The sequence below is a fragment of the Cupriavidus sp. a3 genome (assembly GCF_051015765.1).
In the GTDB taxonomy this organism is placed as follows: domain Bacteria; phylum Pseudomonadota; class Gammaproteobacteria; order Burkholderiales; family Burkholderiaceae; genus Cupriavidus; species Cupriavidus oxalaticus_A.
Genome location: NZ_CP170644.1, coordinates 903,426 through 961,096, shown reverse-complemented (window position 1 = coordinate 961,096; position 57,671 = coordinate 903,426). Strand labels below are relative to the sequence as shown.

Here is a 57,671-nt window from a genome sequence, read left to right as displayed (position 1 = left end):
CAGGCGCACCGGCTGTGGCGAGCCATAGACGACGTTAGCCGTGGCGCCCGCGCCAGCGCCGACGGTCACCGACTGGGCCGGTGGCTGCGGCTGATACTGGCTGGTGCCGGCGAGCACGTCGGCGGCGCTGACGGTGTAGGTGCCGGTGGCAAGATTGGACAAGGTAGTCGACTGGGCGACGGCCTGGCGGTATTGCCCCGGGCCAGTCACCGTAACCAAAGCCGGAGTGCCGGACGGCAGGCCGGTTACCGTCAACGACAGCGTCCCCGGGCCGCCCGGCCCGCTGCCACCGCTACCGCCGGCGTTGCCGGAACTGCCCCCGTCGCCGCCACCGCATGCCACCAGACCCAGGCAGCATGCAAGGAACCATTGGCACAGCGAAGATCGTATTGAGACTGTCATGATGCGCTCCTGCCACCCCGGCGCCAGATACAACGCAAGAACCGCTCCATGGCGGGCAACGTAGCCAGCCCTACCCCTTACCCCCTATCACCCCCTATCACCCCCTGTCGCTCCGCCACACCTGCAGCGGATCCCATGCCGGCGCCGCGTCTTCCGGCTGCGGCAAGGCCTGCGCCTCTGCCATCATCGCTTCGGCCCGCGCCTGCAGCTTGTCCAGGCAGCGCGACAGCACGCGCGCTTCCTCGGCGCTCAGGCATGCTGCCAGCTCGCGATTGAAGGCGCGCGCCTGGGCAAAGGCGCGGCGGTAGACCGCTTCGCCCTCTTCCGTCAGGGTGAACGCGGCTGCGCGCCGGTCCTGCGCACGCGCCTCGCGCCGCACCAGGCCGCGCTCGGCCAGCGCGTGCACGGCCCGGCTGGCAAGCACCTTGTCCAGGCCGGCACTTTGCGCCAGTTCGGTCAGCCGGGTACCCGGCTGCTCGCCCAGGAAGGCGATCATGCGCCATTCGCGCCGCGTCACGCCGGCCGTGGCGCGCAGATGAAGCCCCGCCGCCCCCAGCGCCACGCGGTTCAGGTGATAGACCCGGTAGTTGATGAAATCGCCCAGCCGCCTGGGCCGCTGCAGCCGGCCGCCGCCGTCGTCGTGTGCCATGCCACACCCGCGAATTAGTTGACTTTGTCAATTATATCGACGGGTGTTAGCGTGCCACCCATACCAAACGACGATCCGGACCGAGGAGACACCGTGAGCCCCCGCAATTGCCTTCCCCGCCTTGCCGCCTGCCTGGCGGCCATTGCCGCCGCCTGGGCGCTGCCCGCCGGCGCGCAGTCGGAGCGCCCGCTGCGCATCCTGGTCGGCTACCCCGCCGGCGGCACCGCCGACCTGGCCGGGCGCCTGGTCGGCGACAAGCTGCGAGAGACCCTGAACCAGAACGTGGTGGTGGAGAACAAGCCGGGCGCAGGCGGCCGGCTGGTGATGGACTATGCCCGCACGCAGCCTGCCGACGGCCATACGCTGGTGGTGGCCAATTCGGCCGTGATGACGATCGCGCCGCTGGTCTACCGCAAGCTCAACTACGACATCCAGCGCGACTTTGTCCCGGTGGCGCAGGCCGCCAACTTCCAGCTGGCACTGGCCACCGGCCCGGGTAGCCCGGCGCGCTCGCTCAAGGACTACGTAGCATGGCTCAAGGCGGGCCCGCAGAACAACTCCTACGCCTCGCCGGCGCTGGGCAGCATCCCGCATTTCTTCGGGCTGATGATCGGCAAGCAGGTCGGCGTGGAGATGCTGCACGTGCCGTTCAACGGATCGGCGCCGCTGATGAGCGCGCTGGTGGGCGGGCAGGTGCCGGCCTCGGTCGATACGCTGGCCGACCTGACCGAGATGCACCGCGCCGGCAAGGTGCACGTGCTCGCCACTTCCGGCACGCAGCGCTCGGTGGCGCTGCCTGATGTGCCGACCTTCACCGAACTGGGCTACAAGGGCATCGAGGGCGAAGGCCGCTACGGCGTGCTGGCGCCCGCCGGCACGCCGCGGCCGGTGCTGGACAAGCTCAACGCCGCCATCGTCAAGGCGGTGCAGTCGCCCGACTTGCGCGACAAGTTCCTGAAGCTGGGGCTCGAACCGGCCACCGGCACGGCCGACGCGTTTGCCGGCGTGCTGAAGGCAGACGCCGCCAGGTGGGCGCCGGTGGTGAAGGCCTCCGGCTATACCGGCGACTGACAAGCCGCAGCGAGCCACCATGCCGATCCGCAATACCCTGTTCATCATGTGCGACCAGTTGCGCCGCGACCACCTGGGCTGCTACGGGCACCCCACGCTGCGCACGCGCAATATCGACGCGCTGGCCGCGCGCGGCGTGCGTTTCGACAGCGCCTTCGTCACCTCCGGCGTCTGCGGCCCCAGCCGCATGAGCTTCTACACCGGCCGCTATGTCAGCAGCCACGGCGCCACCTGGAACCGCGTACCGCTGCCGGTGGGCGAAATCACGCTGGGCGAGTACCTGAAGGACAGCGGCCGCGCGCTGGCGCTGGCGGGCAAGACCCACGTCATGCCCGACAACGCCAACCTCAGGCGCCTGCACCTGGACGGCGGTACCGAGCTGGAGACGCTGCTGCGCAGCGGCTATTTCACCGAGGTCGACCGCCACGACGGCCATCATGCCGAGCCGCGCGGCGCCTATGCCGACTGGCTGCGGCGGCAAGGCTACGACAGCGCCGACCCGTGGACCGACTACGTCATCAGCGCCGAGAACGCGCAAGGCGAGATCGTTTCCGGCTGGCACATGCGCAACGCGGGCCTGCCCGCGCGCGTGGCCGAGCCGCATTCCGAGACGGCGTACACCGTCGACCAGGCCATGCAGTACATCGGCGCGCGCGGCGACGAGCCGTGGGTGCTGCACCTGTCGCTGGTCAAGCCGCACTGGCCCTACCTCGCGCCCGCGCCCTATCACGCCGCCTACAAGCTCGACGACTGCCTGCGGCTGCGCCGCCACGCCGCAGAGCTGGAAGACCCGCATCCGGTGCTGTCGGCGTACCGCACGCAGGAGGAATGCGCCAACTTCATGCGCCAGGAAGTGTCGGATACGGTGCGTCCCGCCTACCAGGGCCTGATCCAGCAGATCGACGACCGCCTCGGCCTGCTGTGGGACCAGCTGGAACGCCTTGGCCGCTGGCAGGACACGCTCATTGTCTTTACCGCCGACCATGGCGACTTCCTCGGCGACCACTGGCTGGGCGAGAAGGAGCAGTTCTACGACACCGTGCAGAACGTGCCGCTGATCGTCTACGACCCCTCGCCCGAGGCCGATGCCACCCGCGGCAGCGCGCCGCAGGACATGGTGTCGGCGGTCGACGTGGTGCCGACGGTGCTCGACGCGCTGGGACTGCCTCCGGCCGGCCATCGCATCGAAGGCCGCTCGCTGCTGGACCTGACCCGCTCGCGCGATGCGGGGCCATGGCGTGATTTCGTCGTTTCCGAACTCGACTACGCCTACCGCGGCGCACGGGTCGCGCTCGGCCGCCACCCGGGCGAATGCCGCGCCTGGATGGTGCGCGACGCGCGCTGGAAATACGTCCACTGGCAGGGCTTCCGGCCACAGCTGTTCGACCTGGAAAGCGATCCGGACGAGTACTTCGACCTGGGCGCCGACCCCGGCCATGAAGCCGTGCGCAACGCCATGCGGCTGCGGCTGCTGGACTGGTTCTGCACGCTCAAGCCGCGCGTGACCGTGACCAACGAGGAAGTCGCGGCCAAAACCAACGTGTACAAGCAGGCCGGCGTATTCTTCGGCGTGTGGTGAACGCGGCGGGTACGGAACCTGCAAACCCAGGGGCGTCCGCACTCACCGCACCCGCCATGAAACCTGTCACGCTGATTGGCGCCCCCACCGACGTCGGGGCCGGCACGCGCGGCTGCTCGATGGGCCCCGAGGCGCTGCGCGTCGCCGGCCTGGCGCAGGCGCTGGCACGCAACAACCTGCTGGTCGAGGACACCGGCAACCTGGGCGGCCCCGCCAATCCGTGGCAGCCGCCGCAGGATGGCATGCGCCACCTCGACGAAGTCGTGGCGTGGAACCGCGCCGTCTATGACGCCTGCCTCGGCACGCTGCAGGCAGGCCGGCTGCCGCTGCTGATGGGCGGCGACCATTGCCTGGCGATCGGCTCGATCAGCGCCGCGGCGCGCCATTGCCGCGACACCGGCAAGACCCTGATGGTGCTGTGGCTCGATGCGCACGCCGACGCCAATATCGGCACCACCACGCCCACCGGCAACATGCACGGCATGCCGGTGGCCTGCCTGTGCGGGCACGGCCCCGCGCCGCTGACCACGCTGGCCGGGCCGGCGCCGGCGGTGGAGCGCAGCGCGATCCGCCAGATCGGCATCCGCAGCGTCGATGCAGAGGAGAAGCATCGCCTGCACGAACTGCAGCTGGCGGTGTACGACATGCGCTACATCGACGAGAACGGCATGCGCTACACCATGCAACAGGCGCTGGCCGGCATCGACGCGCAGACCCACCTGCACGTCAGCTTCGACGTCGATTTTCTCGACTGCGTGATTGCGCCTGGCGTGGGCACCACCGTGCCGGGCGGACCGACCTACCGCGAGACCCAGCTCTGCATGGAAATGATCGCCGATACCGGCCGCCTGGCATCGCTCGACGTGATGGAGCTGAACCCGGCCTGCGACGTGCGCAACCAGACCGGCCAACTGGCCGTGGACCTGGTGGAAAGCCTGTTCGGGAAATCGACGCTGTGGCGTCCGCCGCCCGCCTGAAAAAGTTGCACGGCGTGCCTGTCGATACTGCAATGCCATGCCGCATGCGGCACCCGGACGCCCGCGAGGCGCGCGAACCGGCGCAGCCGCGCGCCGCCGGCGGGTGGCGTACCCCTTGCAACACCGGTAATCAGGCCCACCGTTCGGGCCGGCAACCGGAGCGATCATGAAGAACATCTGGATCCTGGTGGCGGACGAATCCGTCGCCCGCGTCTTTGCCTCGCATGCAGACGCCGCCCCGCTGGCGGTGGTCGAAGAAATTACCGATGCCGCCGCGCACGCCGACCGCGCCGACCTGCGCCGCGATGCCTACGGCCGGCGTGGCCACGCCGCCTCGCAGGGCGATGCCGGTCATCCCGGCGCACACCAGGTCGGCCCGTCCACGGTTACGTCGTCCGCGGGCGAGGACGAACTGCACCAGGAAGCGCAGCTGTTTGCGCATCGGGTCGCGGATTTCCTGGCGGACGCGCGCAACAAGCAGCGCTATGAAGAACTCGTGCTGATCGCGGCGCCGCGCTTCCTGGGGCTGCTGCGCAAGACCCTGCCTGCTGCCGTCGCCGACGTGGTGACGCGCGAAATCGACAAGGACTTTATCCACGTGCCCAACAACGACCTGCAGCAGCGGCTGGCCGACGAGGGCGTGGTGCCCGCGCGCCGTGACGAGCGCGTGAATACAGGAAGGGATCGCTGACGACGGCAGGCTCGAAAGAAAGGCGGCCGCCCATATGCTTGCGGGCGGCCGCGAGAGATGTGCGGGCGTGTCAGCGCGCCGTGCCCGAGCCGCTGGTCGCGCCGCTGGAGCCGCTGGAGGTGCCGGCAGGGCTGGTGGTGCTGGTTGCGCCGGACGTGCCGGTGGAAGTGCTGGAACTCGGCGAGCCATAGCCGCTGCGGCTGCGTTGCTGCTCAGACACCGAGCCGGAACCCGACAACGATCCTGATCCGCTGGTGCTGCCGGTGGCAGTGCATCCAGCCAGGATACCGAGCGAGGCGAGTAATGCAGTGCCAATGCGTAGCGTCGTTTTCATGTGGTCCTCCGTCTTGCAGGTTGCGACCGCGCCTTGCATCGATGCAGGACCGGCCGGCGAGCGCGCAGAAATCGCCGCTCCGCTGCGTCATCACGCAACTGACGTACCAGTAGTCCGCAGCGATGCCGGCAATGGGCTGCCGTTGCCGGACCAACGGCGGGAAAGGACAACACTGCGGGCTTGCTGCAGTAAGAAGTGCGCGGCGCGCGTAAAACTTACCGCGCGCCCCCGGTGGTTTAGTTCAGCGTTTACAGAAAAACGAACCTAGCGCCTGAGCGTCCATTTGTACGCGTAGCGGTCCGGCCGGAACACCAGTTCGGCGCAGAGCAGCGGCGTGCCGTTGATGTCGTACGGCGTGCAACGCAGCCGCAGCAGCGGCTCGCCCTCGGCGACGCCCAGCCGCCTGGCCACTTCGGCCGGCGCGGCTACCGCGCTCGCCTCCATCGTCGACTCCTTGAAGCGGTAGCCGAGCCGGCTCTCGAGCACCGACATGGCGTCATTGGTCTCCAGGTCTTCCTGCACCAGCCGCCGCATCAGCGGCTCGCGCCCAAGCAGCGTGAAATACGCCACCGGCGCATCGTCCCAGAAGCGCACGGTCGACACGCTCAACACTTTCTCCGCGGGTTCCAGGTCGAGCACGCTGGTCACGAACGCCGGCGCGCGGACCAGCTTGACGGAGGCGAGCTTGCCATACGCCAGCTGGCCGCGCGCACGGGCGGTCTCGTAGAAACCGGTCAGCGCACCGAGGCTTGGCGTGTCGGCCGGGCGCGTGACGAAGCTGCCCTTGCCGTTGACCTTTTCGATCAGCCCGGCATTGTGCAGGCCAGACAACGCCTGGCGCACGGTGATCCGGCTTACGGCAAATTCCGTCATCAGCTCGGCCTCCGACGGCAGCTTTGCGCCCGGACCCAGCTGGTTGCGGACGATCCGCTCCCGGATCTCGTTCTCGATTTCCTTGAATCTTGGCAGCGCCACGTTGTGTTCCGCCTGGCGGCGGCTCCGATGCGGGGGATCAGGGATTATACCTATCATGACAGGTCAGGCCGTAAACTCGTTGACCTGTTATAACAGGTAATGGCAGTATCGCATCGCCAGCGCATGCCAGCGCCCCCGACATTCCCCAACCCACCTTGCATGCCGGCGACTCAGGAGACACGCAATTGCATACCCACGCAACACCAGGCGCCGCGCGCGCGACGGCGGACTTTGACTACATCGTGATCGGCGCGGGTTCGGCGGGCTGCGCCGTGGCCGCAAGGCTGGCCGAAGACCGTGGCGCAACCGTGGCGCTGCTCGAGGCAGGGCCGCATGACCACCACTTCTCGGTCTGGGCGCCCATCGGCTTTGCCCACACCGTTCCCAAGGCCGGGCCGCGCAACTATGCGTACTACACCGAACCACAGGCCGGGCTGAACGGCCGGCGCTCTTACCAGCCGCGAGGGCGCGGGCTGGGCGGCAGCTCTTCGATCAACGGCATGCTCTACGTGCGCGGCCATCGCAATGACTACGATGAATGGGCAGCTCTGGGTTGCAAGGGCTGGGGCTTCGACGACGTGCTGCCCTACTTCCGCCGCAGTGAGCACAACGCCAGGCTGGCCAGTGATCCGCTGCACGGCAGCGACGGTCCGCTGCATGTCAGCGACCTGCGCTCGCCCAATCCGTTCTCGCGGCGCTTTGTCGAAGCGTCGCTGCAGGCCGGCATGGCGCCCAATGCCGATTTCAACGGACTAACGCAGGAAGGTGCCGGCCTGTACCAGGTAACGCAGCGCAACGGCGAGCGCTGGAACACGGCGCGCGCCTACCTGCATCGCGGCGATGCCGCGGACAAGGCCTTCAACGGCGGCCGCAGCGGCCTGTCGGTGTTGACCGACGCGCAGGCGCTGCGGATCCTGTTCGAGGGCCGGCGCGCCACCGGCGTGGAGATCGTGCGCGACGGCGAGAAGCAGGTGATGCGCGCGCGGCGCGAGATCGTGCTCAGCACGGGTGCCTTCAACTCGCCGCAGTTGCTGATGGCTTCGGGCGTCGGCCCGGCGGCACAGCTGCGCGGCCTTGGCATCGACGTGGTCCACGACCTGCCCGGCGTGGGCGAAAACCTGCAGGACCACCTCGACATCATCGTCAACAAGCAACTGCATTCGACCGACCTGTTCGGGCAGACCGCAGGCGGGCTGCTGCGCATGGCGGGCGAGGTCATGCGCTACCGGCGCCACCGCACCGGCATGGTCACGTCCAACTTTGCCGAGGCCGGCGCGTTTTTCCGCAGCCGTCCCGAGCTTTCCATCCCTGATGTGCAACTGGTGTTCGTGGTCGCGCTGGTCGGCAACCGCAACATGGACAAGCGCAGCAAGCTCGGCCACGGCTATTCGTGCCATGCCTGCGTGCTGCGACCGAAGAGCCGCGGCCACGTGCGCCTGCGCAGCGCGGACATGCGCGACGCGCCGCTGATCGACCCACGCTTCCTGTCGGCGCAAGAGGACATGGCCGGCATGGTGGCCGGCGTGCGCGCCATCCGCCGCATCTTCGCCAGCCGGCGCTGGCGCAATACGGGGGCCGTGAGCTGCTGACCGACGATTTTGGCCCGGACAACAGCAACGAAGAAGCCATCCGCCATTTCATCCGCACGCACGCGGACACCGTCTACCACCCGGTCGGCACCTGCAAGATGGGGATCGACGACATGGCGGTCGTCGATCCCGAGTTGCGCGTGCGCGGCATCGACGGGCTGCGCGTTGCCGATGCCTCGGTGATGCCGACGCTGGTCGGCGGCAATACCAACGCGCCGACGATCATGATCGGCGAAAAGGCTGCGGACCTGATCAAGGCCTCGGCCCGCTGAAAACCCCTCGCCGCCTGGCTGGTCCGGGCGGCGAACTGCATCCGCAACAGCCATCACAAAGGAGACAACGCATGCAAGCCACCGCCCTGACCCTCAGCCCGGAAGCGTTCCGCGCCCAAGACCCGGCCTCCTGGCCGTTCACCGTGCGCCGCTGCACGCCTGCCATTGGCGCCGAAGTCGAAGGCATCGATTTCCGCGAAGCCCTGGATGACGGCACCTACCTCGCGCTGCGCGCCGCGCTGCTGACGCACAAGGTGCTGTTCTTCCGCAAGCAGGCGATCACGCCGGCGCAGCACGTGGCCGTCGCGCGCCGCTTCGGCGAACTCGAAGTGCATCCGATGTTCACCAACCATCCCGAGCATCCCGAGCTGGTGGTGTTCGGCCGCGACGGCGAAAAGCGCGGGCGCGAGAACCTGTACCACTCCGATGTGTCCTGGCGCGAGATTCCCTCGACGGGGTCGATGCTGCGCTGTATTACCTGCCCCGAGGTGGGCGGCGACACCATCTGGATCAACATGGCCGCGGCCTATGAGAAGCTGCCCGAGGACGTGAAGGCGCGCATTGCCAACCTGAAGGCGGTCCATGACGCGATGCCCACCTTTGGCGCCGCGCTGTCCGAGGAAAAGTATGCGGAAATGCGCGCCAAGTACCCGCCGATGGTGCATCCGGTGGTGCGCACCCATCCGGAAACCGGCGAGAAGATCCTCTTCGTCAACGAGGCCTTCACCACGCACTTCGCCAACTTTGTCAAGGAACAGGCCTACCGCATCGGCTCGGACTATCGCCCCGCCGAACTGGACCTGCTGCAATACCTGTACCGCCAGGCGGCGGCGCCCGAATACCAGGTGCGCCTGCGCTGGCAGCCCGACACCATCGCCCTGTGGGACAACCGCTCCACGCAGCACTACGCGGTGCAGGACTACTTCCCCGCCGTGCGCCACATGAACCGCGCCACCATCATCGGCGACCGTCCGGTATGAGCGGCCCCTCCCCATCGATTACCCCATCGATTACCCCATCGACCTGCGAGGCAAACCCGATGAAACTCGTCGACAAGTTCTATATCAACGGCCAGTGGGTGCAACCCGCGCCGGGCGCGACCCAGGCCGATCTCATCGATCCGGCCACCGAGTCGGTGGCGGGCAGGATCGCCATGGGCACGGCTGCCGACGTGGACCACGCGGTAGCTGCCGCGCGCGCCGCCTTGCCGGCGTGGTCGGCATCCACCCGAGAGGACCGCATCGCCCTGCTCGAGCGCATCATGGCCGCGTACCAGGCGCGCCTGGGCGACCTGGCGCAGGCGGTGCGGCAGGAGATCGGCGCGCCAATCACCGTCGCCACCAACCTGCAGGCCGCGATCGGCCTGGCGCAACTGCAGGCCACGGTGCAGGCGCTGCGCGAGTTCGAATTCGAAAGCCAGCGCGGCAAGAGCTACCTGTTGCGCGAGGCCATCGGCGTGGCGGCGCTGATCACGCCATGGAACTGGCCGCTGAACCAGATCGCCGCCAAGGTGGCGCCGGCGCTGGCGGCGGGCTGTACCGTGGTACTCAAGCCATCGGAAATCGCGCCCCTCGACGCGCAGATCTTTGCCGAGATCATGGATGCCGCCGGCACGCCGCCGGGTGTATTCAACATGGTCTTTGGCGAAGGCCGCGTGGTCGGCACGGCGCTGTCGTCGCACCGCGATGTCGACATGGTCTCGATCACCGGCTCGACGCGCGCCGGCGTCGAGGTGGCGATCAGCGCCGCGCCGACGGTCAAGCGCGTGACGCAGGAACTGGGCGGCAAGTCGCCGCTGGTGATCCTGGACGATGCCGATTTGCAGGCCGCCGTGACCGGCGGCGTCGCCCACGTGATGCTGAATTCCGGGCAGACCTGCATCGCGCCGACCCGCATGCTGGTGCCGCGCGCGCAGTATGAACAGGCGGTGCAGATTGCCGCGGCGGTGGCCAACGCGGTCACGGTGGGCGACCCCGCCGATGCGCAGACCAAAATGGGACCGCTCTCCAACCGCGCACAGTACGAGAAGGTGCAGCGGCTGATCGGCGTCGGCATCGAGGAAGGCGCGCGCGTGGCCGCCGGCGGCCCGGGCCGTCCCGAGGGGCTGGCGCAAGGGTTCTATGCCCGCCCGACCGTCTTTGCCGACGTGCGCAATGACATGACCATTGCGCGCGAGGAGATCTTCGGGCCGGTCTTGTGCATACTGCCTTACGACACCGAGGACGACGCCGTGGCCATCGCCAACGATACGGAGTTCGGCCTGGCGGCGTACATCGCGTCGTCCAACCCCGAGCGCACCCGCAAGCTGGCCGCGCGCCTGCGGGCCGGCAGCGTGCGCATCAATGGCGCGTCGATGGACATCTCGGTGCCGTTCGGCGGCTACAAGGCCTCGGGCAACGGTCGCGAGTTCGGTCCGGAAGGCATCGCCGAGTATCTCGAAACCAAGACCGTCACCGGCTGACCGCCGTAATGGCCCGGCCGCAGGCGCCCCGCAATGGGCGCCTCGCAACACGAGCCCGGCCATGAGAGGCCCGGCCGGCAGCGCTTGAGCTGCCGGCCGGGCTTTTCCGCCTTGTTGCCAAAGGTACCGAACCCGGCGCGCCGGTACAGCAGGGCCTCCCTCACCAGTTCGGACAGCGCCCGCTGTATGGGGGATGCCCGCGCCACCTGTCCCGACCGTTCAAAATTGCCGTGGCAACTTGCAGGCGCAAATGCCGCGCATGCCACACGCCGACCAGCCGCCCTTGTCTGACACCAGCAGTCGGCGGCGTCCGACAGCCGCGCGTCGCCAGGCAGCTACATTTCAAAGACAGCCCTTTTTTGCCGAAGCGCCGGCTATGTCGACCGTTCCCGACCCCGCTCCGTCCCCGATACCGCATGCCGAGCCGCCTGCTCCTGTGGAAGCAGATCCGGCAGAGCAGGCCGACGCCCCGACGGTGGCGATCGCGCCTGCCACGGTGTCCGCGGCCCTGCAGCGCGCCAGCACGGCGCTGGTCGTGCTGGCAGTGCTGTTCTCGCTCTATGCCGTGCATCTCGCCCGCGATTTCCTGGTGCCGGTGGTGATCGCGATCGTGCTCGCCTACCTGCTCGACCCGCCGGTGCGCGCGCTGCAGCGGCTGGGCATGCCGCGCGTGGCGGCCGGCACGGTGGTGCTGCTGGCGCTGCTGTGCGCGCTGCTCAGCGGCGCCTACCTGGTGCAAGGCCAGGTGGAGTCCATCGTCAACAGCCTGCCCGATGTCGCCAGCAAGCTGTCGCGTTCGGTCGGCGCCCTGCTGAGCGGCGACGATTCGATGTGGCAAAAGGTCCGGCGCGCCGCCACCGTGCTCAGCGGCGCCGGGCAGCCGCCGCCGGTGCGCGTGCCGCACGTGGTGGTGGACCACTCGGGGGACCAGATCAACACCATGCTGCTGGCCGGCTCGGTGAGCATCTTCACCATGGCCGGCCAGGCGGTGGTGGTGGTGTTCCTGCTCTATTTCCTGCTGCTGGCGGGCGACACCTTCAAGCGCAAGTTCATCAAGATGGTCGGCAATACCATCTCCGAAAAGAAAATCAGCGTGCACATGCTGGACGAGGTCAACCGCTCGATCCAGCGTTACATGGGCATGCTGCTGGTGACCAATGCGGCGCTGGGGGTCTGTACCTGGCTGCTGCTGAAATGGCTTGGCGTCAATAACGCGGGCAGCTGGTCGATCGCGGCGGGCGCGCTGCACCTGGTGCCTTACTTTGGCGCAATGGCGATCGCGTTGTGCCTGGGCATGGTGACGTTCATGCAGTTCGGCACGCTCGGCATGGCCGCGGCAGCCGCGGGCGGCTCATTGTTGATCGCCACGCTGATCGGCTCGCTCGTCACCACCTGGATGACGGGTCGCATGGCCAGGATGAATGCCGTCGCGGTGTTCGTGGCGCTGCTGCTGTTCACGTGGCTGTGGGGCGTGTGGGGGATGCTGCTCGCGATCCCGCTGATCACCATTGCCAAGGTCGTGGCCGATCACATCGAAGGGCTGGAAGTGGTGGCGGAGTTCCTTGGCGAATAGTCTGTTCGCTTTCCCACGCGCCGGCGCAACACCGGCGCGGACCCGCGCATCCCCAATGCATCTATACTCAATCCACGGATGCTGCACCACAGCATTTTTCCTGCTGCGGAATTCGTGCTGGAGGAACCAACATGCCTTTGTGCGACCTTTGCCTGTCGCAACTGGACCGGCCGGGGCATTTCCCGCCACATGCGCGCCTGCTGAAGTCGGCCACGCTAAGCACCACCAGCGGCCAGAACGCTTTCGTGTACCGCTGCGGCGATTGCGGCGAAAGCCTGCTGCTGGCCTCGTCGGATGGCGAGGCGCCGGACCGCTGGACATGGCTGGACGCCGATGGCTGGCGCTGAAGCCGGAGCCGGCGCAATCGGCAGGTCCGCGCTGGGCTTCGGCCCGCCTTGATCTTGGGCAAATCTGCATTGTTGGGGGGCCGGATAATCTGGCTCAAGCGGGCGCTTTCCGCCCGCCAACCACGCCATGGCCAAGAAATTTCCCCTGCACCCAAGCCATCCCGAGCGCGTCTGCTGGGGTTGCGACAAATACTGCCCGACCGACGCCATGGGATGCGGCAACGGCTCCAGCCGGACGCAGCATCCCATCGAACTGCTCGGCGACGACTGGCTCGACTACGGCGACTGGGGCATCGAGGCTCCGGACGCTCCCGCGCGCGGACCCGCTCCGGCCTGACCGGGCCCGCATCACCGCACCTTCACCCAGCCGTCCTGCTTCTCGCGGGACGCCCGGTGCATGCCGGCTCCTTCCCAGGCATCGCGCGATGACCGGCACGCGCGGCAGGCCCCGCACGGCTTTCACGCTTTCACGCGGCGGCGGCAAGAACCTCGACGCGGGCCGGATTACAATCGCCCTCAGGCTATCCAGCCCTTCCGCCTACCGCCCCCAAAGCCTTCCGCCGGAACCATCATGCTCAACCTCCAGGATTCTTCGCTGCTGCGGCAGCAATGCTATATCGACGGCCGCTGGACAGATGGCGAGCGCCGCATCGACGTCACCAACCCCGCCACCGGCGAACGCGTCGGCCAGGTGCCGCAGCTGGGCGCCGAGGAAACCCGCCAGGCCATCGAAGCCGCCAACCGCGCCCTGCCCGCCTGGCGCGCGCGCACGGCCAAGGAACGTTCGGTGCAGCTGCGCAAGTGGTTCGAGCTGATCCTGGCCAACCAGGAAGACCTGGCGCGCATCATGACCGCAGAGCAGGGCAAGCCGATCGCCGAGGCACGCGGCGAAATTGCCTATGCGGCCTCATTCATCGAATGGTTCGCCGAAGAAGGCAAGCGGGTCTATGGCGACACCATTCCCGCGCCGGCCACCAACCAGCGCATCGTCGTCACCAAGGAGCCTGTCGGCGTGTGCGCGGCGATCACGCCGTGGAACTTCCCGGCGGCGATGATCACGCGCAAGGCCGGCCCTGCGCTGGCAGTCGGCTGCACCATGGTGCTCAAGCCCGCGTCGCAGACGCCGCTGACCGCGCTGGCGCTGGTGGCGCTGGCCGAGCGTGCCGGCATTCCGGCCGGCGTGCTGTCAGTGGTGACGGGCTCGGCGAGCGCGATCGGCGGCGAGATGAGCGGCAACCCGCTGGTGCGCAAGCTGACCTTTACGGGCTCGACCCAGGTGGGCCGCGTGCTGATGGCGCAGACCGCGTCGACCATCAAGAAGGTTTCGATGGAGCTGGGCGGCAACGCGCCCTTCATCGTGTTCGACGATGCCGACCTCGATGCCGCGGTGGAAGGGGCGATCGTGTCGAAATACCGCAACGCCGGCCAGACCTGCGTTTGCGCCAACCGCATCTATGTGCAGGCGGGCGTGTACGAGGCCTTTGCGAAGAAGCTGGTGGCGGCGGTGGCCGCGCTCAAGGTCGGCAACGGCATGGATGACGGCGTGCGCATCGGGCCGCTGATCGACGACAAGGCCGTGGCCAAGGTCGAAGAGCATATTGCCGACGCCGTCGGCAAGGGGGCGCGCGTGCTGCATGGCGGCCAGCGCCACGCGCTCGGCCATTCGTTCTTCCAGCCGACCGTGCTGGCCGATGTCGCGCCCGGCATGCTGGTCGCGCGCGAGGAAACCTTCGGGCCGCTGGCGCCGCTGTTCCGCTTCGACACCGAGGACGAGGTCGTGGCCATGGCCAACGATACCGAGTTCGGCCTGGCCAGCTACTTCTATGCGCGCGACCTGGGCCGCGTCTGGCGCGTGTCCGAGCGGCTGGAGTACGGCATGGTGGGCGTCAATACCGGGCTGATCTCGAACGAGGTGGCGCCCTTCGGCGGCGTCAAGCAGTCGGGCGTGGGCCGCGAGGGTTCGCACTACGGTATCGAGGATTACCTGGTCATCAAGTACACCTGCATGGCCGGGATCTGACCCGCGCGCCCTAGCGAATCCGCTCGATCTGCTCACAGAAGCGCTGCATCTGCTCGAACTGGTAGCGCGCATGGTCGGCGCCGTACGGCTTGCCCAGCTCATGCAGCGCGCAGTCGGCGGCCCGCGACAGCGCTTCGAGCGCCTGTGCCAGCGCCCGCCCTTCCACGCTGTGATGCCGGCGCAGGCGCCACGACAGCGATTCCTGGCCCTTGCCGAACAGGCTCTGGTCGAGGTGGCCAAGCCGGTCGGCAGTGGCCTGCGCATCGTGGAGCGCCGCCAGGTAGGCGCAAACCGACGACAGCCGCTGGTTCATCTCGCCGCCGCGGCACAGCAAATCGCCGGCGCACTTGCGCAAGCGCTCCGCCGCGCCGCGCTGGCCCGCCGTCGGGCCGTCGGGCACATACGTGCCGATCGGCCGCACCGACAGCGCCAGCCCCGGTGGCAGCACGCTCGTGCACAGGCTGGCCAGCTGGCGCTGCAGCGCGCCATCGAGCTCGCAGCACGCCACCAAGCCGGCCTCGACGTAGAAGTCCAGCGACGCCTGCCGGCCCTGCCCGCTGTACACCACCGTGCGCACCGGCTGGTGTCCCGCCTGCACCAGCACGCGCAGTGCGGCTTCGATGCATCGCTGCGCGATGGCGTCGCCCGGCAGCGCTCGGAGCAGCGCGTGCGCGTGCGGCATGCCGGTGATTTCAGTGCGGGTCGGCAATGTGCCCGGCTGGCCCGCGTTGCCGGACAGTCTCAGGCTGGTCTCGACGTAGCTCGAGGCGGTACCCGTCATCAATAACTCCATGGTTGGTTGCTATGCCCATGCGGGCGGTGGCGGGGCGCGCAAGTGCCAGGGCTGGCATCAGCGCGTCCCGCCGGCAGGCTGCGAGGCCATCACGATCGCCGCATGCATGCCCTGCAGCGGGTGGCGCGCCTCGGGCGCCGTCAACGATGCCAGCACCTTGCTGTCTTCCAGCCTGAAGCGGCACAGCAGCAGGTTCGATTGCGCCAGGGCCACCATCTGCGCCGGGGCCAGCGCGGCCAGCGCGCGCCCCAGCTCCTGCCGCATGCCAAGCCGGAACAGCGCCTCGGCTTCGTGCTCGCGCAGGAGGCGCTGCGCCAGCATCAGGTAGGACAGGTTCAGCTGCTGGATGTCGCGCAGGATGTCAGCCCCGGCAGCGCCGAGGTCCGTCGCGCCGCGCGTCGTGCCTGCGCTCGTGTCGGCGTGCTCCGGTTTGCGCTTCATTGGATAAACGCCGTGGTGCCAATGGCGGTACCTGCGGAGCCGGCGACGGTGTCCGGGGCGGTGCGCGCCGAGATCTTCGGGCGTTCTGCGATGGCGCGCAGCGCGGGCTTGTCCAGCAACTCGACGCAACGGTTCCGCACGCGGATCAGCCCGATCCCTGCCATCCGCGAGAACTGGCGGCTGACCGTCTCCAGCGTCAGGCCGACATAGCTGCCGATTTCCTCGCGGCTCATGCGCAGGATGAACGCCGACGAGGAAAAGCCGCGCGCCGCGAAGCCGTCGGCCATCCACAGCAGGAACGTTACCAGCCGCTCCTCGGCAGTCATCAGCGCCAGCATGGTCTGCATGGCCCGCGCGCGCTGGGTCATGCAGTCGAGCGCCAGGAACAGCTGGATGGCCAGCGCAGGCGCTGCGGCCATGGCGGCACTGCCCAGGTCGACCGCGATCATGCACAGCTTGGTGTCTTCCAGCGCCGTGGCATACGACGCGTAGCGAGTGCGCACGAGGCTGTCGAGCCCGACCAGTTCACCCGGAAAATGGAAGCCAACCACCTGCGTGCGGCCGTCTTCGGTGGTGACATGCGTCTTGAGCGTGCCGACTCGGATCGCATAGAGCGCGGTGACCGGATCGCCGATCAGGTACAGCGGCTGCCCCTTGCGCAGCCGGACGCCGCGCTGCGGCTGCGGACCGGCCGCGGGATGCGCATGCCGTACCAGGCCGGCCCCCTGGCAGCCCTGCGCGTGGGGGCAGCTGTCGCAGCAAGGCAGCGCATCGGGCGACGCGGACCGGCCGCTGGTCGGTGGCAATTGCATTGTTTCGTGACAAAGATTGACGGCGTTTAAAACATGTGACCGATTCTATGGATCGTGCACCGCGTAACAATCTGTATATTCCGAATCATCGTCGCGAACCTTCGGACCACCCAGGCGCCGCGGCCGCCTGCTTCGGCGCGAGGCGCGTATGCTATGTCATGCGCAGCGCCGCGCGGCGGCGCTCGCTTCCAGACATCGCCGGCAAGCCGGCAGCAGCGAACCCAGATTTCGCCATGAAGAAAGACCCCGCCGGCGCCGACGGCCCGGCCGCACACGCGTCACTCCGCGAGTCGCAAGGCAACGCGCCCGGCGACGTGGCTGCCGACGCCCCCTACCGGACCCTGGTCGAGTCCGTGCAGGACTACGCCATCTTCACGCTCGACGTGACCGGGCATGTGTCGAGCTGGAACAAGGGCGCCGCGCGCATCAAGGGCTATACCCGCGAAGATATCCTGGGCAAGCACTTCTCGACCTTCTACACGCCCGACGCCGTGGCACGGCGCTGGCCGGATGCCGAGCTCAAGGCCGCCGCCGAGTTCGGGCGCTTCGAGGATGAAGGCTGGCGCGTGCGCAAGGATGGCAGCCGCTTCTGGGCCAATGTGGTGATCACGGCCCTCAAGGATCCGGACGGCAAGCTGATCGGCTTCGGCAAGGTCACGCGCGACATGACCGCCCAGCGCCGCACCGCCGAAGCACTGCGCCAGAGCGAGGAAACGCTGCGGCTGCTGGTGGAGGGCGTGAAGGACTACGCGGTCTTCATGCTCGATCCCGCCGGCAATATCGTCAGCTGGAATGCCGGCGCCTCATACATCAAGGGCTATCGCCGCGACGAGATCCTGGGCCGGCATTTCTCGGTGTTCTACCCGCCCGACGACATTGCCGCCGGCAAGCCCGCGCGGCTGCTCGAGAAGGCCCGCCGCGCCGGCCGCGTCGAGGACGAAGGCTGGCGCGTGCGCAAGGACGGTTCGCTGTTCTGGGCCAACGTCACGCTGACCGCCGTCTACGACGAATCGCGCGCGCTGCGGGGCTTCGCCAAGGTCACCCGCGACATGAGCGAGCGCCGCCGCCACGTAGAGCTGGAGCGCTCCAGCCAGCGCATGAGCGAATTCCTGGCCACGCTGTCGCATGAGCTGCGCAATCCGCTGGCGCCGGTGCACAGCGCGCTGGCGGCAATGCGGCTCGCGCCCGGCGACGAGGCACTGGCCGACAGGAGCCTGAGCCTGATCGAACGCCAGGTCACGCACCTGAGCCGGCTGGTCGACGACCTGCTCGACATCGGCCGCATCAACTCCGGGCGCATCGAGCTGCGCACCGGGCCGCTCGAGTTCAACGAAGTGATCGCGCTCGCCACCGAGGCGGCACGGCCGTCGCTCGAGGCCAAGTCGCAGCACGTCGCGGTGCAGGCCCACGCCGCGTCGATCCCGATGCACGCCGACAAGACCCGGCTGGTGCAGGTGATGCAGAACCTGATCCTGAATGCGTCGAAGTTCTCGCCGGCGCAGACGACCATCAGCATCGTCACCGCCGTACAAAAACGTACCCTTCTGGTACAGGTGATCGACCAGGGCCGCGGCATCGCGCCGCAATCGCTGGACGACATCTTCACCATGTTCGTGCAGGAAAGCCGCCCCGGCACCGATGCGCATGGCGGTCTGGGCATCGGCCTGTCGCTGTGCCGCGCGCTGGTGGAACTGCATGGCGGCACCATTGCCGCAGCCAGCGCCGGGCCCGGCATGGGCAGCACCTTCACCTTGCGGCTGCCGCTGCCGGTGGCACAGGAAGCCGCCACGATGCAGCCACCGGGGCGCGCCGCGGCCGGCGGCCGTGCCAACGTCGTGCTGCAGGCACAGCGCATCCTGCTGGTCGACGACAACCGCGATGCCGCCGACAGCCTGGCGATGCTGCTGGAAATGTGCGGCCACGACGTGACCATTGCCTACGACGGCGCCGAGGCGCTGCACGTGGCGCCGCGCTGCCGCCCGCATATCGCGCTGATCGACCTCGCCATGCCGGGCATGGACGGCTTCGAGGTGGTGCGCGCCCTGCGCGGCGTGGCCGGCACCGACCAAACCCGCTACGTCGCGCTGACCGGCTTCGGCCAGCCTGCCGACCGGCAGCAAAGCGAGCGCGCGGGGTTCGACGCACACCTGGTCAAGCCGGTGGAACTGGAGACGCTGTTCGGCACCATCGCGCGCCTGCAGCGGCCCGAATAAGTTGCCCGCGGCCGCGCCCGCTGCATGCTGCCCACGCGGCGAAAGGCCACCTTCGCCAAAGCCAAACCCGCGCTTGCTCGCGCTGCGACACACTGAGGCCCGTTCCATCGCCAGAACACACATGGAGGAGACAGCGATGCAGGGTTGGATCAGGCGTGCAGCCAGCGGGCTGCTGTTCGCATTCGCCGCCACGGCGGCAGGCACGGCACTGGCGGACTACCCGGACAAGCCGGTCCGGCTGGTGGTGCCCTTCCCGCCCGGCGGCGCGACCGACCTGCTGGCGCGCGAGATCGGCAATGCCCTGTCGGCGCGGCTGCAGCAGCCGGTGGTGATAGACAACCGGCCCGGCGCCGGCGGCAACCTGGCTGCCATCGCCGTGGCGCGCGCGCCGGCCGACGGCTACACGCTGCTGTTCGGCACCTTCGGCTCGCTGGCGGTCAACAAGAGCCTGTATGCCAAGCCGGGCTACGACCCGCTCAAGGATTTCGCCCCGGTCGCATCCGTGGCCTACCTGCCCAACGTGCTGGTGGTACATCCGTCGGTGCCGGCGCGCAACGTGCAGGAACTGCTGGCGCTGGCGCGCAAGGAGCCGGGCAGGCTGACCTACGGCTCGTTCGGCAACGGCTCGTCGTCGCACCTGGCTGGTGAATTGTTTACCCATCTCGCCGGTGTCAATATCGCGCACATTCCGTACAAGGGCAGCGCCGCCTCCATGACCGACCTGATCGGCGGCCGCATCACGATGATGTTCGACAGCGTCTCCACCGCGCTGCCGTATATCCGCGACAACCGCGTGCGCGCGCTGGCGGTGACCACGCAAAAGCCCTCGGAACAGCTGCCGGACGTGCCTACGCTGGCCGCGGCGGGCGTGCCCAACTATGAGCTGACGGCATGGTTCGGCGTGGCCGCACCGGCCGGCACGCCCAAGGCAGTGATCGACCGGCTCAACGGCGAGATCGTTGCCGCGCTGAAGCAGCCGGAGTTGTCGGCGAAGCTCGCGAGCCAGGGCACGGTGCCGTTCCCGGCCACGCCCGCGCAGTTCGGCAGCTATATCCGCGCGCAATACGAAAAGTGGGATGGGCTGATCAAGTCTGCCAACATCCGGCTGGACCAGTAAGCAGCCGGCTCAGCCGGCCGCGCCGCGCAACGCGCCGAAGCGCCACGACAACCGCCGCGCCGCCTGCCGCACCAGCGCGGCGGGCGCGCCTTCGGTGCCGCTGTCGAAGCTGCCGCTCGATCCCATCACCGCGATCACCAGCGCCAGGCTGCCGGTGTGATCGAACACCGGCGCCGCCAGCGTATCGATGCCCGGCACCGGGTGGCTCAGCGCGTTGTCGATCTGCGCCTCGCGCACCTTGGCCAGGCGGGCGGCGTAGTCGGGCGCAGGCTTTCCGTCTTCCCCCAGCACCTGCCCGACGGCAGCGCCGGCCATGCGCAGATAGTCGGTCTGCAGCAGCCCGGCAAGCACGTTGCCCGGCAGGTGCGCGGCCACGGTACGGCCGATCGCGGTATGGACCAGCGACAGCACCGTGCCGACGCGCAGGCTGACATGCTGGGGCCGCGCCGATTCCTCCAGCCTGACCACGGTCGGACCCATCGGGCCCAGCACGGCCATGGCCACGCTCAGGCCGGTGGTGCCGGCCAGTTCGATCACTTCGGGCTCGGCCTCGCGCGTCGGCGACAGCCGCTGCAGCGCGACCAGTCCGAGCTCGAGCCCCAGCGGGCCGCACAGGTAGTTGCCGGCGGCATCGCGCGCGAGCAGTCCGGTCTTCTGCAGGCTGACCAGGTGCGGGAACGCCTTGGCGGGGGGCATGCCGGCAGCCAGCGCGAGGTCGCGCAAGGCCAGCGGACGGCCCGCCGCGACCAGCGCGCCCAGCAACTGGCCGGTGCTGTCGAGAGACTGGATGCCGCGCTGCGGCTTGCCGCCTTCGGCTTCGGCATCCGGGACGGCGATGCCGTCCGGGTCGGGTATGCGGGTCGGGGTCATGCCGCGCTTGCCTCCTCCGCGCCTTCCGCACGCAGCAACGCTGCGATATCGGCCGCTGCTGCCAGCAGCGCGCGTGCGGCGGTGCCGTTCCAGTCGACGTCGATGGCGCCGGTCGAGCCAACCAGCGTCAGCACCAGCCGCAGCGTCCCGGCAGCGTCCAGCACCGGCACGCTGAGGCTGCTGACCGCGGGGCTGGGCGTGTCGATGCTGCGCTCGATGCCGCGTTCGCGGATTCCCTGCAGCACTGCGCCGAAGTCAGCCAACTGCGCCTCCGTGGCGTCCGGCTGCTGCGTGCGCCACAGCGGCTGCCACTGCGCCGGCGGCCGGAACGCGCAGTAGACGCGGCCGGTGGCGGTGGCCGCCAGCGCCATCACCGTGCCCACGTGCAGGTTCACGTGCAGCGGCGCGCTGGCAGGCACGTAGCGCACGATGGTCGGCCCCTGCGGCCCGGCGATGCTGATGGCCACGCTGAAGCCCGACGACCGCGCCAGCGCGTCGACGCGCGGCACCGCGGCGCGGTAGGCCGGATCCTGCTCCAGGCGCAGCATGCCCAGCTGCAGCGATAGCGGGCCGGGCTCGTAGCGGCCGGAGACATGGTCGCGCTTGAGCAGGCCCAGGCGCGTCAGGCTGACCAGGTAGGCGTGCGCCTGCGCCGGCGCCAGCTGCGCGGCCTCGGCCAGCGCGGCCAGCGGCATCGGTACGCGCGCCGCCGCCAGCGCGGCCAGCAGCCGGCCGCCGACTTCCACGCTCTGGATGCCGCGCTGGGCCTTGTCAGCCTTTTCCGGCTTTCCTTCCTTGTCAGCGTTGCCGGCCGCGCCGGTTGCCTTGCCCCTGGCCATCGCCACCTTGTGTGATCGGAAAACCCGGATATTAATCGAACGCCATCCACGCGCCTTCGAATCGGGGTAAACCCGCGATCGCGCGGTACGCGATCCGTTGGTCTCGTGTCGCACCATTATTTGCTATAGACGAACGAATTAGCTATTGATTAATTAAACGGTCTTTCCTAAGATTGCACTACCCCGTCGAAACACGCCGGCACCGCCGCGTGGAAGACCCATAGAAACGGGGGCGAGACAGCCCGTGCCGCCAGCCCCGAACTGCGGTACACCCGCCGCGCGCACGTGCCGTCTTGCCTCCCCCACACACAAAGGAAGACGCCATGTCCAAGGCATTCGCATCCCAGGCCGACCTCGAAGCCAAGCAAGTCACCTTCACCCAGCTGTCCGAGAACGCCTGGGCCTACACCGCCGAGGGCGACCCCAATTCCGGCGTCGTGATCGGCGACGACGGCGTTCTGATTGTCGATACCACCGCCACGCCGGCGATGGCGCAGGACCTGATCGCGCGCATCCGCACCATTACCGACAAGCCCATCAAGTACGTAGTGCTGTCGCACTACCACGCGGTGCGCGTGCTGGGCGCATCTGCCTACTTCGCCGAAGGCGCGCAGCAGGTCATCGCCAGCCGCGGCACCTGGGAAATGATCGTCGAGCGCGGCGAGGCGGACATGAAGTCCGAGATCGAGCGCTTCCCGCGCCTGTTTGCCGGCGTCGAGACCGTGCCCGGCCTGACCTGGCCGACGCTGGTGTTCGAGAAGGAAATCACGCTGTTCCTCGGCAAGCTGGAAGTGCGCATCGCCCACCTGGGCTCGGGCCACACCAAGGGCGACACCGTGGTCTGGCTGCCGCAGCAGAAGGTGCTGTTCTCCGGCGACCTGGTCGAGTACGACGCCGCCTGCTATTGCGGCGACGCCCAGCTCGAAGAATGGCCCGCCACGCTCGACGCGCTGCAGGCGCTCAACCCCGAGAAGCTGGTTCCCGGCCGCGGCCCCGCGCTGACCACGCCGGAAGAGGTCAGGAAGGGCCTCGCCTACACCAAGGACTTCGTCACCACGCTGTTCCAGTCGGGCAAGGAAGCGGTGGCCGAGAAGCTCGACCTGAAGGCCGCGATGGCGCATACGCGCCAGGCCATGGACCCGAAGTTCGGCCATGTCTTCATCTACGAACACTGCCTGCCATTCGACGTCTCGCGCGCCTATGACGAGGCCAGCGGCATCCGCCACCCGCGCATCTGGACCGCGCAGCGCGACAAGGAAATGTGGGCCGCGCTGCAGGACTGAGCGGCCGAAGACCCATAACAAGTCGGGCAACGAAGCAACACAGAGTTGGATGGAGAGACAGGCATGAGCAGCATCGACTACCAGCGGTTGTCATTTGAGTACCAACCCTGCGCGGAACAGCGTGCCGGGCAGGCGGATGGCCCGGTCCATCCTGTCGTGGTGGTGGGTGCCGGTCCGATCGGGCTGGCCACCGCCATCGACCTGGCCCAGCGCGGCGTGCGCGTGGTGCTGGTCGACGACGACTGCACGCTGTCCACCGGTTCGCGCGCCATCTGCTTCGCCAAGCGCACGCTGGACATCTTCGACCGGCTGGGCTGCGGCGAGCGCATGGTGGACAAGGGCGTGAGCTGGAACGTTGGCAAGGTATTCCTGCGCGACCAGCAGGTCTACAGCTTCGACCTGCTGCCGGAAAGCGGGCATCGCCGCCCGGCCTTTATCAACCTGCAGCAGTACTACGTCGAAGGCTTCCTGCTGGAGCGCGCGCAGGCGCTGCCCAATATCGAGATCCGCTGGCACAACAAGGTGGTCGGGCTGGAGCAGCGCGCGGATGGCGCCGTGCTGACCGTCGAGACGCCTGAAGGCAGCTACCCGCTGGCCGCGCGCTACGTGGTGGCGGCCGACGGTTCGCGCAGCCCGATGCGCAAGCTGCTCGGGCTGGACAGCAAGGGCCGCACCTTCCGCGACCGCTTCCTGATCGCCGACGTGAAGATGGAAGCCGACTTCCCCAGCGAGCGCTGGTTCTGGTTCGACCCGCCCTTCCACCCCAACCAGTCGGTGCTGCTGCACCGCCAGCCGGACAATGTCTGGCGCATCGACTTCCAGCTCGGCTGGGACGCCGACCCGGTGCTGGAGAAATCGCCCGAGCGCGTGATCCCGCGCGTGCAGGCACTGCTCGGCAAGGACGTCAAGTTCGAGCTGGAATGGGTCAGCGTGTACACCTTCTCGTGCCTGCGCATGGACAGCTTCCGCCACGGCAATATCCTGTTTGCCGGCGACTCGGCGCACGGCGTTTCGCCGTTCGGGGCGCGCGGTGCCAACAGCGGTGTGCAGGACGCCGAGAACCTGGCGTGGAAGCTGGCCTACGTGCTGCAGGGCCACGCTGCCGACAGCCTGCTCGATACCTACGCCAGCGAGCGCGAATACGCCGCCGACGAGAACCTCCTGAACTCGACCCGCGCCACCGACTTCATCACGCCCAAGAGCCCCGTCAGCCGCGTCTTCCGCGATGCGGTGCTGACGCTGTCGAAGCGGCACGCCTTTGCCCGCGGCCTGGTCAACAGCGGCCGCCTGTCGGTGCCGGCGGTGCTGCACGGCTCGCCGCTGAACACCGGCGATGCCGATGAGGGGTATGCCGGCGGCATGGTGCCCGGCGCGGTCTGCGCCGACGCGCCGGTATCCGGGCCGCAGGGTGCCGGCTGGCTGCTGTCGCACCTGGGACAGGACTTCACCGTGCTGCTGTTCGGCAATCCCGATGCCATCGACGCCGCCACGCTGGCCGACCTGTCCGCGCTCAGCCAGGGCAACGTGCCGCTGCGGCTGGTCTACGCCACGGACGCGGCGCAGCCGGCGATGACCTGTTCCAACGCCACCGTGCTGCGCGACGACCAGGGCCTCGCCGCGGCCCGCTACGGCGCCGCGCCCGGCACCTGCTACCTGGTGCGGCCCGACCAGCATGTGTGCGCGCGCTGGCGGCGCGCCGACCCCGCCGCGATCCGCGCCGCGCTGGCGCGTGCCACCGGTGCCGGCCTGGCCGCGGCCCCTGGCCGGATCGCCGCCTGAGGCACGCCGGACCGCTCGAGAACAGGAGACCACAACATGCCCGCCACCCTCAATACGCAACCCAACCTTGCCCGGCCCGACGATTTCTACGAAGCGCTGATCGAGATGCACCGCGATCTCGACGACGCCCAGAGCCAGGCCGCCAACGCGCAGCTGATCCTGCTGCTGGCCAACCATATCGGCGACCACGACGTGCTGCTGGCCGCGCTGCAGGCCGCGCGCGAAGGCGTGGCCGACATGCCGGGCACTGCGGCGCCGGCCGCCTGACACGCCACGGGCGCGGCCACGCCGCGCCCCGCTCCGCTCTTTCCCCGGCCTGACCCGGGTCCGCCAGCCAGCGCGCAACAGACGCGCCCGGCGGCGCCATTCCCTGGCTGCAACCACCCAGGCGCGACACGCGCAGCCACCACCGCAGCTACCGAAAATACGGAGACAACAGCATGAGCCATCCGGTCTCAGGGGATCTTGCGTCCCTGCATCTGACGCCCGCCAACATCACTGCCCCGCCCACGCTGGCGGCGCGCGAGGAAGACGCGCTCTACCGCAAGGTGTGGCTGCGCATCATCCCGTTCCTGTTCGTCTGTTACGTGGTCTCGTTCCTGGACCGCATCAACATCGGCTTCGCCCAGCTGCAGATGAAGCATGACCTGGGCTTCAGCGACGCCATGTACGGGCTGGGCGCCGCGATCTTCTACGTTGGCTACGTGCTGTGCGAGGTGCCGAGCAATATGCTGCTGGCGCGCTTCGGCGCGCGCCGCACCTTCACGCGCATCATGGTGCTGTGGGGCCTGGCCTCGGTGGGCATGATGGCCGTGTCGACGCCGGCGCAGTTCTACACGCTGCGCTTCCTGCTGGGCGTGTTCGAGGCGGGCTTCTTCCCCGGCATCGTGCTCTACCTGACCTACTGGTTCCCGGCACGGCGCCGCGCCGCGGTGATGGCGATCTTCTTTGCCGGCGTGGCGGTGGCGGGCGTGCTCGGCGGCCTGGTCTCGGGCTGGATCATGCGCGACATGGCCGGCGTGCTCGGCCTGCAAGGCTGGAAGTGGATGTTCGCGATCGAAGGTGCGCCCGCGGTTTTCCTGGGGCTGATTGCCGCGCGCTGCCTGGTGGATGGTCCGGAACAGGCCCGCTGGCTCAGCCCCGATGAGCGCGCATACCTGACGCGCGCCGCGGCGGGCGGGTCGGCCAGCGCGGCCGACGCGGGGAAAGGCGGCCATTCGCTGCAGGCGCTGCGCCAGGTGCTGCGCAACCCGCGCGTGTACCTGTTCGCCCTTATCTATTTTTCGCTGACGTGCGGATCGCTTGCGCTGAGCTTCTGGATGCCGCTGATCATCCGCGACTTCGGCATCACCGATGTGATGTCGGTCAGCCTGTATTCGGTGGTGCCCAATGCCGTCGGTGCGGTCGGGCTGATCCTGATCGCGCGCCATTCCGACCGCACCGGCGAGCGCCACCGCCATTTCCTGCTGTGCACCGCCGGCGGCGCGCTGGCGCTGGCCGCGCTCACGCTGCACCCCTCCAGCCTGGCCATGATGCTGGCGATCCTGTCGGTTGCCGCCGTGCTGATCTTTGCCGCTCTGCCGGTGTTCTGGTCGCTGCCGCCCAGCTACCTGCCGGGCGCGGGGGCCGCGGCCGGCATCGCCGTGATCAGCAGCGTCGGCATCACCAGCGGCATCGTCAGCCCGTGGGTGATCGGGCAAATCAAGACCCGCACCGGCAGCCTCGACCATGCGCTGTTGCTGCTGGCGGCACTGCTGCTCGCCAGCGGGCTCGCGATGTGGCTGGGCGTGCCGCGCCAGCCCGCGCAAGGATCCCGCCAGGCCCGGCAGGATTAACCTGCAGCAAGGGCCTGCAACGGGTTTCGTCAAACCGGAATGTCCGCACCCGCGCGGGTGCGGCGTTCAGTGGGACCGGCCGCAGGGAATGACCTGCGCGATCTCCTCGCGCATCACCTCGACCACATCATCGATCTCCAGCCCTTCGGCCGTCACCAGCACGTCCTGTCCGCGGCCGATCGCGTAGACCACGCCGCGCCAGCGGCCGGGCTCGACGGCCTCGCACAGGCGGATATTGAATTCGGTGTCCTGGTCCTGGCTGTACACGGTCACCAGGTCGCCAATCTGGGGGGCCTGCACCGCTTCTCCGTCGAACGCCCGGGCCACCACGGTCACCGGCGACTGCGTCAGTCCCCTGGCAAATCTTGCACGCATGGTCCGCTCCTCTAATGCGATCCAAGTCCAGCTTACAAGAGGGGCGCCAAATAACCAGAAATTTCCATGAAAAAGTCGGGCTTGCTGCCCTCCACCCAGCGTCCGGGTTGCGTCCGGGTGTGCGGCCGGGTTGCGGCCGGCCTGTCAGACGCCGCCGGATAGACAGCCGCCGTACATCGCCCACAATGAAAGCATAGACAGCCGTAGGAGACAGCAAAATGGGCACCAGCATACACGTCGTGCCGCATCGGGATGGCTGGGATGTCATCCATGAAGGGGCCCGCTACGCAGAATCCCACCACGACACGCAGGAAGAAGCCATCGCCGCCGCGACTGCGCAGGCGCAGCGCGAGCATGTTGAACTGCTGGTCCATGGCCGCGATGGCCAGATCCGCTCGCGCAACAGCTTCGGCCACGATCCGCGCACCATACCGGGCTAATTCCGGCCTAGCCGGATAGCGTTTCCGGCGCGCGATCCTGCGCAGGCGCATCCATGCCACCGCACTGGGACGAAATGCACGCGGCTGCCGCGATCGCAGCCGCGGCGGTGCCGCTGCCGCAAGTCGACGACCCCGCGCAGAACCCCTTCTCCGGACCCTTTTCCAATGCACTCGCGGTGCAGGCCGAAGCGCTGGCCGCGCACCGGGTGGTGCTGCTTGGCGAAAGCACGCACGGTACCGCGGAGTTTTACCACGCGCGCGCCGCGCTGACGGCGCAGCTGGTGGCGCGCCACGGTTTCCGCATCGTCGCGGTGGAAGCGGACTGGCCCGACGCCGCGGCGGTCGACCGCCATGTCCGCGGCCGGCCCGCGCAGCCGGCGCAAGCGCCGGCCGAAGCGTTCACGCGTTTCCCGGTGTGGATGTGGCGCAATCTCGAAGTCGCGCGCTTTATCCGCTGGCTGCACGCGCACAACGCGCCCCTGCCCCCGGTGCAGCGCGCCGGCTTCTTCGGGCTGGACATCTACAGCCTGCGTGCCTCCATCGCGGCGGTGCTGGCCTACCTGGACAGCGTCGATCCTGAGGCCGCGCGCGCCGCACGCGAGCGCTACGCCTGCCTGGAACCCTGGGGCCGGGACCCGGCGCGCTATGGCCGCGCCGTGCTGCACGGCACCCATGAAGACTGCGAGGAAGCCGTCATCGGGCAATTGCAGGAGCTGCTTGACAAGCGCCTGGCCTATGCCCGTGCCGGCCATGAAGACTACCTGGATGCCGCACAGAATGCGCGGCTGGTTGCATCGGCAGAGTGCTACTACCGCGTGATGTACCACGGCAGCGACGACAGCTGGAACCTGCGCGACACGCACATGTTCGAGACGCTCATGCAACTGCTGCATGCGCACGGACCCGATTCGCGCGCCGTGGTATGGGCGCACAACTCACACATCGGCGATGCCTCGCACACCGAAATGGGAACGCTGCACGGCCAGCTCAATATCGGCCAGCTGTGCCGGGAAACCTTCGGCGATGATGCGGCGCTGGTTGGCTTGAGCACCTATGCCGGCACGGTAGCCGCCGCGACGTGGTGGGATGGCCAGATGAAAATCAAGACCGTGCGCCCCGGACGGCCCGACAGCTACGAGCACCTGTTCCACCAGGCCGGCCACGCCCAATGCTGGCTCGACCTGCGCGGCGCGCGCAGCGGGCCGCTCGAAGACGCCCGCACCGCGTTGCTGCCGCCGCGGCAGGAGCGCTTCATCGGGGTCATCTACCGGCCCGAAACCGAATTGCAGAGCCACTATGCGCGCGCGGCACTGCCGCGGCAGTTCGATGCGCTGCTGTGGTTCGACCACACGCGTGCGGTCCCGGCCTTGCCGGCCAGTCCGGCGCCTGGCGCACCGGAGACGTGGCCGTCCGGACTATAGCGGCTGGCGGGCGCGGCCGGTGTCACGCGACCGCCGCTCACCCGCCGGTGCGGTCCGGCGCCACGCTGACATGATTCACGACCTCGCGCACGCCGCCGGACTCGCGGATGCTCGCCTCGATCGCCGCGCGATCCGCCTGCGTGCCGACCGCGCCTTCGATGGTGACGCGACCTTCCGCGACGTTCAGCGCGATCTCGCTGACATCGAGGCCGCTGTCCCACAGGCGCGCGCACAGCGCTGCCTGCAGTTCGACGTCAGCGGCGGTGACAGCGGTGCCGCGCGGATTGGCTGGCGGCGTATTGGAAGGATCCTGCATGCGTGAGCCTCCGGCGTCAGTACATGCGCATGCCATGCCCCGGATGCGCGGCCGTAGCCTCGCCCCGCGCCACGCGCAGGTGGTTCACCACGTCGGTGACGCCGTAGATCTCGTCCGCGATGTCCTCGATCCGGTACTTCTGCTGGCGATGCGGCACGCTGCCCTCCAGCGTGACCACGCCCTGCTCCACCCGCACCTCGACGTCTTCCACCTCCAGCCGGGCGCTGCGCGCGAGCTGCTCGCACAGGTCCTCGAGGATGCGCGCATCGCTGCGCCGGTAGTTGCGCGGACCTACTGGGCGCACAGGGCGCGCCTGGCGCGTTCCGCCGCGATACAGGTCCATGCGCTCGTTGTAGCCGGTGAACTGGCGGTAGGGATCGCGCCCGCGCGGCGCTTGCCGGGCGCGTGCATCTGGCGCGCCGCCGCGCTGCCAGTGTTGCGTGCCGCCGAACTCGCCGGGGTCCACCGGCTCGTCATAGTCGTAGACGCCATAGGCGCCCACGTAGTGGCTGCGCATGTCGGTGTCCGGCACGGGGCTTTCGTGCCAGGGTGGTCCGCGCCGGTTGTCTCTACGGTCCATTGTCGTCTCCGCTTGCCGTGCCGGGATTTGTAGCGCCGCTATTTCTGCCGCGGCGGCACCAGGCCGCGGTCGGGCTCGCTGAGCTTGCCGGCGCGCAACTGCTGCACCGCGCACGCCAGCGCACGCGCCACGTTGTCCACCTCGCCGAGCACGCCGTCATCCTCGTCGAGTTCCACATGGCTGGTGGCATATGGCTTGTAGTAGCCGATAAACCGGTCCAGCCGCGCCTGCGGACCGGCGTCGATCAGGCCCATCCAGTCGAGCCAGTCGGACAGCGCGCGGCGCACGCCTTCGATGCCGGCCACGTCGCCGTGGACCACCAGCCCGTAGGTACGGCCGGCCAGGTGCTTGGGATAATCCCACCCCGCCAGTTCGATCGACTTGGCGCGCACCACGTCCTTGCCCTGCGTGCTGGTCGGATCCGGATTGCCGCCATCGGCGCAGACCAGCCGGTCCATCATCAGCTTCAGCGGGCTGCTGGCCTGGTACCAGTAGACCGGGGTGACGATCAGCACGCCATGGCAGCCTGCCCAGCGCGGATAGATGTCGTTCATCCAGTCGTTGACCTGGCCGAGCGCGTGGTTGGGGTAGCAGCTGCAGGGCCAGTGGCACAGCGGCATCGACGTCGAGACGCAGCCCTTGCACGGATGGATGCGCAAGTCGGCATCGGAAGCGAGCAGGCTCAGGTCGAGCACATCGACCTCGATGCCCTGCGCTTCCAGCGTTGCCCGCGCGCGCTGCGCCAGCCGCCAGGACTTGGACATCTCGCCGGGGCAGGTGTAGTCGTTGCGCGCGGCGGCACAGACCAGCAGCACGCGCGAGGGCGTGGCAGGGTCGGCCTGCAGCTGCTGCGCCACGCGGACCGCCTCGCTGGCCGCGCGCCATTCGTCCGACAGCTCATACTCCGGATCGGCATAGCCCGGTCCGGCCTTGTGCTTCAGCGGCGCCTTGCGACCCTCGCGGTAAGCCTCCCAGGCAATGCGCTCGAGCCGCGCCAGGGCTTCATCCTCGTCACGGTAGGCGGGGTCGGTAAAGCGCGCCATGAAGCGCTGCCGGAAAGTTTCGCGCGGCAGCGGCTCGCTCACCTGGCCCTTGCGGACATCGGCGGGATCGCCGGGATAGCGCTGCTTGCGCGGTGCATCCGGCGCCGGCTGGTTCGGCTTGTGCGTCGGGTCTGGCATAGGTGTCTCCGTGCGCCTCTGCAATGTGTGCTGGTGCAGGACATGCAAGATAGACGCCACCATCCGCCACCATCCGCGGCCATGTGCAGCGCGCGCGGCCACGCAGGTTTTACAGGCGGCTGCTGGCGCTGCATGTACTTTTTTCCTCGCTTGCGGCACCGGCGCGGCATTGCGACGACCGCTGGGCGGCGCTTCGCCGGTGCCGCGGCGCTGGCACGGAAAGTGCCGCCGCTGCCATCAATTCCATTCCGGATGCCGTCATGGACGTCATGGAAATCGTGCTCGATATGGTGCGCCGCGCCGTGGGCGAAGGCGACGAGCTGCAGTGGTGGCAAGGCGCGGTGCGCGCCGCGGTGATCTTCATCGCCACGTGGGCCATGCTTCGGCTGGCGGGCCGCCGCGCCTTCGCGCAGAAGAGTTCGTTCGACCTGTGCATCGTGCTGCTGCTGGGCGCCGTGCTGTCACGCGCGGTGGTGGGCGCAACCTCGCTCACGGTGGCATTCGCGGCCGCACTCGTGCTGGTGCTGCTGCACCGGGCAGTGGGCTGGCTCTCGGGCCGCTATCCCGCGTTCGACCGCGCCACAGGCGGGTATGCGCTGGACCTGCTGCACCAGGGCCAGCTGGATCGCAAGCGGATCGGCCGTGCCATGCTTACCGAGGAAGACCTGAAGGCCAACCTGCGCGCTACGCTGCAGACCGACAGCTTTGCCGACCTGACGCGCGTCGTGCTGGAGCGCGACGGCAAGGTAACGTTCGTGCGCCGGTCCAAGGAGGATGAGCCGGCGAAGAACCATCCTGCCGCACCGGCAGCGCCGGCCGTCTCGCGCGGCAATGGCGTGCCGGTCCGGTCGCGGAGTCGGCGTCAATGACCCGACGCAACGCAGGCGCAGGCTCGGGCGATAACCGCGGCATCGCCCGTTACCTCAGGCGCCACGGCATCCACGTAGTGACCGCGGAATCCTGTACCGCGGGCCTGATTGCATCGCGCATCGCAGAAGTGCCTGGCTGCGGCGATGTCCTGTATTGCGCCATCGTCGCGTATTCGCCATCGGCGAAGGAGCAGTTGCTGCGCGTGCCGTCGGGAACCATCCGCCGGTACGGACTGACAAGCGAAGAAGTATCGCTCGCGATGGCGCTGGGCGCGATGCAGCTCACCGGCGTCGACCTGGCGCTGGCGAACACCGGCGTGGCCGACGACGGCGGCGACGGTGACACCCCGGCCGGCACGCAATGCTTTGCATGGGTCTTCCGCAGGCCTGGTCACGCCGGCCGTGCCGGCCGCGCCCTTGAGGACGCGCCCGCGGGCGTGGCGGTGTTCACGGAAACCCGCCGCTTTCCCGGCGAACGCAATGCCGTGCGGGAAGCCGCGGCGGATTGGGCGCTGGCCCGGATCTGCCATTACCACGAACTGGCGCGCCGCGGTGAAGGCAACCGCGCCGCGGCGCCCGATGAATTGCCGGACACGCCTGCGGGCGCAACGGCATAACCCAGGGCCCTGGGCCCGACCGACGTAGTCTTGCAATGGAGACCATCATGAAACGCACCCTCGCTACCACGGCACTGGTCGTCGGCACTGCGCTCTGCCTGCCGGCCTTCGCCCAACAGGCTCCGGCCTCGCCTACCGCGCCGAACCCGAGTGCGCCACCGATCGAAGGCGCCGGCGCCTCGCGTAACCAGCCGGCCGCCACCGACATGACCACGGCGCCGACCGACACCACCAAGGACACCGCCAAGAAGTCCAAGTCCAAATCCGGCAAGCAGGCCAACACCGCCCGCAGCAAGAAGCCACGCGAACAGGGCGCGCCGCCGGCACCGACCGCCGATGCGCCGAGCGGCCCGAAGGGCGATTCGCCGGACCCGGCGACCAAGCAGTAAGCGCATGCCGTTGCGCATGCATCGAGCGCATGCATTGGGCGCAATCGTGGCGGGGCTTCAGCGGACAGGCCCTCGCGCGACGGGCGCTGCTCAGCTATCCCCGCGCAGCGCCCGGGTCGCCTGCGCCAGCGCGGCGTCACGCTCGCGCTTGCGCCAGCGGTGGCAGCGCCACAGTTCTTCCAGGTAGGGCAGGCCGGCGAGCAAGACGACCGCGATGAACAGTCCGCCCAGATAGCCCGGCGGCAGCGCTACGGGCTTCCACGCCAGCGCCAGGCGCGCCGGTTCGCTGCCGGCGCCGAACAGCGCCAGGAATTGGCCCCAGTACATCACCACCACGTATGAGGCGGCAGCCATCGGCAGGACTTCGAGCAGGCTGTGCATATGCTGCTCGACTGGCGCGATATGGCGGCGCTTGCTGGCGTACTGCACGTCCCACCACGCCGTGGCTTCGTGGATCACGAGCGCCGCCAGGACGACGGCGATCACCAGCGCATTGACCTCCAGGAACAGCACCATCAGCAGCGGCAGGCCGACCTCGGCCAGCATCAGCATGTGCAGCAAGGACTCGCGCACGCCCGCGTTGCGCTCGATGTGCGTGAGGCGATGGCACAGCCAGTCGCCTGCGCCGGCCAGCAGCCACAGCGGCACCAGGCCGTACATCAGCACCAGGCGCACGGCATGCTCGAAAGCTTGCAGGTCGGCAGAGGCGGCAGTGGGCATGGTGGGAGGAGTGTCCCGACGATGTTCCGATGGTGACCGGTCAGGTGACCGGTTACGCGCGCACCGGCTGCGCCCGGTATTGCTCGCGCAGCACGCGAAACAGCTCGTGGTTGACCTGCACGCCGCGATACTGGCGCCGCACTACCGCCCGCAGGCGCGAGCCCAGCACATGTGCACGCAGTGCGCGCGCATAGCGCCGTTGCACCGCCTGCTCGCCCTTGCTGACCGCGAGCAGGATGGCGCGGTCCGAGCGGTGCTTGCCGCTCCCGCCCCGACAGGCTGCCGCCGGCATGGCCTCCGGCACCTGCCCCAGTTCCAGCAGGCACGCCTGCAGTTCCTGCGCAGCCAATGCGAAGGCATTGGCGCGGCTGGTCAGCAGCGACTTGAGATGCGGGTTGGCGGCGGCGTGTGCGGCGCGCCGGCAATCGTGCTCGCCCTCGCGCGAGATCGCGATCAGCGCGTTGAGCACCAGGATCTTTTTCTTTGCCATCGCACACCTGCCTGGTCCGCGGCCGGACCCGTGAAGTCATCGATCGGGGCCGGCGGAGGCCGGCGGTTGCTGGCGGGCGCCCCGGACATGGCGCATGTCGGTGCGGGACAAGGATAGTGGCTCTGCGCCTGCGCTGCCAGTGCTGTCGCGCGGCGCGCCAAAGGCCTGGCGCGAAGACGCTTGCCAGGCCTTGCGTGTTTCGCGCATGCCGCGCAGGTTCATCACGACCAGCGCCAGCTGCAGCACGATCAGCGCATACGCATCACCGTGCCATCCCCACGCGATCCACAGCACGTTGCTGATCAGGAACACCCAGAACCCCGCGCGACGCCGTCCAAGGGAGCGCGAACCCACCAGCCAGGTGGCCAGCACCGTCACCACCATCGCCGGCCATTGCGCGGCCTCCAGCCACCAGTCCATGCATGTTTCCCCGGTTGTCCGTCACGACACCGGGCAAGAAACGTACCGGGCAAAGCGCCTCCGCGCCGCATGGCCGGCGCGGCCACTTTCTTGCCATTGGTCATGACGTACCCGGTACTTTTTACAAGCGGTAGCGTCAGACGCACATTAGCCTTACGCCGGAAAATCCTTTGGCGCGGTGGGCCCCCGCCGCATATCTTCTATCGAGCGGGCGTGCTGGCACGCACTTCGCGTGGCTTTGCCATCCCGCCGGCTGGCCGTGTGGCGCCGGGCGGGTCATTGTTGCTCCGCCGGAGCTGAAACCGGGAGGATTTTGTGCGGATCTGCCAGATCGACCTGACCGGAACACCTGATGCCGACGAACGCGCCTTGCAACGCGTGGCCGCGCTGGGCTTCGACCACGTACTGATCGGCGGCTGGCCGCACCTGTCGGGGACTGACACGCTGGCGGCGTGCGCCCGGCATGGGCTCGCGGCGCTGCTCGACATTTCACTGGACCGCTACAGCGCCGATGGGGAAGGCGCTCCCGATCCCGCCTGGATCGATACCGCGGCCCCCGCCTTCGCCCCCCACGAAACCGACAATCATCTTCCCGGCGCACGCCTGCGCTGGCATGACCCGCAAGTGGCCGATGCCCTGGTGCAATGGTGGGCCGCGCGCCTGCGGCTGGCATGGGCCTCGGGCGCCGCCGGCTTCTGCTGCCGGGCGCCGGCGCGCGTGCCCGGCAGGCATTGGGCAACGCTGGCCGACACCCTGCGCAACCACGCCGCGCCGCCTGAAGCGCGCGGCACGCCGCTGCTGCTGGCGTGGACGCCCGGCCTGACCCCCGCCCAGCTGGACGACCTCGCCCCCGCCGGCTTCGATGGCGCCTTCTGCTCGCTGCCGTGGTGGGACTTCCGCAGCGCCTGGCTGACCGAGGAAATCGCGCGGCTGCGCCGCTTCGGCCGCGTGCTGGCGGCTCCGGCGCTGACCCCTGCGAGCCAGGATGCGCTCAGCGCACGCCGCGCTCTGTGGACCGCCGCCGCCATCGGCGACGGCATCCTGGTGCCGGCCGGCTTCGAAACCGGCGGAACGCTGGCGCGCGACCCGCTCGCTCCGGATGGCGCCAGCCACGACGGGGCACCCTACGACATCACGCATGAACTGCTCGAAGCGACCACCTGGCTCGCCTCGCGCGACCCCGCGCCGGCGCTGGCGGTGCGGCTGCTGAGCGGCCCGGAAGCACCGCTGACAGTGCTGGCAAGGCTGCCAGCGCCGAACGGCCTGTGCGCGGACCCCGCCACGGGCAATGGCTTCGCCGAGCCGGATGACGCCGCGGCGTTGACGGTGGTCCTCAATCCCGACCCGATGAAGCCCGGCACGCTCGGCGCCGACCGCGTGCTGAGCGCGCTGCCGCATGCCAGCGCCCACCTCGAAGCCACACCGGGCGGACCCGGCGGCACGCTCGATGCCAGCAACAGGCTCGATGCGCTGGGGTCGATCACGCTTGCACCCGCCGACATCCGGTTGTTTGAAGCGCCGCCGGTGCCGCTGACCCGGCCCGGCATGCCGCGCGCCGACGCGCGCGCGCCGCACGGGCACGAGACCCTCACCGCAACCGGGCTGGGCAGCGTGGTCGCCGCCATGGAATCGCCGCGCATCGCCATCGAGCATATCGAACCCGCGTGCGACGACGGCCGCTTCGCCGTGCGGCGCGTGGTGGGCGAGCGCGTGGAAGTCAGCGCCGATATCTGGATGGACGGTCACGACAAGCTCGCCGCCGCGGTGCTGTGGCGTGCGCCTGGCGAGACCGACTGGCACGAAGCGCCCATGCGGCATGTGGTCAACGACCGCTGGCAAGGCAGCTTCCCGCTGGTGGCGCTGGGCCGGCATGAGTTCACGGTCGAAGCCTGGCGCGATCCTTATGCCAGCTGGCTCGATGAAATCGGCAAGAAGCGCGCGGCCGGCCTCAACGTCAGCCTGGAGACCGAGGAAGGCGCCCGGCTGATTGCCGACGCGCTGCTGCCGCCTGAAGGCAAGAAGGGCAAGAAGGGCAAGAACGGCAACAAACGAAGCAAAGGCAATGGCCGGAAGAATGGCGAGGCCCCTCCCCCGGACAGCGAACTGTCCGCCATCGTCGACGAACTGACCGCCGCCGCGGGCGATGACGAGCGACGCCTGGAACTCCTTCTGTCCGCACGCACCGCTGCCGCCATGCAGGCCCACATGGCCACGCCGGCAGGCAGGCAGTTCGCCTCGCGCCACCCGGTGGCGCTGCCGGTGGAAGCCGACCGCCTCGCCGCCCGCTACGCCAGCTGGTACGAGCTGTTCCCGCGCTCGCAAAGCAATGATGCGCAGCGCCACGGCACCTTCGACGATGTCATCGCGCGGCTGCCCGCAATCCGCGCGATGGGCTTCGATGTGCTCTACTTCACGCCGATCCACCCCATCGGCCGCACCCACCGCAAGGGCCGCAACAACAGCCTGCGCGCCGAGCCCGGCGAACCGGGCAGCCCCTATGCAATCGGCGGCGAGGAAGGCGGGCATGATGCCTTGCATCCCGAGCTGGGCACGTTCGAAGACTTCCGCCGCCTGTGCAACGCCGCCGCGGCGAACGGCCTGGAGATCGCGCTCGATTTCGCGATCCAGTGCTCGCCCGACCACCCGTGGCTGAAAGACCATCCCGAATGGTTCGCGCACCGCCCCGACGGCTCGCTGCGCTACGCCGAGAACCCGCCCAAGAAGTACGAGGACATCGTCAACGTCGACTTCTACGCCGCGCCGCCCGCCGGCGCCGCGCTGTGGCAGGCGCTGCGCGACGTGGTGATGTTCTGGGCCGACCACGGCGTGCGCATCTTCCGCGTCGACAACCCGCACACCAAGCCGCTGCCATTCTGGGAATGGATGATCGCCGACGTGCGCGCGCACCACCCCGACACCATCTTCCTGGCCGAGGCCTTCACGCGGCCGAAGATGATGGCACGGCTGGCCAAGCTGGGCTTCAGCCAGTCGTACACCTACTTCACCTGGCGCAATACCAAGTGGGAGCTGACCGAGTACCTGACCGAGCTGACGCAGAGCCCGCTGCGCGAATTCTTCCGCCCGCACTTCTTCGTCAATACGCCGGACATCAATCCCTATTTCCTGCACCACGGCGGCCGCCCCGCGTTCCTGATCCGCGCGGCGCTGGCCACGTTGCTGTCGGGGCTATGGGGCATGTACAACGGCTTCGAGCTGTGCGAGAGCGCGCCGTTCGTGCTCGACGGCAAGGTGCGCGAGGAATACCTCGACTCCGAGAAATACCAGCTGCGCGCCCGTGACTGGCACCAGCGCGGCAACATCGTCGCCGAGATCTCGCGCCTGAACGAGATCCGCGCCGGCCATCCCGCGCTGCAAAGCCACCTGGGGCTGCGCTTCTACCATGCCGGCAGCGACGCCGTGCTGTGGTTCGCGCGCTTCGTTCCGGGTACCGAGTACCTGTTCGGCGACGACGTGCTGCTGGCAGCGGTCAACCTGGACCCGCGCAACGCGCACGACACCGATATCGAGCTGCCGCTGTGGGAGTGGGGCCTGCCCGACCATGCGCGCGTGGCCGTGCACGAGCTGATGCGCGGCCAGCGCTTCGAGCTGCAGGGCAAGCACCAGCGCATCCGCCTCGACCCCGCGCAACTGCCGTTCGCGGTATGGCACGTGCGCCCGCTGGACCGGCCGGCGCCGCGCCCCGCCGCCGCGCCGGCATCGCATGATCCGCATGGCGCCTGACCGGCATACGTGGAGACACGATGAAACGCCTCACCGAAACCGCCAGCGCCGCGCTGCTCAATGCCGATCCGCTCTGGTACAAGGACGCGGTTATCTACCAGCTGCACATCAAGTCGTTCTTCGATGCCAACGGCGACGGCGTGGGCGATTTCGCCGGATTGCTGGCTAAGCTCGACTACCTGGTCAACCTGGGCGTCGACACCATCTGGCTGCTGCCGTTCTACCCGTCGCCGCGCCGCGACGACGGCTACGACATCGCCGACTACCGCAACGTCCATCCCGACTACGGCACGCTGGCCGAGGCGCGCCGCTTTGTCACCGCGGCCCATGCGCGCGGGCTGCGCGTGATCACGGAGCTGGTCATCAACCACACCTCCGACCAGCACCCGTGGTTCCAGCGCGCGCGCAAGGCCAAGCCCGGCTCGGCCGCGCGCAGGTACTACGTCTGGTCCGACCATGACCAGTCCTACGCCGGCACGCGCATCATCTTCTGCGACACCGAGAAGTCCAACTGGAGCTGGGACCCCGTCGCCGGCGCGTACTTCTGGCACCGTTTCTATTCGCACCAGCCGGACCTGAACTTCGACAATCCGCAGGTGCTCAACGAAGTGCTGTCGGTGATGCGCTTCTGGCTCGACATGGGCATCGACGGGCTGCGGCTCGATGCGGTGCCATACCTGGTCGAGCGCGAGGGCACCAGCAACGAGAACCTGCCCGAGACCCACGCCGTCATCCGCAGCATCCGCGCGCATCTCGATGAGCACTTTCGCGGCCGCATGCTGCTGGCGGAGGCCAATATGTGGCCGGAAGACGCGCAGCAGTACTTTGGCCTGACCGGCCCCGAACCGGAAGGCGACGAATGCCACATGTGCTTCCACTTCCCGCTGATGCCGCGCATGTACATGGCCATCGCGCGCGAAGACCGCTTCCCGATCACCGACATCATGCGGCAGACGCCGGAGGTGCCGCCCAATTGCCAGTGGGCGATCTTCCTGCGCAACCACGACGAGCTGACGCTCGAGATGGTGACCAGCAGCGAGCGCGACTACCTGTGGGAGGTCTACGCCACCGACCGGCGCGCGCGCATCAACCTGGGCATCCGCCGCCGGCTGGCGCCGCTGATGGAGCGCGACCGGCGCCGCATCGAGCTGATGAACAGCCTGCTGTTCTCGATGCCGGGCACGCCGGTGATCTATTACGGCGACGAGATCGGCATGGGCGACAACATCCACCTGGGCGACCGCGACGGCGTGCGCACGCCAATGCAGTGGTCGCCCGACCGCAACGGCGGCTTCTCGCATGCCGACCCCGAGCGGCTGGTGCTGCCGCCGCTGCAGGGGCCGCTGTACGGCTACGAGGCCGTCAACGTGGAGGCGCAGGCGCGGGACCCGCACTCGCTGCTCAACTGGATGCGCCGCATGCTGGCGCTGCGGCGCAAGCATCGCGCGTTTGGCCGCGGCACGCTGCGCTTCCTCTTTCCCGGCAACCGCAAGATCCTCGCCTACCTGCGCGAGTACGAGGGCGAGCACATCCTGTGCGTCGCCAACCTGTCGCGCGCGCCGCAGGCGGTGGAGCTCGACCTGTCTACCTTCAACGGGCGCGTGCCGGTCGAGATGATGGGCGCCACGCCCTTCCCGGCAATCGGCACGCTGACGTACCTGCTGACGCTGCCGCCGTATGGCTTCTACTGGTTCGTACTGAGCGACGAGGCGCAGCCGCCGTCATGGCATGTGGAGGCGCCTGAGCAGATGCCGGACCAGATCACCCTTGTGATGCAGAACATCGGCCGCCCCGAACTGACCGACGCGTCGCGCCGCGCCCTGGCCACCGAGGTGCTGCCCCACTACATCAGCCGGCGCCGCTGGTTCGGCGGCAAGCACGAGCGCATCGAGCGCGTCGGCATGGCGTACCTGCTGCCGTTCACGCGCGGCAGCAACGGCGAGGATGTCTACCTCGGCGAAGTCGAGGTGGCACTGCCCGGACGCACCGAGCGCTACCAGCTGCCGGTCGGCATCCTGTGGGACCGCGAGAGCCCCGACGGCATGTCGCAGCTGGCGCACGGGCTGTCGATGGCGCGCGTGCGCCAGGGCAGCCGCGTGGGGCTGGCCACCGACGGCTTCGTGGTCGAGCCGTTCGCGCGCGAAGTGGTGCAGGCGCTGCGCAAAGGCGTGGAGCTGCAGGCCGGGCCGGACCGGATCCGCTTTCGCGCCGAACCGGGCCTGGCGGCGCTGGAACTGGAGCGCGACCCGATCGAGTGGATGTCGGCCGAGCAGTCGAACAGTTCGCTGTCGTACAACAGCACCGCGGTGCTCAAGCTGGTGCGGCGGCTGTCCGGCGGCATCCATCCCGAGGCCGAGATGACGCGCTACCTGACCGCGCAGGGCTATGCGCATGCGGCGCCGCTGCTGGGCGAAGTGGTGCGAACCGGCGCCGACGGCGTGCCGCATACGCTGATGCTGCTGCAGGGCTATATCCTGAACCAGGGCAACGGCTGGGACTGGACCCTGGACTACCTGGGCCGCGCCATCGACGATGCGCTGCCGGCCAAGGAAAGCGAGGACGAGTTCGCCGAGGCCATGAACGGCTACGCCGCGATGGCGGGCACGCTGGGGCGGCGGCTGGCCGAGCTGCATGCGGTGCTTTCGCGCCCGACCGACGACGAGGCTTTCGCGCCGGTGCCCGCAACGGAATCCGACGCGCGCGACTGGGCCGCGCAGGCGCTGCAGGCGCTGGAGCGCGCGCTGGCGACGGTCGACCAGCGCGCCGACAGCGTACAGGGCTCGGTGCCGCAGACGTTCGACGCCGATGTGCAGACCCTGATGGCCGCGCGCGGCGAGCTGCCCGCGCTGGTCGAGCAACTGGCCAGGGCGGCGCCCGGCAGCCTGCAGACGCGCTTCCACGGCGACTTCCACCTGGGCCAGGTGCTGATCGCGCAGAGCGACACCTACCTGGTCGATTTCGAGGGCGAGCCGGGCAGGACGCTGGACTGGCGCCGGCGCAAGACCTCGCCGCTGCGCGACGTGGCCGGCCTGCTGCGCTCGCTCGACTATGCCGCCGCCACGGTCGGCACCGATCGCCAGGAACGCACCCATACCGAGCTGCCGCCGCAGCTGGCCGAACGCCGCGCGCTGCTGCTGGAGCGCTTCCGCAGCACCGCCAACGAGGCCTTCCTGCAATGCTACCGCCAGCATATGGAAGCTTCGCCCGCACCGTGGGTCGACCCGGCTCAGCTGCAGCCGCTGCTGGACCTGTTCCTGCTCGAACGCGCCGCCTACGAGGTCGACTACGAAGCCGCCAACCGGGTGGCGTGGATCGACCTGCCGGTCAGCGGGCTGGCGCGCCTGCTGCGCAAGCTGCTGGGGCAGCCGGGAGCCCAGCCATGACCGCCCCGACAACAACAACCCGCGGCGCTTCGCGCACCGGCATGCTGCCGGGACACGAACTCGATGCGCTGCTGGGCGCGCGCCACCATGACCCGTTCGCGGTGCTGGGCCCCCACCATGACGGCGACGGGCTGCTGGTGCGCGCCTGCCTGCCCGGCGCCGTGGCGGCGCAGCTTGCCGGCGCCGACGGCGCCACGCTCGCCGAGATGGAGCGGCTGCATCCCGGCGGCATTTTTGCCGCGCGCCTGCCCGGCAACGCGCATCGTGCCGCCGCGCCGGACTACCGCATCCGCGTGACCTGGCCGGACGGCACCGAGCAGTGCAGCGCCGACCCCTATGCCTTCGACCTGCTGCTGGGCGAACTGGACCTGCACCTGATCGCCGAGGGCCGCCATTTCGAGCTGGGCGAGTGCCTGGGCGCGCAATGGCAGCGGGTGGACGGCATCGATGGCGTGCGCTTCGCGGTGTGGGCGCCGAACGCGCGGCGCGTGTCCGTGATCGGCGAATTCAACGGCTGGCACCAGGCGCGCCATCCGATGCGGCTGCGCCATCCCAGCGGCATCTGGGAGCTGTTCGTGCCGGCCGCGCTGGGCGCCGGGCCGGGCAGCCGCTACAAGTATGACCTGCTCGACCCGCACGGCACCGAACTGCCCGACAAGGCCGACCCGCTCGCGCTCGCCACCGAAGCGCCGCCGCAGACCGCCTCGGTCGTGACCGCGCCGGGCAAGGGCGCGCCGCCGTTCGAATGGCATGACGGCGACTGGATGGCGCGCCGCGAGGCCGCCGATCCCTACGCCCTGCCGATGTCGGTCTACGAAGTCCATGCCGGCTCGTGGCTGCTTGCCGCCAACGACAACCGCCATGGCTGGGACATCCTGGCCGACAGGCTGGTGCCGTACGTGCAGGAGCTCGGCTTCACGCATATCGAACTGCTGCCCATCACCGAACACCCTTTCGGCGGCTCGTGGGGCTACCAGCCGCTGTCGCTGTATGCGCCGACCGCGCGGCTGGGACCGCCGCAGGCCTTCGCCGCCTTTGTCGACCGCTGCCACCAGGCCGGCATCGGTGTGATCCTGGACTGGGTGCCGGCGCACTTCCCGACCGACCCGCACGGGCTTGCGCGCTTCGACGGCACCGCGCTCTACGAACACATGGATCCGCGCGAAGGCTTCCACCAGGACTGGAACACGCTGATCTACAACCTCGGCCGCAACGAGGTGCGCGGCTTCCTGCTGGCCGGCGCGCTGCACTGGCTGGAGCACTTCCACGCCGACGGGCTGCGCGTCGACGCGGTGGCTTCCATGCTCTACCGCGACTACAGCCGCGAGCCGGGGCAATGGGTGCCGAACCGCTACGGCGGCCGCGAGAACCTGGAGGCAGTCGCGTTCCTGCGCGAACTCAACAGCGTGGTCCATGAACGCTGCCCCGGTGCGCTGACCATCGCGGAGGAATCGACCGCGTGGCCCGGCGTCACCGCCAGCGTGGCCAGCGGCGGGCTGGGCTTCGACTTCAAGTGGAACATGGGCTGGATGCACGACACGCTGCGCTACCTCGGGCATGAGCCGGTACACCGCGCCTGGCATCACCAGGACATGACCTTCGGGCTGGTCTATGCGTGGTCCGAGGCCTTTGTGCTGCCGCTCTCGCACGACGAGGTCGTGCACGGCAAGGGCTCGATGCTGGGCAAGGTGCCCGGCGACCACTGGCAGCGCTTTGCCGGCCTGCGCGCCTACTACGGCTTCATGTGGACCCATCCCGGCAAGAAGCTGCTATTCATGGGCAGCGAGCTGGCGCAGTGGCAGGAGTGGAACCACGACGCCGAACTCGACTGGGCGCTGCTGGACCACCCCATGCACCGCGGCATGCATACGCTGGTGCGCGACCTGAACCGGCTCTACCGCGAGCTGCCGGCGCTGCACGCGCTCGACCACAGCCCCGAGGGCTTCCAGTGGGTGGTCGGCGACGACAACCACAACAGCGTGTTCGCGTGGCTGCGCCGCGCCGCGCCGGGCAGCCGCGAGGTGGTGCTGGTGGTGGTCAACATGACGCCGGTGCCGCGCCAGGGCTACCGGGTCGGCGTACCCTTTGCCGGCACCTGGCACGAATGCCTGAACACCGACGCCGGGTGCTATGGCGGCAGCAATGTCGGCAACGGCGGCACGGTGACAGCCGTGGACGTGCCCTCGCACGGCCAGCCCGCCTCGCTGGCGCTGACGCTGCCGCCGCTGGCCACGCTCGTGCTGCAGCTCGAGCCGACTGCGGGTGCGCCAGGCGCCACGACATGACCCGACCGTTCGCGAACCGGCTGCTGCCCGGCAAGCCGTACCCGCTGGGCGCCCACTGGGACGGGCTGGGGGTTAACTTCGCGGTGTTCTCGGCGCATGCTTCGCGCATCGACCTGTGCCTGTTCTCCGAGAACGGCCGCAAGGAACTGGCGCGCCTGCCGCTGCCGGAATGCACCGACGAGATCTGGCACGGCTACCTGCCCAACGCCGCGCTCGGCACGCTGTATGGCTACCGCGCGCACGGCCCCTACGATCCCGCGCACGGGCACCGCTTCAATCCGCACAAGCTGCTGCTGGACCCGTACGCGCGCCAGCTGAGCGGGCCGGTGCGCTGGGCCGACGTGCTGTTCGGCTACCGCCTGCAGAGCGCGCGCGGCGACCTGACGCCGGACCGCCGCGACAGCGCCCAGAGCATGCCCAAGGCGGTGGTGATCGACGAAAGCTTCCATTGGGGCGACGACCGCCCGCCCGCCGTGCCGTGGCCCGCCACCGTCATCTATGAAGCCCACCTGCGCGGCCTGTCGATGCTGCGCGACGACCTGTTGCCCAACCTGCGCGGTTCCTTCGCCTCGCTGTGCGACCCGCGCTTTATCGACCACCTGGTGCAGATGGGCATCACCACCGTGGAACTGCTGCCGGTGCAAGCGATCCTGCAGGACCGCTTCCTGCTGGAGCGCGGGCTGCGCAACTACTGGGGCTACAACACCATGGCGTACTTCGCGCCGGAACCGGCCTACCTGGGCACCGGGCAGCTGCAGGAATGCAAGGTGGCAATGCGGCGCCTGCATGCAGCCGGCATCGAAGTGATCCTGGACGTGGTCTACAACCACACGTGCGAAGGCAACGAGCTGGGACCCACGGTATCGTGGCGCGGCCTGGACAACGCCAGCTACTACCGCCTGATGCCGGGCGACGGGCGCCACTACATCAACGACACCGGCTGCGGCAACACGCTCAACCTGTCGCACCCGCGCGTGCTGCAGATGGTGATGGACTCGCTGCGCTACTGGGTGGAGTGCTACCACGTGGACGGCTTCCGTTTCGACCTGGGCAGCACGCTCGGGCGCGAAGGCAACGGCTTCGACCAGGGCTCGGGCTTCTTCGATGCGCTGATGCAGGACCCGGTGCTGAGCCGAGTCAAGCTGATCTCGGAACCGTGGGACCTGGGCCCCGGCGGCTACCAGCTCGGCAACCACCCGCCCGGCTTTGCCGAGTGGAACGACAAGTTCCGCGACGCGGTGCGCCGCTTCTGGCGCGGCGACGCCGGCAAGCGCGGCGAACTGGCGGCGCGGCTGGCAGGCTCGGCCGACCTGTTCGACTGGCGCCACCGGCGCCCGTGGGCCAGTGTCAACTTCATCACCGCGCACGACGGCTTTACGCTGGCCGACCTGGTCAGCTACAGCGCCAAGCACAACGAGGCCAACGGCGAAGACAACCGCGACGGCACCGATGACAACGCCAGCGGCAACTGGAGCCCGGACGGCAGCGTCGAAGGCCCGACCGACGACCCCGAAATCCTGGAGCGCCGCAGCCGCGTGGCGCAGGCCCTGATGGCCACGCTGCTGCTCGCGCAAGGCACGCCGATGCTGACCGCCGGCGACGAATGGGGCCGCACCCAGCACGGCAACAACAACGCCTACTGCCAGGACAACGAGATCTCGTGGCTGGACTGGAAGCAGGCCCAGACGCCTGGTGCGCAGCCGCTGCAGCACATGGTGCGACGCCTGCTCGCGCTGCGCCGGCGGCTGCACGCGTTCACCGGCGACCGCTTCGCCCACGGACGCCAGGAACCGGCGCGCGGCATCGCCGACATTGCCTGGTTCGATATCGACGGCAATCCGCCCACCCCCGAGGAATGGGCCGACCCGGAAATCCGCACGCTGGCGCTGCGCCGCGCCGCCTCGCCGCCGCAGCCCGAGCGCCCGCAACTGGGCTCGCTGCCGGAAGAGGAGGGAGACGAGGACGATGCGCGCACCGTGCAGGTGACGCTGATGCTGCTCAACGCCGGTGAGGCCGACGCGTCGTTTTCGCTGCCCGCGCCCAGCCTGGCCTGGACCCTGCTCTTCGACAGCAGCCGGCCGGAAGCCACCGAGTCCGAGCTTGCCGGCGATCCGGTGGACGAAAGCCAGGTGGTGCCGGGGCATTCGCTGGTGCTGCTGGCTGCCCCGGCCCGCAGCCGCGAGAGCCCGCACCAGGAAAGCCCGCCGCTGGGCGCGCCGCAGGAAACACAGGAATGACCCGACGCATGCACCGCAGCGCAACACCGCCGCCAACGCTACTACAGAAGCTGGCGCTGCGCGCCGACCTGCAGCCGCACTGGACGGATGCCTGGAGCCAGCCCCGGATCGTGTCCGACGACGCGCTGCGGCGCGTGCTGGACGGCCTTGGCCTGCCCTGCGCCACCCCCGGCCAGTGCGAGGCCTCGCGCGCCTGGCTCGCGGCCGATGACGCCGCCCACACGCTGCCGCCGCTGGTCACGGCCGAGCGCGGCCAGCCGGTGGCGGTGCCGTGGCCGCACACGCTGCCGCAGCGCGCATACCGGCTGACGCTGGAAGATGGCGCCATCGTGAGCGGCACCGCCGTGCGCGCGCACGCAGACGGCAATCCGGCCGGCACCATGCTGCTGCCGCCGATCGACGTCTGCGGCTACCACCGGCTCGAACTGGGCGATGCGCAAACGGTGCTGGCAGTGGCACCGGCGCGCTGCTACAGCGTGGCGGACGCACTACGGCACGCCAACCGTGCAGCCACGGGCGCCGGCGCACGCCCCTGGGGGCTGGCGGTGCAGCTCTACAGCCTGCGCCGCGGCGCCGACTGCGGCATGGGCGACCTGACCGCGCTGGCCCGGTGCTGCGCCAGCGCCGCCGCCCTGCACGCCGACGCGGTCGCGATCAATCCGCTGCACGCCGGCTTTGCCGCGCTGCCGCAGCGGTACAGCCCGTATGCGCCCTCCAGCCGGCTGTTCCTGAACCCGCTCTACGCCGATCCCGCCGCGGTGTTCGGCCAGCAAGCGCTGGACGCGGCCATCGCGGCGCTCGGCATCGGCGAGCGGCTGGCGGCACTGGAAGCGCTCACGGAAATCGACTGGATCGTGCTGGCGCCGCTGCGCTATGCCGTGCTGCACTGGCTCTGGCAGCGGCGCGAGACCCTGCTGCCACGCGCGGCGCTGGACGACTGCGCCGCCTTCCGCGCCCGCGGCGGCACGGCACTGCATGCGCATGCCTGCTATGAAGCGATCCAGGCGCAGCGGCTGGCCACGGCCAGCAATGGCATGAACCACGCATCGGCGCCGGACTGGCGCTGCTGGCCGGTCACGCTGCGCTCGCCCGCCGACGCCGCGGTGGCGGCCTTTGCCCGCGACCACGCCGACGACGTGGGCTACCACGCCTTCCTGCAATGGCTCGCCGCCGATGGCATGGCGCGTGCGCAGCGCGCCGCGCGCGACGCCGGCATGGCGGTCGGCGTGGTCTGCGACCTGGCGGTCGGCGCCGACCCGGGCGGCAGCCAGGCCTGGACCCGCCAGCAGGAAATACTGGCCGGCTTCCATGCCGGCGCGCCGCCGGACCTGTACAACCCGCTCGGCCAGGACTGGGGCGTGGCGGTGTTCACGCCGCGCGGCCTGCGCCAGAACGGCTACGCCGCCTTCCTGGAAATGCTGCGCGCCAACCTTTCCCATTGCGGCGGGCTGCGCATCGACCACGTGCTGGGCCTGGCGCGGATGTGGCTGGTGCCCGCGGGCGCATCCGCCAGTGACGGCGCCTACCTGCGCTACCCGCTCGAAGACCTGCTGCGGCTGGTGGCGCTGGAATCCTGGCGGCACCGCGCCATCATCATCGGCGAGAACCTCGGCACGGTCCCGCCCGAACTAAACGCGGCGCTGGCCGCGCGCGGCGTGCTCGGCATCGACGTGCTGTGGTTCCAGCGCGAGGAAGTGAAGGCGGCAGAGGCCGCGGCCGATCCGGCCACCGAAGCAGACCCCGCGCCGTTCCAGCCGCCCGCGCAGTGGCCGCCCGAAGCCATCGCCACCACGTCCACCCACGACCTGCCCACCGTCGCCGGCTGGTGGGCCGGACGCGACCTCGACTGGCGCGACCGGCTGAAGCTGCTCGCGCCCGGCGAATCCCTGGCGCAGGCCCAGGCAGGCCGCGCCCGCGAGCGCAGCGCGCTGTGGCGGGCGCTGAGCGACGCCGGGTTGTGCCACGGCCCGGAACCCGGTCCGGCGCACGCGCCGCTGGATGCCGTGCTGGCCTGGCTGGGTACCGCGCGCACGGCGCTGCGCGTGGTGCCGCTGGAAGATCTGCTGGGCGAGGCCGAGCAGCCCAACCTGCCCGGCACCACCAGCGTCCATCCCAACTGGCAGCGCCGGCTCGACCCCGACGTACGCGCGCTGGCCGACATGCCGGCGCTGCGCGCCCGGGCGCAATCGATCCGGCAAGCGGTTCGCAGTGGCCGCCACGGCACCCTGCATCCGCCGCCGCGCGGCTAGCCACCATGGAGGTGGCGCCGACCCCACCCGCGCCGCGATCCGGGCGCGCACCGTTCCCCCCATCCGCTAAGCTTGACCCACCAGCATGCGCAGGAGGTTCCGCCATGAAGGAAGTGATCCGGCCCGAGCACGCCGACGACACCCGTACCGCCCTGTCCGGCGCCAGCCTGCGCCGCGCGTTCCTGGACCACGTGTTCCATACCCAGGGCAAGCTGCCCGGCCACGCCAGCCAGAACGACCTCTACCAAGCCGCGGCGCATACCGTGCGCGACCGCCTGGTGCAGCGCTGGATCAGCACCGCCGAAGCCTACCTGGGCCAGCCTTCGCGCACTGTGGCCTACCTGTCGGCCGAGTTCCTGATGGGCCCGCACCTGGGCAACAACCTGATCAACCTCGGCATCTTCGACGAAGTGCACGAGGCCATGGCGGCGGCCGGGCTCGACCTCGACCGCATCCTGGAGCAGGAAGTCGAGCCGGGCCTGGGCAACGGCGGCCTGGGCCGTCTGGCGGCGTGCTTCATGGATTCGCTGGCGACGCTGGAGATCCCGGCGCTGGGCTACGGCATCCGTTACGAATACGGCATTTTCCAGCAAACCATCATGGACGGCATGCAGGTGGAGAAGACCGATACCTGGCTGCGCAACGGCAACCCGTGGGAGATCCAGCGCTCCGAATGGGCGGTGCAGGTGCGCCTGGGCGGCCACACCGAGCACTACACCGACGACCGCGGCCACTACCGCGTGCGCTGGGTGCCGGCCAAGACCGTGGCCGGCGTGCCCTTCGATTCGCCGATCCTGGGCTACCGCGTCAATACCGTGAACACGCTGCGGCTGTGGCGCGCCGATGCCACCGAGGCCTTCGACTTCCATACCTTCAACCGCGGCGACTACCTCGGCGCGGTGAGCAAGAAGGTGACGTCGGAGAACCTGACCAAGGTGCTCTACCCCAACGACGAAACCGCGCAGGGCAAGGAGTTGCGGCTGGAGCAGCAGTACTTCTTTGTCGCCTGCTCGCTGCAGGACATGCTGCGGCTGCTGGCTGTCGACGGCATCCCGGTGACGCGCTTCCACGAGAAGTTCGCGGTGCAGCTGAACGACACGCACCCGGCGGTAGGCATCGCGGAACTGATGCGGCTGCTGGTCGACGAGAACGACCTGCCCTGGAACCAGGCGTGGGACATCACCCAGCGTGCCTTCGCCTACACCAACCACACGCTGCTGCCCGAGGCGCTGGAGCGCTGGCCGCTGCCGCTGTTCCAACGCGTGCTGCCGCGCCACCTGGAAATCATCCTGGAGATCAACGCGCGCTTCCTGGACGAGGTGCGCATCCGCTTCTACGGCGACGAATCGCGGCTGTCGCGGCTGTCGCTGATCGACGAGCACGGCGAGCGCAATGTGCGCATGGCCAACCTGGCGTGCGTCGGCAGCCATGCCATCAACGGCGTGGCCGAGCTGCACTCGCGGCTGATGCGCGAGGACGTGCTCAAGGATTTCTACGCGATGTGGCCGGAGAAATTCACCAGCATCACCAACGGCGTCACGCCGCGGCGCTGGCTTGCGCTGTCCAACCCGAGGCTGACGCGGCTGGTCACGGATGCGATCGGCGATGGCTGGATCTCCCACCTCGAACGCATCCGCGTGCTCGAGCCCTATGCCGACGACGCCGGCTTCCGCCGGCAATGGCAGGCGATGCGCCGCGCCAACAAGGAAGACCTGGCGCAGCTGATCCGCGACACCACCGGCGTGGTGGTGGACCCATCGTCGATGTTCGATGTGATGGTCAAGCGCATCCACGAATACAAGCGCCAGCACCTGGCGGTGCTGCACGTGATCGCGCTGTACCACCGCATCAAGTCCGACGCGCACGCCGAGATCCAGCCGCGCACCTTCCTGTTCGGCGGCAAGGCCGCGCCGGGCTACGAATACGCCAAGCTGATGATCCGCTTCATCACCTCGGTCGCCGACGTGATCAACCGCGACCCGCAGGTGCGCGACCGGCTCAAGGTGGTGTTCCTGCCCAACTTCAACGTCACCTTCGGCCAGCGCATCTACCCGGCTGCGGACCTGTCCGAGCAGATCTCGCTGGCGGGCAAGGAAGCCTCCGGCACCGGCAACATGAAGTTCGCGATGAACGGCGCGCTCAACATCGGCACCATGGATGGCGCCAATATCGAACTGCGCGAGGCCGTCGGCAACGACAACTTTTTCCCGTTCGGCCTGACCGCGCCCGACGTCTATGCGCTGCGCGCGAGCGGCTACGACCCGGCCGCCTACTATCACGGCGACCCGCAACTGCGCGCGGTGATCGACCTGGTGCAGCAGGGATTCTTCTCGCGCGGCGATCCGGCGCTGTTCCGCCCGCTGTTCGATCCGCAGGCGGGGCACGATCCCTACCTGCTGCTGGCGGACTTCGCTTCCTATGTCGAATGCCAGCAGATCGTCTCCGACGCCTACGCCGACCCGGATCGCTGGCAACGCATGTCGGTACTGTCGTGCGCGCGTTCGGGCCGTTTTTCGTCGGACCGTGCCATCCGCGAATACTGCGAGCGCATCTGGAACGTCGAGCCGGTACCGGTGCGGCTGCTGCACCGTGCCAGCGGCGCGCCGTGGCAGGTTGATCCGGGTGCCCAGGGGCCGCGCGCGGCATAGCCATGCAGGCGCAAGACGCGCGCGCAGTGTGCGGTATCGCATGCGCGGGGCGCCGCATGCCGGGCAGTACTTTCTACAATCGCCCTTGTAACAAAGCTTTCGGCCCGGCCGCCCGCCTGCCCGCGCGCCGCACCGCAAAAGCGCCGTTCTGCTGGCATGGAGTTCGCATTGCGCTAGGGCCGCCGCAAGGCAACTTCCAGTCCGCACACCCAGAAGCCAATCGATGGCAGGAGCCGAATTTGAACGCGAACCCGTTTCCACTGGCCCCGGGTGCCAGGTCCGCCCTGCCCAGCCTGGCCCCGCTCGACTGCTTTGCCGCGCCTTCTTCACGGGCCTTCTCCTCCAACGACGAACATGCGCAGGACTACCTGTTCGGACCGGCCTGGCTGCCCGACGGACGCGTGCGCTTCCGCCTGTGGGCGCCCGACGCGGCCGAGCAAGGCCATCCCGTGCGGCTGGAGATCGCGGGCCTGGGACCGGTCCATATGGCGGCGGGGCCCAACGGCTGGTTCGAGGCGATCGTGCCGTGCTGCGAGGGCGCGCGTTACTGGTTCCGGCTCGACGACGGCACCACGGTGCCCGACCCGGCCTCGCGCTGGCAGGCAGACGACGTGCACGGCCCGAGCATCGTGCCGGCGCGCGACGCCGGTGCCTCGTACGCCTGGACCTGCCCCGACTGGCGCGGCCGGCCGTGGCATGAAGCCATCATCTACGAAATGCACGTTGGCCTGTGCGGCGGCTTTGCGGGCGCCGCGCAGCAATTGCCGCGGCTGGCCGCGCTGGGCTTCACCGCCATCGAGCTGATGCCGGTGGCCGAGTTTCCCGGCGGACGCAACTGGGGCTATGACGGCGTGCTGCCGTTCGCGCCGGAGTCCGGCTATGGCACGCCGGACGAGCTGCGCGCGCTGGTCGACCGGGCGCACGCGCTCGGCCTGATGGTGCTGCTGGACGTGGTCTACAACCACTTCGGGCCTGAGGGCAACTACCTGCACCGCTATGCCAGCGCCTTCTTCCGCGCCGACCGGCGGACCCCGTGGGGCCCCGCCATCGATTTCCGGCGCCCGCAGGTACGGCGCTTCTTCACCGAGAATGCGCGCTACTGGCTGGAACAGTTCCGCTTTGACGGACTGCGGCTCGATGCGGTCCACGCCATCGAGGACGAAGGCTGGCTCGCGGCGCTGCCTGGCGAAGTGCGCAGCATGCTGACCGATGGCGCCGGCGGCGACCGCCACCTGCACCTGGTGCTGGAGAACGACGACAACGACGCCGCGCTGCTGGCGCAGGGCTTCGACGCGCAATGGAACGATGACGCCCACCATGCGCTGCATGTGCTGCTGACCAGCGAGGACGACGGCTACTATCGCGACTACGCCATGCCCGCCGGCACTGTCGCTGCGGTCGATGCACGCGAGCATGGCCAACCCGCGCTGCGCCACCTCGCACGCGTGCTGGCCGAAGGCTTCGCCTACCAGGGCGAGCCGTCGCAGCACCGTTCCGGCGGCGACACCGCCGCCGTCGCCAGCGCCGCCGTGTGCCGCGGCCAGCCCAGCGCGCATTTGCCGCCTACCGCTTTCGTCAGCTTTCTGCAGAACCACGACCAGGCCGGCAACCGCGCCTTCGGCGAACGGCTGACCAGCCTGGCCGACCCGCGTGCGCTGCGCGCCGCGGTGGCGCTGCAGCTGCTTTGCCCGCAGGTGCCGTTGGTGTTCATGGGCGAAGAGACCGGCGCGCGGCAGCCATTCTTCTACTTCACCAGCCATCCGCCGGAGTTGGCCAGGGCCGTGCGCGAGGGCCGCCGCCGCGAATTCGCCGCCAGCGCGGCCTTCGGCGACGAGGCGCGTGCCGCCGCCATCCCCGACCCCAACGACCCGGCCACATTTGAAGCGTCGCGGCCGTCACTGGCGGACGACGCCGACTGGGCCCCCTACTACCGCGAACTGCTGTCGATCCGGCGGCGCGAACTGCTGCACCGGCTGCCGGGCTGCCAGTCTGCCGGCGTCGATATCCTCGGCCCCGCGGCGCTGTGCGCGCGCTGGCGGCTGGTGGACGGCATGGAGCTGAGCCTGTGGCTGAACCTGGGCGACGAAGCGGTGCCCGCCACCCACTCCTGCCGCGACCAGCGCACGGCGCTGCACGAGAGCGCACCGGGCGCCGCCGCGGAACTGTCCGCCGGCATGCTGCCGCCGCTGGCCTGCGTCGCCACCCTGTGCGAGCCCGCCGCGGCGCGCCCAAGGTAATGCCTGACGCGGCAGCCACCGCGCCGGCACCCGCGCGCGGCCTGCCGCGCGCCACCGCCCGGCTGCAGCTGCATCCTGGCTTCACCTTCGCCGATGCCGCCGGCGTGGTCGACTACTACGCCGCGCTTGGGGTCAGCCACCTGTACTTGTCGCCGGTCTGCGAGGCCAGGCCCGGCTCCACGCACGGCTACGACGTCACCGACTTCACCCGCGTGCGCGCGGAACTGGGCGGCGAGGCGGGCCTGAAGGCGCTGGCGGCGCGCGCGCGCAGTGCCGGCCTCGGCCTTATCGCCGATATCGTGCCCAACCACATGGCGGCGGACTGCACCCACAACGGCTGGTGGCGCGACGTGCTGGCGCACGGACGCGCCAGCCCACATGCCGGCTGCTTCGATATCGACTGGACGCCGTGCGACCCGGCGCTGCATGGCAAGGTCCTGCTGCCGATCCTGGGGCAGTCGTACTGGGACACGGTCGTCGCCGGCGAACTGCGGTGGGTGCCGGCCAGCGGCGAACGGCCGGCACACGTACGCTACTTCGACCATGTGCTGCCGCTGGCGCCGGACAGCCTTGACGCGGAAGGCACCGCCAACGCCAACTGGTACGACACCACCCAGCCCGCCGGACGCACCCGGCTGCACGCGCTGCTGGAACGCCAGCACTACCGGCTGGCCTGGTGGCGCACCGCGGCCGCCTCGCTGAACTGGCGCCGCTTTTTCGAGATCAGCGACCTGGTGGGCGTGCGCGAGGAAGACCCGCAGGTCTTTGACGCGGTCCATGCACTGGTCTTCCGCCTGCTGCGCGAAGGCTGGATCGACGGCGTGCGCGTGGATCACGTCGACGGACTGGCCGATCCCGCCGGCTACTGCCGCCGGCTGCGCGCGGAGCTCGACCGGCACGCCGCGGCACGGCCGCCATTGCTGGCGCTGCAGCGCCCGTGGCTCGTGGTCGAGAAGATCCTTGGCAGCGGCGAGCGGCTGCCGCCGGACTGGCAGGTGGATGGCACCACGGGCTACGACTTCATGGACGACGTGGCCGCGGTGCTGCACGACGAGGCAGGCGAAGCCGCGCTGACCGCGCTGTGGGCGATGACCAGCGGCGACGCGCGCCCGTACGCCGCGCACGTACGCGAGGCCCGTTGCCTGGTGCTGCGGCGGCACCTCGTCACCGAATGCGCGGGCGTGACCGCGCGCCTGCACGCCAGCGCACAGCGCGAGCCGGGCACGCGCGACCTCACGCTGGCGGCCCTGCGGCATGCGCTGATGGCGCTGATGGCGGCCGTGCAGGTCTACCGCAGCTACTACGACGCGCAGCCGTCGGCGCGCGACGCCGCCGCCGCGCATGCCGATGACGCCATGGTCGATCAGGCCCTGCAGTCCGCGCGCGGCAGCCTGGCGCCGGACGAGGTGGTGGCGCTGGCATTCATCGCCGGCTGCCTGCGCACGCAGGCGGCACCGGACAGCGACACCGGCGTGCTGCGCCGCCGCCTGCAGCAGCTGATGCCGGCGCTGGCGGCCAAGGCGGGCGAGGACACCGCGTTCTACCGTTATGGCCGGCTGCTGTCGCGCAACGAGGTGGGCAGCGACCCGGCGCAACTGGCCATGCCGCCGGCGCAGTTCCACGCCCGCATGGCGGCGCGCCGGCTGGCCGGCCCGCATGCGATGCTGGCCACAGCGACGCATGACCACAAGCGCGGCGAGGACGCGCGCATGCGGCTGGCCGTGCTCAGCGAGCTGCCGGGCACTTTCGCCGACGCGGTTGCCGCGTGGGAGCGCGACTGCGCGTCACTGGTGGCCACGCTGCCGCGCGCGCCCGACGCGGCCGACCGGCTGATGCTGTACCAGGCGCTGGTCGGGGCATGGCCGATGGATCCGATAGACCATTCCGGCGACGGGGCGCCGGTACCCGAAGCGTTGCTCGCACGGATTTCCGCTTGGCAGGTCAAGGCCATCCGCGAAGCCAAGCGCCACGGCAACTGGACCTGCCCCGATGCCGAATACGAAGCGGCATGCGAGGCCTTCCTGCGCGGGATCGCGGCGGCGTGGCCGCAGGGCGTGCTGGCGCAGATCGGCCGCTTCGCCGGGCGCATTGCCACCGCCGGCGCCGTGAACAGCCTGGCGCAGGTGCTGGTGCAGCTGACCGCCCCCGGCATTCCCGACCGCTACCAGGGCACCGAAGGCTGGGACCTGAGCCTGGTCGATCCGGACAACCGCCGCGCGCCGGACTACGTCCGGCTGCAGGCACGGCTGGCGTGCGGCGCGGGCTGGGCGCACTGGCTGGCACACTGGCACGACGGCAGGCTCAAGCAGCAGCTGGTGCGCCATGTGCTCGCGGCACGCGCCGCCGACCCCGCGCTGTTTGCCGACGGCCAGTACAGCATGCTGGCCGCGCAGGGCGCGCTGGCGCAGCAGGTGCTGGCGTTTGCGCGCAGCACCGACTCGCGCCAGGCCATCACCGTGGTCACGCGGCTGTCGGCGGCGCGGGTCGACCCGGCCGTTCCGCGCATTCCGCCGGCGTGCTGGGGTGACACCACGCTGAACCTTGGCGCGCCGCAGCCCGGCCGCTGGATCGACGCACTGACGGGTCACCGGCTCGATGCGCCCGCCGGGCGCCTGCGCCTGCGCGACGTGCTGGGCGGGCTGCCGGTAGCACTGCTGCTGCGCGAGCCCTGACGCGCGCGTCACAAGCGCGGCAATTGCGGAATCGGGGCTCGCGAAGCGAGCGGGGTCAGCGGCGGGCGCGGGGCGCCCGGCGCCGCATAGGGTCCTGGCAGTTCCTTCGGTCCATGCGGACCCTGCAGCCCGTGCGGCTCATGCGGGACCGCCTGGCCATGATGGAAGGGCTCGGCCCCGGCGGGCGGATCGCGCTGGGCCTGGCTGGGCGAGGCGCTGCGGTCCTGCGGCAGGTAGGGCCGGATCACGACGGCGACGTAGTCGTCTTCCTTCGGCGTCACCACGATATAGGCAAGGCCGGACATGACCAGCCCCACTTCGCCCAGTTCGGTGGCAATGCGCGCCACGATAAAGCGCTGCAGCAGCATCGGGTTGACGCTGTCGTCGATCGCAAGTGCCGCAGTGCAGATGGTCAGGAAGCAGCGCTCGACTTCGCGGCAGACCACCACCACTTCATCCAGCGCATAGCCGGAATGGCTGGCACGCACCAGCACCGAGACGCCGGAACTGGGCGCGGCGCGGTGCCAGCCGGGCTTGATCTTGAAACTGGGGAGCGTCAACCCCGAGCCCGTATCCTGCGCGACTGTATTGAAGCGCTGGGCGAAGTCCAGCGGAGTGATCGCGAGCAGCTGGCGTTCGACCGGCGCCGAGGAGACCGACACCGAAGAGGCCAGGACAACGGTGGACAGGATGCTGGCGAAATTCATTTCTACCCTCGCAACAGGATGTGCCGCTCCCCCCGGCCGGCTGCGCTGATGGGCCCGTCGGCATGCGGCAAACGAGGACTGCCGCGGCGTGGGGCCGGCGTGGCGGGTTGTGCTCGGCGGCACATGCCGTACGCCAGTTCTGGCCAGCATTGCTTTCACTATAGACAGGTCCGCACGCAAGCACACGGCACCACGCAAGCGGCGCGCCACCTGTCGCGGTGCCTCCGCCGCGGGCGGCCCCGACGGCACCACCCCGACGGCACCATTTACGCCCGCCAGTGGGACGCATGCACTTTCTGCAGCTACTGTAAAAAGTACGGCGCGCGCCGTCGGCGAAACGCCGCCGCATGGTCCGCCGCGCTGCGGCGCAACGCGCACAACCAGCCCTTACGGCCGGCGGGAACGGAGCTTGCAGGTCTTTGGGGGCAGGTGCGGGCAACGTTGCGCAGCCCGCCGCTCATGCAGTACGGTGCGCCGTACAGGAGGATCGCCATGAAATTACGTACTCGCTCCCGCATTCGCCGCCTGGCGCTGCCGCTGGCGGTACTGATTATGGCAGTTGCGCCGGCGGCGCCAGCCGCACCCGCCGATGCGCCAGCGGCTCCATCCTCGACGGGCCGCACCGCCGCGCCGCGCGACACCGAAATCGCCAGCGACCGTGCCATTACCTCGGAAGTCCGTGCGCGCCTGGCGAACGCCCGCACGCTGGACCCGGCGAAGATCCGCGTGTCCACCATGGACGGCGTCGTCAAGCTTGAAGGCTCGGTGCGGG

Annotated in this window: 45 protein-coding genes and 2 pseudogenes (2 of these 47 cut by a window edge); 31 read left to right on the top strand and 16 right to left on the bottom strand. The window is 69.4% G+C overall.

Features of this window, described 5'->3' with window-relative positions; translation table 11 throughout:
* Both ACAD63_RS26235 and ACAD63_RS26230 read right to left on the bottom strand, forming a co-directional pair.
* A protein-coding gene (locus ACAD63_RS26235) for a PQQ-dependent sugar dehydrogenase (RefSeq protein WP_135702819.1) crosses the window boundary here: on the bottom strand, positions 1–402 show its 5' end (the start). 1,080 nt of this gene lie to the left of the window's left edge; 402 of the gene's 1,482 nt are visible here — the first part of the coding sequence; it begins with the start codon at positions 400–402; its stop codon lies beyond the left edge, outside the window.
* Between the two features lie 97 nt (positions 403–499).
* A complete protein-coding gene (locus tag ACAD63_RS26230; RefSeq protein WP_195427807.1) occupies positions 500–1,051 on the bottom strand; it encodes a MarR family winged helix-turn-helix transcriptional regulator in 552 nt (183 codons plus the stop codon).
* Positions 1,052–1,144: 93 nt separating this feature from the next.
* On the opposite strand from ACAD63_RS26230, the gene ACAD63_RS26225 reads away from it, so the two are divergent.
* The 4 genes from ACAD63_RS26225 (at position 1,145) to ACAD63_RS26210 (ending at position 5,369) form a co-directional block, all read left to right on the top strand.
* On the top strand, positions 1,145–2,122 hold the full coding sequence (locus ACAD63_RS26225; RefSeq protein ID WP_434034588.1) for a Bug family tripartite tricarboxylate transporter substrate binding protein: 978 nt from the start codon (positions 1,145–1,147) through the stop codon (positions 2,120–2,122).
* Between the two features lie 19 nt (positions 2,123–2,141).
* Positions 2,142–3,701, top strand: a complete 1,560-nt coding sequence (locus tag ACAD63_RS26220; protein WP_434034587.1) for a sulfatase-like hydrolase/transferase — start codon at positions 2,142–2,144, stop codon at positions 3,699–3,701.
* A 56-nt stretch (positions 3,702–3,757) separates the two neighbouring features.
* A complete protein-coding gene (gene rocF / locus ACAD63_RS26215; RefSeq protein WP_434034586.1) occupies positions 3,758–4,678 on the top strand; it encodes an arginase in 921 nt (306 codons plus the stop codon).
* A 166-nt stretch (positions 4,679–4,844) separates the two neighbouring features.
* Entirely contained in the window at positions 4,845–5,369 is a 525-nt protein-coding gene (locus tag ACAD63_RS26210) for a host attachment protein (RefSeq protein WP_133094533.1), read from the top strand.
* 598 nt (positions 5,370–5,967) lie between these two features.
* Here ACAD63_RS26210 and ACAD63_RS26205 read toward each other — a convergent pair.
* The gene (locus ACAD63_RS26205; protein WP_133094532.1) at positions 5,968–6,678 is read right to left on the bottom strand and encodes a GntR family transcriptional regulator; all 711 of its coding nucleotides are present in this window, start codon (positions 6,676–6,678) and stop codon (positions 5,968–5,970) included.
* Positions 6,679–6,863: 185 nt separating this feature from the next.
* Between ACAD63_RS26205 and ACAD63_RS26200 the strand changes: the two are divergent.
* The 7 genes and pseudogenes from ACAD63_RS26200 (at position 6,864) to gabD (ending at position 14,940) form a co-directional block, all read left to right on the top strand.
* Positions 6,864–8,539, top strand: a pseudogene (locus ACAD63_RS26200) (GMC family oxidoreductase).
* A 71-nt stretch (positions 8,540–8,610) separates the two neighbouring features.
* Positions 8,611–9,519, top strand: coding sequence for a TauD/TfdA dioxygenase family protein (locus ACAD63_RS26195; RefSeq protein WP_434034585.1), 909 nt, complete (start codon positions 8,611–8,613; stop codon positions 9,517–9,519).
* A gap of 59 nt (positions 9,520–9,578) precedes the next feature.
* On the top strand, positions 9,579–11,000 hold the full coding sequence (locus ACAD63_RS26190) for an aldehyde dehydrogenase family protein (protein WP_195427813.1): 1,422 nt from the start codon (positions 9,579–9,581) through the stop codon (positions 10,998–11,000).
* A 376-nt stretch (positions 11,001–11,376) separates the two neighbouring features.
* The gene (locus ACAD63_RS26185; RefSeq protein ID WP_434034584.1) at positions 11,377–12,573 is read left to right on the top strand and encodes an AI-2E family transporter; all 1,197 of its coding nucleotides are present in this window, start codon (positions 11,377–11,379) and stop codon (positions 12,571–12,573) included.
* Between the two features lie 131 nt (positions 12,574–12,704).
* Positions 12,705–12,920 (top strand): hypothetical protein, encoded by a 216-nt coding sequence (locus ACAD63_RS26180; protein ID WP_135702827.1) that lies wholly within the window; start codon positions 12,705–12,707, stop codon positions 12,918–12,920.
* A 127-nt stretch (positions 12,921–13,047) separates the two neighbouring features.
* Positions 13,048–13,257, top strand: a complete 210-nt coding sequence (locus ACAD63_RS26175) for a DUF3079 domain-containing protein (protein WP_133094526.1) — start codon at positions 13,048–13,050, stop codon at positions 13,255–13,257.
* A 234-nt stretch (positions 13,258–13,491) separates the two neighbouring features.
* Positions 13,492–14,940 (top strand): NADP-dependent succinate-semialdehyde dehydrogenase, encoded by a 1,449-nt coding sequence (gene gabD, locus ACAD63_RS26170; protein ID WP_135702828.1) that lies wholly within the window; start codon positions 13,492–13,494, stop codon positions 14,938–14,940.
* Between the two features lie 10 nt (positions 14,941–14,950).
* Here the strand turns inward: gabD and ACAD63_RS26165 are convergent, their stop codons facing one another.
* The 3 genes from ACAD63_RS26165 to ACAD63_RS26155 form a co-directional block, all read right to left on the bottom strand.
* Entirely contained in the window at positions 14,951–15,721 is a 771-nt protein-coding gene (locus ACAD63_RS26165) for a hypothetical protein (protein WP_195427816.1), read from the bottom strand.
* A 69-nt stretch (positions 15,722–15,790) separates the two neighbouring features.
* Complete coding sequence (gene flhD / locus ACAD63_RS26160; protein ID WP_434034583.1) at positions 15,791–16,174, bottom strand: flagellar transcriptional regulator FlhD; 384 nt, start codon at positions 16,172–16,174, stop codon at positions 15,791–15,793.
* Positions 16,171–16,986: a helix-turn-helix domain-containing protein gene (locus ACAD63_RS26155; RefSeq protein ID WP_133094523.1), complete on the bottom strand. Its 816-nt coding sequence runs from the start codon at positions 16,984–16,986 to the stop codon at positions 16,171–16,173. Before ACAD63_RS26155 ends, flhD begins: the two co-directional genes overlap by 4 nt.
* A gap of 233 nt (positions 16,987–17,219) precedes the next feature.
* On the opposite strand from ACAD63_RS26155, the gene ACAD63_RS26150 reads away from it, so the two are divergent.
* A complete protein-coding gene (locus tag ACAD63_RS26150) occupies positions 17,220–19,199 on the top strand; it encodes a hybrid sensor histidine kinase/response regulator (RefSeq protein WP_434034582.1) in 1,980 nt (659 codons plus the stop codon).
* A 136-nt stretch (positions 19,200–19,335) separates the two neighbouring features.
* Positions 19,336–20,316, top strand: coding sequence for a tripartite tricarboxylate transporter substrate binding protein (locus ACAD63_RS26145; RefSeq protein WP_133094521.1), 981 nt, complete (start codon positions 19,336–19,338; stop codon positions 20,314–20,316).
* A 9-nt stretch (positions 20,317–20,325) separates the two neighbouring features.
* Here ACAD63_RS26145 and ACAD63_RS26140 read toward each other — a convergent pair whose 3' ends face one another.
* Positions 20,326–21,186 carry an IclR family transcriptional regulator gene (locus ACAD63_RS26140; protein WP_434034581.1) on the bottom strand — a complete coding sequence of 287 codons (861 nt, stop codon included), beginning with the start codon at positions 21,184–21,186 and terminating at the stop codon, positions 20,326–20,328.
* Positions 21,183–22,025 (bottom strand): IclR family transcriptional regulator, encoded by an 843-nt coding sequence (locus ACAD63_RS26135; protein WP_434034580.1) that lies wholly within the window; start codon positions 22,023–22,025, stop codon positions 21,183–21,185. The genes ACAD63_RS26140 and ACAD63_RS26135 overlap by 4 nt, the downstream gene beginning before the upstream one ends.
* A 323-nt stretch (positions 22,026–22,348) precedes the next feature.
* On the opposite strand from ACAD63_RS26135, the gene ACAD63_RS26130 reads away from it, so the two are divergent.
* The 4 genes from ACAD63_RS26130 (at position 22,349) to ACAD63_RS26115 (ending at position 26,922) form a co-directional block, all read left to right on the top strand.
* Entirely contained in the window at positions 22,349–23,308 is a 960-nt protein-coding gene (locus ACAD63_RS26130; RefSeq protein WP_133094518.1) for an MBL fold metallo-hydrolase, read from the top strand.
* Between the two features lie 63 nt (positions 23,309–23,371).
* Entirely contained in the window at positions 23,372–25,087 is a 1,716-nt protein-coding gene (locus tag ACAD63_RS26125; protein WP_195427821.1) for an FAD-dependent oxidoreductase, read from the top strand.
* Positions 25,088–25,123: 36 nt separating this feature from the next.
* Positions 25,124–25,354: a DUF2783 domain-containing protein gene (locus tag ACAD63_RS26120; RefSeq protein ID WP_133094516.1), complete on the top strand. Its 231-nt coding sequence runs from the start codon at positions 25,124–25,126 to the stop codon at positions 25,352–25,354.
* A 173-nt stretch (positions 25,355–25,527) separates the two neighbouring features.
* Complete coding sequence (locus ACAD63_RS26115) at positions 25,528–26,922, top strand: MFS transporter (RefSeq protein WP_135702833.1); 1,395 nt, start codon at positions 25,528–25,530, stop codon at positions 26,920–26,922.
* A 66-nt stretch (positions 26,923–26,988) separates the two neighbouring features.
* Here ACAD63_RS26115 and ACAD63_RS26110 read toward each other — a convergent pair whose 3' ends face one another.
* Positions 26,989–27,297, bottom strand: coding sequence for a hypothetical protein (locus tag ACAD63_RS26110; protein WP_133094514.1), 309 nt, complete (start codon positions 27,295–27,297; stop codon positions 26,989–26,991).
* Positions 27,298–27,515: 218 nt separating this feature from the next.
* Here ACAD63_RS26110 and ACAD63_RS26105 point away from each other — a divergent pair, with 218 nt between their 5' ends.
* On the top strand, positions 27,516–27,737 hold the full coding sequence (locus tag ACAD63_RS26105; protein WP_133094513.1) for a DUF2188 domain-containing protein: 222 nt from the start codon (positions 27,516–27,518) through the stop codon (positions 27,735–27,737).
* 53 nt (positions 27,738–27,790) lie between these two features.
* Complete coding sequence (locus ACAD63_RS26100) at positions 27,791–29,158, top strand: erythromycin esterase family protein (protein WP_434034579.1); 1,368 nt, start codon at positions 27,791–27,793, stop codon at positions 29,156–29,158.
* Between the two features lie 37 nt (positions 29,159–29,195).
* Here ACAD63_RS26100 and ACAD63_RS26095 read toward each other — a convergent pair whose 3' ends face one another.
* The 3 genes from ACAD63_RS26095 to ACAD63_RS26085 are packed head-to-tail and all read right to left on the bottom strand — an operon-like array spanning position 29,196 to position 31,235.
* Entirely contained in the window at positions 29,196–29,474 is a 279-nt protein-coding gene (locus ACAD63_RS26095; RefSeq protein WP_135702835.1) for a BON domain-containing protein, read from the bottom strand.
* Between the two features lie 16 nt (positions 29,475–29,490).
* On the bottom strand, positions 29,491–30,054 hold the full coding sequence (locus tag ACAD63_RS26090) for a BON domain-containing protein (protein WP_135702836.1): 564 nt from the start codon (positions 30,052–30,054) through the stop codon (positions 29,491–29,493).
* A gap of 38 nt (positions 30,055–30,092) precedes the next feature.
* The gene (locus tag ACAD63_RS26085) at positions 30,093–31,235 is read right to left on the bottom strand and encodes a flavodoxin family protein (protein WP_135702837.1); all 1,143 of its coding nucleotides are present in this window, start codon (positions 31,233–31,235) and stop codon (positions 30,093–30,095) included.
* A 260-nt stretch (positions 31,236–31,495) separates the two neighbouring features.
* On the opposite strand from ACAD63_RS26085, the gene ACAD63_RS26080 reads away from it, so the two are divergent.
* From ACAD63_RS26080 to ACAD63_RS26070, 3 genes are read left to right on the top strand one after another with little or no spacing between them, the layout of a single operon-like run.
* On the top strand, positions 31,496–32,104 hold the full coding sequence (locus ACAD63_RS26080; RefSeq protein ID WP_135702838.1) for a DUF421 domain-containing protein: 609 nt from the start codon (positions 31,496–31,498) through the stop codon (positions 32,102–32,104).
* Entirely contained in the window at positions 32,101–32,721 is a 621-nt protein-coding gene (locus ACAD63_RS26075) for a CinA family protein (protein WP_133094507.1), read from the top strand. The genes ACAD63_RS26080 and ACAD63_RS26075 overlap by 4 nt, the downstream gene beginning before the upstream one ends.
* 47 nt (positions 32,722–32,768) lie before the next feature.
* Positions 32,769–33,110, top strand: a complete 342-nt coding sequence (locus ACAD63_RS26070) for a hypothetical protein (RefSeq protein WP_133094506.1) — start codon at positions 32,769–32,771, stop codon at positions 33,108–33,110.
* Positions 33,111–33,200: 90 nt separating this feature from the next.
* Here ACAD63_RS26070 and ACAD63_RS26065 read toward each other — a convergent pair whose 3' ends face one another.
* From ACAD63_RS26065 to ACAD63_RS26055, 3 genes are read right to left on the bottom strand one after another with little or no spacing between them, the layout of a single operon-like run.
* On the bottom strand, positions 33,201–33,830 hold the full coding sequence (locus ACAD63_RS26065) for a diguanylate cyclase (RefSeq protein ID WP_135702839.1): 630 nt from the start codon (positions 33,828–33,830) through the stop codon (positions 33,201–33,203).
* Positions 33,831–33,882: 52 nt separating this feature from the next.
* Positions 33,883–34,320 (bottom strand): PA2169 family four-helix-bundle protein, encoded by a 438-nt coding sequence (locus ACAD63_RS26060; protein WP_133094504.1) that lies wholly within the window; start codon positions 34,318–34,320, stop codon positions 33,883–33,885.
* Between the two features lie 36 nt (positions 34,321–34,356).
* On the bottom strand, positions 34,357–34,740 hold the full coding sequence (locus ACAD63_RS26055) for a hypothetical protein (protein ID WP_434034578.1): 384 nt from the start codon (positions 34,738–34,740) through the stop codon (positions 34,357–34,359).
* A 315-nt stretch (positions 34,741–35,055) separates the two neighbouring features.
* Between ACAD63_RS26055 and ACAD63_RS26050 the strand changes: the two genes are divergently transcribed.
* The 8 genes from ACAD63_RS26050 (at position 35,056) to treY (ending at position 56,192) form a co-directional block, all read left to right on the top strand.
* A complete protein-coding gene (locus ACAD63_RS26050; RefSeq protein WP_434034577.1) occupies positions 35,056–38,481 on the top strand; it encodes a maltotransferase domain-containing protein in 3,426 nt (1,141 codons plus the stop codon).
* Between the two features lie 20 nt (positions 38,482–38,501).
* Complete coding sequence (gene treS, locus ACAD63_RS26045; RefSeq protein WP_135702841.1) at positions 38,502–41,864, top strand: maltose alpha-D-glucosyltransferase; 3,363 nt, start codon at positions 38,502–38,504, stop codon at positions 41,862–41,864.
* Positions 41,861–44,149: a 1,4-alpha-glucan branching protein GlgB gene (gene glgB / locus ACAD63_RS26040; protein ID WP_434034576.1), complete on the top strand. Its 2,289-nt coding sequence runs from the start codon at positions 41,861–41,863 to the stop codon at positions 44,147–44,149. Before treS ends, glgB begins: the two co-directional genes overlap by 4 nt.
* Positions 44,146–46,386, top strand: a complete 2,241-nt coding sequence (gene glgX / locus ACAD63_RS26035; RefSeq protein ID WP_434034575.1) for a glycogen debranching protein GlgX — start codon at positions 44,146–44,148, stop codon at positions 46,384–46,386. Before glgB ends, glgX begins: the two co-directional genes overlap by 4 nt.
* Positions 46,383–48,635, top strand: coding sequence for a 4-alpha-glucanotransferase (gene malQ / locus ACAD63_RS26030; RefSeq protein WP_434034574.1), 2,253 nt, complete (start codon positions 46,383–46,385; stop codon positions 48,633–48,635). The genes glgX and malQ overlap by 4 nt, the downstream gene beginning before the upstream one ends.
* A 104-nt stretch (positions 48,636–48,739) precedes the next feature.
* Positions 48,740–51,283, top strand: a complete 2,544-nt coding sequence (locus ACAD63_RS26025) for a glycogen/starch/alpha-glucan phosphorylase (RefSeq protein WP_135702844.1) — start codon at positions 48,740–48,742, stop codon at positions 51,281–51,283.
* A gap of 239 nt (positions 51,284–51,522) precedes the next feature.
* The gene (gene treZ, locus ACAD63_RS26020; protein WP_195427828.1) at positions 51,523–53,520 is read left to right on the top strand and encodes a malto-oligosyltrehalose trehalohydrolase; all 1,998 of its coding nucleotides are present in this window, start codon (positions 51,523–51,525) and stop codon (positions 53,518–53,520) included.
* Positions 53,520–56,192: a malto-oligosyltrehalose synthase gene (gene treY, locus ACAD63_RS26015; protein ID WP_434034573.1), complete on the top strand. Its 2,673-nt coding sequence runs from the start codon at positions 53,520–53,522 to the stop codon at positions 56,190–56,192. The genes treZ and treY overlap by 1 nt, the downstream gene beginning before the upstream one ends.
* A 182-nt stretch (positions 56,193–56,374) precedes the next feature.
* On the opposite strand, the pseudogene ACAD63_RS26010 reads toward treY, so the two are convergent.
* A pseudogene (locus ACAD63_RS26010) lies at positions 56,375–56,899 on the bottom strand (malto-oligosyltrehalose synthase); the annotation flags it as partial.
* Between the two features lie 492 nt (positions 56,900–57,391).
* Between ACAD63_RS26010 and ACAD63_RS26005 the strand changes: the two are divergent.
* Positions 57,392–57,671: the 5' portion of a BON domain-containing protein gene (locus ACAD63_RS26005; protein WP_133094494.1), read on the top strand. It continues 92 nt past the right edge of the window; only the first 280 of its 372 coding nucleotides appear in the window; its start codon is at positions 57,392–57,394; its stop codon lies beyond the right edge, outside the window.

Excerpts from the sequence above, each read along its gene's own strand:
- ACAD63_RS26230 (WP_195427807.1), bottom strand. The coding sequence starts at position 1,051 with ATGGCACACGACGACGGCGGCGGCCGGCTGCAGCGGCCCAGGCGGCTG.
- ACAD63_RS26220 (WP_434034587.1), top strand. The coding sequence starts at position 2,142 with ATGCCGATCCGCAATACCCTGTTCATCATGTGCGACCAGTTGCGCCGC.
- rocF (WP_434034586.1), top strand. The coding sequence starts at position 3,758 with ATGAAACCTGTCACGCTGATTGGCGCCCCCACCGACGTCGGGGCCGGC.
- ACAD63_RS26210 (WP_133094533.1), top strand. The coding sequence starts at position 4,845 with ATGAAGAACATCTGGATCCTGGTGGCGGACGAATCCGTCGCCCGCGTC.
- ACAD63_RS26195 (WP_434034585.1), top strand. The coding sequence starts at position 8,611 with ATGCAAGCCACCGCCCTGACCCTCAGCCCGGAAGCGTTCCGCGCCCAA.
- ACAD63_RS26190 (WP_195427813.1), top strand. The coding sequence starts at position 9,579 with ATGAAACTCGTCGACAAGTTCTATATCAACGGCCAGTGGGTGCAACCC.
- ACAD63_RS26185 (WP_434034584.1), top strand. The coding sequence starts at position 11,377 with ATGTCGACCGTTCCCGACCCCGCTCCGTCCCCGATACCGCATGCCGAG.
- ACAD63_RS26180 (WP_135702827.1), top strand. The coding sequence starts at position 12,705 with ATGCCTTTGTGCGACCTTTGCCTGTCGCAACTGGACCGGCCGGGGCAT.
- ACAD63_RS26175 (WP_133094526.1), top strand. The coding sequence starts at position 13,048 with ATGGCCAAGAAATTTCCCCTGCACCCAAGCCATCCCGAGCGCGTCTGC.
- gabD (WP_135702828.1), top strand. The coding sequence starts at position 13,492 with ATGCTCAACCTCCAGGATTCTTCGCTGCTGCGGCAGCAATGCTATATC.
- ACAD63_RS26165 (WP_195427816.1), bottom strand. The coding sequence starts at position 15,721 with ATGACGGGTACCGCCTCGAGCTACGTCGAGACCAGCCTGAGACTGTCC.
- flhD (WP_434034583.1), bottom strand. The coding sequence starts at position 16,174 with ATGAAGCGCAAACCGGAGCACGCCGACACGAGCGCAGGCACGACGCGC.
- ACAD63_RS26155 (WP_133094523.1), bottom strand. The coding sequence starts at position 16,986 with ATGCAATTGCCACCGACCAGCGGCCGGTCCGCGTCGCCCGATGCGCTG.
- ACAD63_RS26150 (WP_434034582.1), top strand. The coding sequence starts at position 17,220 with ATGAAGAAAGACCCCGCCGGCGCCGACGGCCCGGCCGCACACGCGTCA.
- ACAD63_RS26145 (WP_133094521.1), top strand. The coding sequence starts at position 19,336 with ATGCAGGGTTGGATCAGGCGTGCAGCCAGCGGGCTGCTGTTCGCATTC.
- ACAD63_RS26140 (WP_434034581.1), bottom strand. The coding sequence starts at position 21,186 with ATGACCCCGACCCGCATACCCGACCCGGACGGCATCGCCGTCCCGGAT.
- ACAD63_RS26135 (WP_434034580.1), bottom strand. The coding sequence starts at position 22,025 with ATGGCCAGGGGCAAGGCAACCGGCGCGGCCGGCAACGCTGACAAGGAA.
- ACAD63_RS26130 (WP_133094518.1), top strand. The coding sequence starts at position 22,349 with ATGTCCAAGGCATTCGCATCCCAGGCCGACCTCGAAGCCAAGCAAGTC.
- ACAD63_RS26125 (WP_195427821.1), top strand. The coding sequence starts at position 23,372 with ATGAGCAGCATCGACTACCAGCGGTTGTCATTTGAGTACCAACCCTGC.
- ACAD63_RS26120 (WP_133094516.1), top strand. The coding sequence starts at position 25,124 with ATGCCCGCCACCCTCAATACGCAACCCAACCTTGCCCGGCCCGACGAT.
- ACAD63_RS26115 (WP_135702833.1), top strand. The coding sequence starts at position 25,528 with ATGAGCCATCCGGTCTCAGGGGATCTTGCGTCCCTGCATCTGACGCCC.
- ACAD63_RS26110 (WP_133094514.1), bottom strand. The coding sequence starts at position 27,297 with ATGCGTGCAAGATTTGCCAGGGGACTGACGCAGTCGCCGGTGACCGTG.
- ACAD63_RS26105 (WP_133094513.1), top strand. The coding sequence starts at position 27,516 with ATGGGCACCAGCATACACGTCGTGCCGCATCGGGATGGCTGGGATGTC.
- ACAD63_RS26100 (WP_434034579.1), top strand. The coding sequence starts at position 27,791 with ATGCCACCGCACTGGGACGAAATGCACGCGGCTGCCGCGATCGCAGCC.
- ACAD63_RS26095 (WP_135702835.1), bottom strand. The coding sequence starts at position 29,474 with ATGCAGGATCCTTCCAATACGCCGCCAGCCAATCCGCGCGGCACCGCT.
- ACAD63_RS26090 (WP_135702836.1), bottom strand. The coding sequence starts at position 30,054 with ATGGACCGTAGAGACAACCGGCGCGGACCACCCTGGCACGAAAGCCCC.
- ACAD63_RS26085 (WP_135702837.1), bottom strand. The coding sequence starts at position 31,235 with ATGCCAGACCCGACGCACAAGCCGAACCAGCCGGCGCCGGATGCACCG.
- ACAD63_RS26080 (WP_135702838.1), top strand. The coding sequence starts at position 31,496 with ATGGACGTCATGGAAATCGTGCTCGATATGGTGCGCCGCGCCGTGGGC.
- ACAD63_RS26075 (WP_133094507.1), top strand. The coding sequence starts at position 32,101 with ATGACCCGACGCAACGCAGGCGCAGGCTCGGGCGATAACCGCGGCATC.
- ACAD63_RS26070 (WP_133094506.1), top strand. The coding sequence starts at position 32,769 with ATGAAACGCACCCTCGCTACCACGGCACTGGTCGTCGGCACTGCGCTC.
- ACAD63_RS26065 (WP_135702839.1), bottom strand. The coding sequence starts at position 33,830 with ATGCCCACTGCCGCCTCTGCCGACCTGCAAGCTTTCGAGCATGCCGTG.
- ACAD63_RS26060 (WP_133094504.1), bottom strand. The coding sequence starts at position 34,320 with ATGGCAAAGAAAAAGATCCTGGTGCTCAACGCGCTGATCGCGATCTCG.
- ACAD63_RS26055 (WP_434034578.1), bottom strand. The coding sequence starts at position 34,740 with ATGGACTGGTGGCTGGAGGCCGCGCAATGGCCGGCGATGGTGGTGACG.
- treS (WP_135702841.1), top strand. The coding sequence starts at position 38,502 with ATGAAACGCCTCACCGAAACCGCCAGCGCCGCGCTGCTCAATGCCGAT.
- glgB (WP_434034576.1), top strand. The coding sequence starts at position 41,861 with ATGACCGCCCCGACAACAACAACCCGCGGCGCTTCGCGCACCGGCATG.
- glgX (WP_434034575.1), top strand. The coding sequence starts at position 44,146 with ATGACCCGACCGTTCGCGAACCGGCTGCTGCCCGGCAAGCCGTACCCG.
- malQ (WP_434034574.1), top strand. The coding sequence starts at position 46,383 with ATGACCCGACGCATGCACCGCAGCGCAACACCGCCGCCAACGCTACTA.
- ACAD63_RS26025 (WP_135702844.1), top strand. The coding sequence starts at position 48,740 with ATGAAGGAAGTGATCCGGCCCGAGCACGCCGACGACACCCGTACCGCC.
- treY (WP_434034573.1), top strand. The coding sequence starts at position 53,520 with ATGCCTGACGCGGCAGCCACCGCGCCGGCACCCGCGCGCGGCCTGCCG.